Origin of the sequence: Amycolatopsis sp. WAC 01376, from assembly GCF_003947415.1 — a bacterium.
GTDB lineage: Bacteria > Actinomycetota > Actinomycetes > Mycobacteriales > Pseudonocardiaceae > Amycolatopsis.
The window spans coordinates 1,530,108-1,587,109 of the sequence record NZ_QHKL01000001.1; the positions used below are offsets into that span (position 1 = coordinate 1,530,108).

Here is a 57,002-nt window from a genome sequence, read left to right on the forward strand (position 1 = left end):
GCGTCCTTCCAAACCCAGTCCGCCTCGTGCAGCTCGTGGACGAAGCCGTCGATGTTGCAGGAGTAGATCTTCTTCCAATATCCCGACACCACGTCCATCGCGACGCCCGCCGCCGGACGAGTCGGCGAAAGTGTCAGCGGGGCGATACCGTAAGTCGCCTTGATCTTGGCGTAGCTGGTGTTGAGCTGGTAGAGCGAGACGTCGGTGTCGGTCATCGTCGCGTAGAGCAGCTTCTTCGCCTTGAGGGTGCCCAGCGACGAACGGCCGTCCTTGGACAGCAGGCTGAAGGTCCTCGACGACGGCTGATTGACGATTACTTCTCCGGGGTCCGGGAAACCTTCTTGCAGGCAATGCCCGTTGGAAAGGACGAGGGCGGGGTCGTCGAGGCTCGCCTCGGGCGGTTTGACCACCGACCCGGAGCAGTTCGACAACGCCACGGTTCCGGCGAAAGTGGTCGTGGCCGCTTCGGCCTGTGCGGTCCCGACCAGCGCGGACGCGGTCAGCATGGCGAACAGTGTGCCGAGGAGTCGTCGGGTCACGTGAAGTCCTTTCGGGTCGGCGTGGACATCAAGTGAAGCGTTGGCGGGAGTGAGCCACCACCGTCGAACGGAGGGTGTTCACCCCATCACGCGGGCCCCCGGGCCGACGTGTCGGACATCACGTGCTAGGTGTTGAAAGGAAACATCGACGAGGTCAGCGGCGATGCGCTGGACACACGATCGGCGGCGTGTTGCACCACCTAGCCGTGGTCCGGGCGGTGCGAGCGTGCACACTGACGGGTCGAGAGGCGGCGCGAAGGCGCCGAAGATGAGCGGAGAGCAGGACAGCGTGGCAGGAGCACGGACGAAGAAGACCTCGGCGTCGGACGACGGCGCGGGCCGTCGTCGGCTGGTGATCGTCGAGTCGCCGACCAAGGCCCGCAAGATCGCCCCGTACCTCGGCGCGAACTATGTCGTGGAGTCCTCCGTCGGACACATCCGTGACCTTCCCCGCGGCGCGGCCGACGTGCCCGCCCAGTACAAGGGCGAGTCGTGGGCACGGCTGGGTGTCGACGTCGACAACGACTTCAAGGCGCTGTACGTCGTCACGCCGGACAAGAAGTCCAAGGTCACCGAGCTGAAGAGCCTGCTGAAGGACGTCGACGAGCTCTATCTCGCCACGGACCCCGACCGCGAGGGCGAGGCCATCGCGTGGCATCTGCTGGAGACCCTCAAGCCGAAGGTCCCGGTCCGCCGGATGGTCTTCCACGAGGTCACCGAGCAGGCGATCCGCGCCGCGGCCGACAGCACCCGTGAGCTCGACGCCGACCTCGTCGACGCGCAGGAGACCCGCCGCATCCTGGACCGGCTCTACGGCTACGAGGTCTCGCCCGTGCTGTGGAAGAAGGTCATGCCGAAGCTTTCGGCGGGCCGTGTGCAGTCCGTGGCGACCAGGATCGTGGTCGAGCGGGAACGTGAGCGCATGCGCTTCACGTCGGCGTCGTACTGGGACATCTCGGCGACGATGGACGCCGGAGCCGACGCCTCCCCGCGCAACTTCCCGGCCAGGATGATCGCCGTCGACGGCGCGCGTCTTGCCACCGGCCGCGACTTCGGCTCGGACGGGCAGCTCAAGGCTTCGAACAACGAGATCCGCGTGCTGGCCGAGGCCGACGCGGTCCGGCTGGCCGAGGCGCTGAAGAACCGTGACTTCAAGGTCGCGAGCGTCGAGGAGAAGCCGTACACGCGGAAGCCGTACGCGCCCTTCATGACCTCGACCCTGCAGCAGGAGGCGGGCCGCAAGCTGCGGTTCACCTCCGAGCGCACCATGCGGATCGCGCAGAAGCTGTACGAGAACGGTTACATCACTTATATGCGTACCGACTCCACGACGCTGTCGGAGTCGGCGATCTCGGCGGCGCGCAGCCAGGCGACGCAGCTGTACGGCAAGGAATACGTCTCGCCGTCGCCGCGCCAGTACACCCGCAAGGTGAAGAACGCGCAGGAAGCCCACGAGGCGATCCGTCCCTCTGGCGAGGTCTTCCGCACGCCGGGCCAGGTCGCGAAGGATCTGGACACCGACGAGTACCGCCTGTACGAGATGATTTGGCAGCGCACGATCGCGTCGCAGATGGCGGACGCGAAGGGCACCACGATGTCGGTGCGCATCGTCGGCACCGCCACCAGCGGCGAAGAGGTCACGTTCGCCTCGTCGGGCCGCACGATCACCTTCGCCGGGTTCCTCAAGGCGTACGTCGAGGCCGTCGACACCGAGAGCGGTGGCGAGGCGGACGACAAGCAGAGCCGTCTCCCGCAGCTCGCCAAGGACCAGGCGCTGACCGCGACCGACCTGAGCCCGGACGGGCACACCACGTCGCCGCCGGCGCGCTACTCGGAGCCGAGCCTGGTCAGCAAGCTCGAAGAGCTGGGCATCGGCCGCCCGTCGACGTACGCGTCGATCATCAAGACCATCCAGGACCGCGGCTACGTGTGGAAGAAGGGTTCCGCGCTGGTGCCCTCCTGGGTCGCGTTCGCCGTGATCGGCCTGATGGAGCGGCATTTCGAGCGGCTGGTCGACTACGACTTCACCGCCGGCATGGAGGACGAACTCGACCGCATCGCCGCCGGTGACGAGCACCGCACGCAGTGGCTGTCGAAGTTCTACTTCGGCGGCGACATGGGCGTCGACGGGTCCGTCGGCCGCCTCGGCGGGCTGAAGAAGCTGGTCGGCTCCGGCGTCGAGGACATCGACGCCCGCGAGATCAACTCGATCCCGCTGTTCAGCGACCCCGACGGTCACACCGTCGTCGTGCGCGTCGGCCGCTACGGCCCGTACCTCGAGCGCGAGGTCGACGGCACGTCGCAGCGGGCGAACCTGCCCGAGGACCTGCCGCCGGACGAGCTGACCCTGGAACTCGCCGAGAAGCTGTTCGCGACGCCGCAGGAAGGCCGCGTACTCGGCACGGACCCGGTCAGCGGACACGAGATCGTGGCGAAGGAAGGCCGCTTCGGCCCGTACGTCACCGAGCTCCTGCCCGAGCCGGAGCCGCTGCCCGAAGGCGCGACAGCCGCGCAGAAGAAGGCCGCGAAGGCGAAGCAGCCGAAGCCGCGGACGGGCTCGCTGTTCAAGTCGATGTCGATCGAGACGATGACCCTCGAAGACGCGCTGAAGCTGCTCTCGCTGCCGCGCGTGGTCGGCAAGGACCCGGAATCCGGTGACGAGATCACCGCGCAGAACGGGCGCTACGGGCCGTACCTGAAGAAGGGCACGGACTCGCGTTCGCTCACGACCGAGGACCAGCTGTTCTCGATCACGCTCGAAGAGGCGCTGAAGATCTACTCGGAGCCGAAGCAGCGTGGCCGGTCTGCGACCGCGAAGCCGCCGCTCAAGGAACTGGGCGACGACCCGGTGTCGGGTAAGCCGATGGTGGTCAAGGACGGCCGCTTCGGTCCGTACGTGACCGACGGCGAGTACAACGCGACCCTGCGGAAGTCGGACAGCATCGAGGAGCTGACCGCCGAGCGCGGCGCCGAACTGCTGGCGGAGAAGCGCGCGAAGGGCCCCGCGCCCAAGCGCAAGGCTCCGGCGCGGAAGCCGGCGGCGTCGAAGACGGCGGCCTCCAAGACGACCACGGCCAAGAAGACCACCGCGACCAAGTCGACGGCGGCGAAGTCGACTACGGCGAAGAAGCCTTCGGCGCGCTCGACGGCCACGAAGACGAAGTAGCTCCCTTTAGCGCGCTATGAACGGTCCGTTACTTGCAAAATTTGCAAGTAACGGACCGTTCATTGCACGCGGGGACGGGTGGTCAGGAGCGAAGGCCCGCCCAGAAGCCGCACCGGTGATCGGCGTCGTGCGCGACCGGACGGATCGCGTCCGGCGCGAGCGAAAGCACCAGCCCGGAGGGGTCCCACCGGGGTGATCCGGCCGCGTTCGGATCACCCGTGCGCATGAAGGTGGTCCAGTACGCGATCATCTGCTCCGAAAGGCGTTTCTGCGCCGGATCCAGCGACTGTTCGACCCCGCTGAGCTCGAAGAGATAGACCAGGTCGAGGGCGTGGGCCGCGCCGTGCGGCACGGTGGGCACGTCGTTGCCGTTGACGTTGGGCGCGTTCTTGTCGTCGAACTCGTAGGCGTGCACGGACGTCCGCCGGGACAGCAGCCGGTTCCCCTCCGCCGTCGGGCAGGCCCATGACCGGTCCGTGGTGACCGTCGCCCAGGCCAGGGCGGGCGAAAGGTAGTCCCGCGACGGGTATTCGGCCGCGGCCTCGTCCGCGTGCTCGCCGAACGTCTTGCGCAGGAACTCCTGATAGCGCTCCTCGGTGATCGGCTTGAGCTTCTCGACACCGGCGATGAACGCGCGCATTTCGTCGTGGGTGCCGCCAGAAAGCACCGGTACCCGGTGAAAAGCGCCTTGTCGCACGGCTTTCGCGGGATCGTTCGGCAGCAACGGCGTGTGATAGGTCAGGTGATTGCTGAAGGACTGGTTGTCCTTCAGCAGAGCCGCGGCCGGGAGCCGACGCAGGCAGCCGATGGTGTCCGGACCCGTGCAGCCGTGGGTCGCGGCCATCGCCGCACCGTCGGCTTCGGTCTTGGAGAGCGGCGAATACGGCGTTTGTGCTTCTTGATTCGGGATCAGGCCCCCGCGCGGCCAGTCCAGCAGGCAAGAGCCGGACATGATCGCGGCCTTGTCGAACAGCCCGGCCGCGGCGGGCGAGGTGAGCAGCGCGCAGGTGCTCATCCCTCCCGAGGACTGCCCGGCCAGTGTCACGTTCCGCGGGTCGCCGCCGAACGCGGAGATGTTCCGCTGGGTCCAGCGCAGCGCCGAAAGCTGGTCCATGAGCCCGAAATCACCGGAACCCTGGAGGCCGGGAAGACCGAAGTAACCGAAGACGCCGAGCCGGTAGTTCGTCGTCACCACGACGACGTCGCCCTGGTCCGCCAGGCGTCGCGCGCCGTAGAGGCTTCCCGCGTCCATGGTGTAACCGCCGCCGTGCAGCCAGACCAGCACCGGTAGCCGACGGCTGCCCGCGTCACGCGGCACGGTGACGTTCAGGAAGAGGCAGTCCTCGGCGCTGCCCGGCAGGTACTGGGTGCAGGCGGCCCCTGGTTTCGTCGCATCGGCGACGCCCTTCCAGGGTTCGGGCGGTCGTGGAGGCTTCCATCGATCCTCACCGACGGGTGGTGCGGCGAACCTGATCCCGCTGAACGTCCGGGTCGGTCCGGAGTCCATCCCGCGGACCGGGCCGGCGTCGGTGCGCACGACCAGCGGATCCGCGGGGGAGACGATCGTGAGAAGGCCGGTGACGATGGCTAGCAGGAGATGCATGACAGGTCCTTTCAGTAGTCCGCGAGACGGCGCCACAGCCCCACGCGGCGGAAATAGCGGTGTTGCAGAACCTGCACGGCGACGAACGTGACGCCGTACAGCGCGGTGCCGAGGGCGGGAACGGCGTCCACCGGCAGCGTGTACGCCAGCAGGACCCGCCCGGCGGCGTCGGCGAGCAGGCCGGCGCCCCACAGGACGGTCGCGACCCGCCACGCACGCCGGAACCACGCGTGCCGCGGCCACAGCTCGTCCCATTCGGCCGCGCGCAGGGTGTCCGAGAAGCGGCTCTTCGCGACCATCGAGCGGGCCATGCCGAACACGAGCGGCCTGGCGAACAGCAACGAGACCAGGAAACCGGCGCCGATCGCCCCGGTCACCCAACCCGCCTTCGCCAGCATGAACCGGGGACTGCCGGTGACGAACGAGGCGGCGGCGCTGATCGCGAAGATCGTCAGGACGAAGATCGCGAGCGTGTCGATCTTCCGCCACCGGATCGCCCGGTAGAGGACGAAGAGAACGGTCGGCAGGGCGCAGAGGGCGAGCGCGAACAGCGCGCTGACGCCGAAGCCGCGAAGCACGTAGTAGCCCACGACGGGCACGACGACCTCGAGCAGGACCACACCCCACTGCCTGAGCACGGGATCACTGCTTCCGGGTCGCGAGATCGAAGAGGGTCACCAGTTCGGCCGCGTAGGTGGTGAGGTCCGGTTCCGGCGTTCCGGCGAGCAGGAACACCGGGCCCTCCACCGAACGCCGGATCGTCGTCGCCATCACGTGGACGTCGAACTCGCGGAACTCGCCCGACTCCTGGCCCCAGCGCAGGATGCGTTCGACCGGTTCCAGCGCCGCCCGCTCGTTCGCCGGGTCGTAGTCGAGGGCGCCGCCGAGGAAGATGTTCAGCAACGCGCGCATCCGGGTCGGCTGCGCAGCGGCGAATTCGAGGTTCGCCTCCAAGTACGTCCGCAGCGCCTCGCTCGCGGACGCGGGCTCGCTCATCCGCTCGGCCATGAACGCGCCGATCTCGCGGAAGACGTCTTCGAGGACCGTGCGGACGAGTTCTTCCTTGTTCGCGAAGTGGTACGAGATGAGCCCGGTGCTCGACAGCTTCGCCTGTTTCGCGATGCGGGCGAACGACGCGCGGGTGTAGCCGAGCTCGGCGATCGTCTCGATGGCCGCGGCCACGATCTGTGCCCGTCTCGCACTCTCGGTGAACGTCTTCGCTTTTGCTTGCATGAGCAAAAAATAGCTCAGGCGAGCAAATCCGTCGACCGGAAACCGCTCACCGACCGCTCGCCGACCGGCCTCACCCGTTCGAACAAAAGTTCTAAAAATTGTCGGTACCAGGGTGTTCAATGGTCAGGTGAGCACTTCAACGACCGCTGTCTTCGACGTCATCGACGAGGTCATCGCCCCGCTGGCCGCCGAGGTTCCGGAGCGTCCCTCGGTGATGGAGTTCTACGATCCGCAGCTCGCCGTGCCGCCTGTGCTGGCCGACGAGGAGCCGACTCCAGGGCTCACCCTGGCCGAGGAGGTGGAGCAGTACACCCGGTTCGTGAGCGGGATGGCGACCATCGGGCTGGCCCCCGGCGGTGAGGTCACGCCCGAGGCCGTCGGGCTGTACCGGGCGCTGCGCGGCGGGTTCATCCGCGGCGTGGTGACCGGGGTGTTCCCGTCCCGCGCGGAGCCGTGGGAGGTCCGGTTCTTCGGCGACGAGGACTACACCACGGTGCTGAACAAGCTCGGCAGGCGAGCGCGGCTGCGGTCCGGTTTCCTCAGCGCGCTGCCCGGCTGGGTGTTCGACGGGCTGCCGGACCATCCGCCGGGCACCGGCGAGACCGTGCGCATCGAAACGGACGCGGGCGGGCTGATCCCGCTGCGGGCCCGCGAGGCCGTCGAGGTGATCCGTGAGGGTGCTTCGCGGCCGCGGCACGGCACGGTCCTCGTCGATCTCGCGGTGCGGAACTCCATCCTCGCCGAGTACCCGCACGGCGCGTTCGGCCTGGTGGACAACGACCTCGGCCGGTACCAGTTCAGCTCGGCGATGGACGGCGACGGCCGCTGGACGCTCACCTGGGGCCCGGCCAGCCGGTCGACGGCCGAGCAATGGATCGTGAAGGCGGTGCAGAACCATGCGTGAACCGGCGACCGTGAAGGAACTGATGAAGCGTGCCGCCGAGCCGGTGCTGCGCGCGGTGCCCGAGCGACGGAGCGTGTACCTGGGCTACGACCCGGAGATCACCGACGACGAGATCCGCCGCCTGTGCCCGTCCTACGACGGGCCGGCGGATCTCGTCACCCAGGCCGAGCGGTACGCGGCCAAGGCGGCGATGCTCGAAGAGGCCGGGCTGATGGAGAACGGCGAGATCCATCCGGCCGCGGTCCGGATGCACGGCGTGATGCTGCGGGGTTCGGTGCGAGGCGTCCTCACCGGCGTCTTCGCGTCCGCGCCCCGCGCGGTGCGGGTCGATTGCTACGGCGACGGGCATCAGGCGGTCGTCTGGCGGATGCGGTCGGGACGGCGGACCACGTTCAGCCTGAGCGATTTCGGCGAGCTGGGAGCCCGGGTGTTCGGCGGGCTCCCGCACGTCCCCGCCGGCGACACCGAGCTCATGCGCATCAGGATCGACGAGCACGGCGTGCCGCTGCCCGGCCAAGACGAGGAGGTCGGCCTGGTCGGAGACACGCTGAACCGGCCGCGAACCGGGACGGCGATCCTCGATCTGGTCGCCTTCGGCGGGCTGAACGCCGAGTACCCGGACTACGGCTTCGTGATCATCGACAACGATCTGGGGAGGTTCGTGTTGTACGCCGCCCCTTCCGAAGGGTGGCTGATGTTCGGTGGAATGGACCGCCGGGCACTGGCGGGCTGGCTGCACGAGGCGGTGGACTTGAGCCGGACGTAGCCGTGGACGAGGGGGGCGGGCATGGACCTGGACCGGCGGGCGGCCGACGCGTGGTTCCGGCGGCGAGGGCTGCCGATGGTCATCCACCGGCGGAGGCGTGGAGCGGGCATGTTGCGCCGCTCGACGCCCGGGCTGGTGTTCCTGAGCCTGCTCGACCTGCTGCTGGCCGGGCTGCTGAAGCTGCTCGACGTCCCCGAGGACGTGCTCGCGGCCCGGATGCGCGAGAGCGGTGTCGCGTACGTCCTCGGTGTGCTGGCGTTGACGTTCGCCGTCGTCGTCGTGCCGGTGATCGCCGGTCGTCTGATGGCGAAGCTGCTCCGGGCGCTGCACCGCACGCGGGTCCGGCTGGCCGTCATGGCGGCGACGATCGGCTTTTGGCTGCTCGTCCTGCCGCTCGGCGAACGGCTCACCGGGCTGGTGTCGTGGGAGCACCCGCTCTGGGCGGCCGTCCTCGCCAATCTCGCCGCACTGGCCGTGCTGATGCTGCTGGTCCGCATCGGCGTCGGCTCGATCCTGACCTGGGCGGCGCGGAGCGCGGTCGCGCAGGTCAGGGCGATCGGCACGCTGGCGTCGCGGGCGTTGCCGCTGCTTCTGCTGGTGGTGATGTTCAGTTTCTTCACCGCCGAGCTGTGGCAGGCCGTGGAACGGCTGACCCCCGGCCGGTTGTGGCTGGTGGTCGGCTTCCTCGTGCTGATCGGCGCGGTGTTCCTCGCGTCGATGCTGTCCGACGAGATCAAGGAGCTGAAGTCCTGGACCGTGGAACCCGGGGCGCCCGTCCTGCGCGGCACGCCGTTCGACGACGACACACCCCCGCCCGATCGGCGCGCGCTGACGAAGATCGAGCGCTTGAACATCGCCTTGGTGCTGTTCTTCGCCCAAGCGGTGCAGATCGTGGCCTTCGGGGTGCTGGTGTTCGCGTTCTTCGTCGTGTTCGGGGTGCTGATCCTCCGGCCGGAGGTCGTGACCCAGTTCGCCGGCCGCGAATCGGCGCCGGGCACCCTCCTGGGTGTCCCTCTTCCGGTGAGTTCCGCGCTCGTCAACGTCTCTGTCTTCCTCGCCGTTTTCTCCGGTCTCTACTTCGCCGCATCAACCGCGACAGATGCCCGGTACCGGCGTTCTTTCTTCGAACCCTTGTTGGAGGATGTGAAGGTCAGCCTCGCGGCGCGTGACATTTATCTGGCCCATTGGGCGGATGTGCGACGAGCCGAGGTGGTTACCCTGGAAGCAGAGGACATTCCGTAGTGAGGTGGTCACCATGAGCGGGAAGGGCGGAACTCCCTTCTTCGATGCCCCCGACTTCGTGAAGGGCGATGGCACTCAGGCAGATCCTCCGGGCGACAGGTTCGCCGACCCCCTGTCCGGGCTGGTCACGACCGGCACCGCGGCCCAAGCGAATCCGTCGGCCGAGGCCGACGACATCCACGTACCGATACCGGGACCGGTCCAGCACGACCCCGAAGTCGTCAGCCGGATGGTCAGCGCGGCCATGCTCGCGGACGAGCAGCCCGCCGCAAGCCCCGGCGCCGTCCGTCCGCCCACCGAGATCGTCAGCACGGTCGGTGAGCAGGGCGCTGCGCCGATCGGGATCCTGCCCCAACAGCGGACCTGGCCGACGAGGCCGTCTCAGCTGATCCGTCCGCCGCGCCGGTTGAAGCAGGAAGAGCCGGTCGAGGTCGACGAAGAGGCCGAGGTCGAAGTACGGCGTGCCAAGCGTTCCATGCAGATGCCGAGGCTCGGCAAGCCGTCGTCGAACACCGCCGGTGTGATGATCGCGGTCGCCCTCATGATCGTCTTCGCGATCCTCGCAATCCAGCTGCTGTCCAGCCTGTTCAACAGCATCACGGGGATCTTCGGGTAACCCGTCCGGCGCTTGCGCCGGACGGGGCCGTCCGGACGGACCTCACCCATCGGGATACCCTGGCCATACGGTCGGGGGACCCGGCGTTGACCCGGGTCGCACCTCGGCGCCGCGTGACTAGTGGGGTGGGCGTATCAGCGAGGGCGTGCAGTCGGTGCCCGAAGCGGGCACTGGTTCTTCGGCGGGGCGTGACGCTTCCACGATGCATCGCGTGCGGCGGGTGCTGGCGATCAAGCCGTTCCGCCGGATCTGGGGTGTCTCGTACCTGTGCAGTGTCGCGGACTGGCTGAACCTGCTGACGCTGACCGGCCTGGTCACCAAACTGACCGACAACTACGCCGCGCAGAACTTCGCGTTCGTCGGTGTCGTGCTGACATCGCTGCTGCCGGGGCTGCTGTTCGCCCCGCTCGGCGGGCTGCTCGCCGACCGGTTCGACCGGCGCAAGGTGATGGTGCTCTGCGACCTCGGCCGATGCGGGTTCCTGCTGTCGATCGCGTTCGTCGGCACGCCGTGGTGGGTGTTCGTCGGGAACTTCCTGGTCGGCTGCTGCGCGATGATGTGGATCCCGTCGAAGGACGCGGCGGTGCCGAACCTGCTGCGCCGCCCGGACCAGGTCGAGACGGCCAACCAGCTCGGCATGGTGATGACCTACGGCCTCGCGGTGATCACCGCGGCCGGGGCGAACGCCGTGCTCACCGGTAGTAACACCACGTTCCACTTCTTCCAGGGCGACGCCCAGCTCGGCATCGCGAAGGTCGCCGTCGTCATCACCGGCCTGCTGTACCTGACCAGTGCGATCGTGATCGCCACCCGGATCCCCGAGCTCTCGCTGCGTAACGTCCACTCGGTCGAGAAACCCAAGGTCAAGGCCGCGGACGAGGAGAAATTCGGCTTCCGCCAGATGATCTCCGACGGCGCCCGGTTCGTGCGGACGACGCCGTTGGTCCGCGGGTTGATGATCGGCGCGTTCGGCGCGTTCGCCGCCGGTGGCGCGGTGATCGGTTCGGCCAAGCCGTACTCGTCGAGCCTGCTCGCCGGTGACGCGGCGTTCAACCTCCTCGTGCTCGCCGTCTTCCTCGGGCTCGCCAGCGGGATGGCGGTGGCCCCGAAGCTCGCTCGGCGGCTCGCGCACGACCGGCTGTTCGGGATCTCGATCGTCGCCGCGGGCCTGTGCCTCATCGTCGTCGCGCTGTCGCCGCATCTCGCCGTTTCGCTGGTCGCCGTCGCCGCCGTCGGGGTGTGGGCCGGGACGGCGTTCCTGACCGGTGTCACGATCATCGGTTCGCGGATCGAGGACTCCATCCGCGGCCGGATCAACGCGATCTACCAGTCGCTGATGAAGATCGTGCTGTTCGGCTCGACGATCCTGGTGCCGGTGCTGATCAGCGCGGTCCAGACGACCGAGGTCGAACTGTGGGGCGGCACGATCACGATCGACGGCACCCGGCCGGTGATGATCGGCGGCGGTGTCCTCGCGCTGATCGCCGGCATCGTCGCCTACCGGCAGATGGACGACAGGCGTGCCGAGCCGATCCTCGCCGACCTCCGCAACGCCTTGCGCCGCAGCCCGCGCCGGGTGAACGGGCTGCTGATCGCGCTCGAGGGGACGCGGGCGATCAACACCGAGACGCAGGCCGCGCGGCTGGCCGAATGGCTGCGCGGAGGCACGCGTCCGGTCGTACTGGCGGCCGACCCGGCGCTGGACGACCAACGGCTCGCGAAGTTGCTCGCCGGTGCTTCGCTGACCGGTGCGCGGGCGCAGGCGCTCGCCGCCGCCGCGGTGCGGGCGGACATCGTCGAACGGGACATCCAGCCCGCGCTCGACGCCGGTTCGGTCGTCGTGATGGAACGGTTCGTGGACTCGCCGCTGGCGCATCTGTCGGCGGTCGCCGGGCTGGACAGCCAGGAACTCGAAGGGCTCGCCGACTGGGCGACCAACCGGCTGCGGCCGGACATCACGGTCCTGCTCGACGCCGACCCCGGCACGGTCATGCGGAAGTCGGAATCGCTGGACGCGCAGTGGCGGGTGCAGCATCTGCTCACGGAAATGGCCGCCGCCGACCCGGACCGGTACGTCGTGGTCGACGCGGACGGCACCGAGGACGAAGTGAGCGACCGCGTGCGGACCGCGATCCGCGCGGTGCTCGTCGGCAGGCTCGCCGGGCTCGCGCCGTCGGAGGAAAAGGTCGAGGTGAGATGACGGAAGCCCCTGCGCTGATCGGTGTCTGGAAGCAGCTCGTCGGCCAGGAGCCCGCCGCGCGCACGCTTTCTTCGGCGTCGACGGCGGCCGCGCGGATCGTCGAGAACCAGCCTGTCGCGCCCGGCGCGATGACGCATGCCTGGCTGGTCACCGGTCCGCCCGGTTCGGGGCGCTCGACCGCCGCACGGGTTTTCGCGGCGGCGTTGCAATGCAGCACCGGCACCGGATGCGGGGAATGCCCTGGCTGCCGCACCGTGCTCGCCGGCACGCACGCCGACGTCAAGCTCGTCGCGCCCGAGGGTCTCTCGATCTCCGTCGCTGAAATGCGTTCGCTGGTCCAGTCCGCCGCCCGCCGCCCGACCACCGGGAGGTGGCAGGTGGTGGTCATCGAGGACGCCGACAGGCTGACCGAAGGCGCGTCGAACGCGTTGCTGAAGGCCGTCGAGGAGCCGCCGGATCGCACGGTGTTCCTGCTGTGCGCGCCGTCGGACCACCCGGACGACGTGTCGGTGACGATCCGCTCGCGGTGCCGTCTGGTCACGTTGCGGACGCCACCGCCCGAGGCGATCGCGCAGGTGCTGATCGAGCGGGACGGTATCGACCCCGAACGTGCGCGATGGGCCGCGTCCGTCTCGAGTGGACATGTCGGCCGCGCGCGACGGCTCGCCACCGATGAGGCCGCCCGGCAGCGACGGGCGACCGTGCTGCGGATCCCGCTCGGCCTGCGCCGTCCGTCCGATGTGTTCACCTGCGCCGATCAGCTGATCAGCGCGGCCGAGGCCGACGCGGGCGAAGAGAGCAAGGTCCGCGACGAGGCCGAACGTTCCGAACTCCGCACCGCGATGGGCGGCGACGGCATCGGGAAGGGCGTCGGCGGGGCGAAACGAGCCGCCGAAGCCGCTGTGAAACAACTCGAGAAGCGCCAGAAGTCACGCGCGACCCGTACACAGCGGGACACCCTCGATCTCGCCCTGGTGGACCTCGCCGCGTTCTACCGGGACGTGCTCGTGACCGCGAGCGGCGCGGGCGCGACGCTGAACCATCCCGACCACGCCTCGGAAATCACGCAGGCCGCTTCCGCCTGGGCGCCGGACTCGATCCTGCGCCGCCTCGAAGCCGTCCTGGAATGCCGCGAGGCCATCGACCTGAATGTGAAACCACGAATCGCCGTCGAAGCCATGGTCACCACCCTGCGCCAAGGCTGACCCGGCTCTCCCTGTCGCGCCTACCCCAGCCCCCGCCCGTCCCAGGGGGGCGTCCCCGAGTCCAGTCTACCGGGGGTGGAGGGGGAAAAGGGCTGGTCGCGGGAGTTGTCCACAGGTGGGGATAGTTGTGGACAAGTGCTGTGGGTAAGTGAAGGGGCTTCGGGTTCGGGGCGGTGCTGGCGCTGGTGCCGTGATGTCCCCAATGTGGCATTGGAGACGCTCAGCGACCCCAATGTGGCATTGGGGGCATCGCGGGGCCGATGGGGAAGTGAGCGAAGGCGCGCGAAGCAGCGAACGCAGCGAAGTGGGCAAAGGTGGCCGAAGCGGTGCGGTGAAGCCTGTGAACCGGCGACTGTGTGGATTTCTGGTCATCCAACGCACCAAAATCCACACAGTGACCGAGAAACGAAAGGGGCCTTCACCGCATCGAAGCGGCGAAGGCCCCTGACTTCCGAAAGGCGGCTAAGAGGGAGGTACGAACGGACCTCTCACGCGGGGGCAAGGCGTGAAAGGACCGTTCATCACCCTCCTCGCCCCGTCTAGTCCCCCGATCGCGGCCGCGGCGAAGGCTTGAACCCCGGCGACCCCGGCCCAGGCGAGTCTTCCGAGACGGTGACCACCGCGAGCCGGCGGCGTCCCGGCATGGCGGCCACGAGGACGACACCGATCAGCAGCATCGCGGTACCCGACCAGAACATCGGCACCGTGTCGTAGGCCGCGTTGGTGTAGGCCAGGTTCTTGACCGGCCCCTTCGGCGCCGCGCCTCCGTTGTTGCCCGCGGGCGGCGGGGCCACGGTGCCGCATTCGACACCGCCGGCCGGCGCGTACGCGCGGGCGATCTGCTCGCCGAGCGAGACCTGGGCCAGCGACGAAGGCAGCTTCTTCGCGGCGTCCGGCGGGAGTGCCTTCTGCAGTGCCGTCGTCGGCAGGATCTGCAGGTCCAGCAGCCGCGCCGAGGCACCCATCTGGAAGCCCTTGAACGGCGAGGTCATGTCGCTCGACTTCTGGTTCAGCCCGGCGATCGACAGCTTAAGCACCCCGAGGTCGAGGGTGAGCCCGTTCCCGGCCTCGCCGCCCGGAAGCTGTTTGGTGGCACCGTTCACCATCTCGGCGAGTCCGCCGACGACCGGCACGTTCTTCAGCTGCTCGAAGCCGGGGACCTGCTTGAGCGACGGCAGCGGGATGCCGATCGGGATGTCCTTGGCCGGGTTGTTCGCGTCGAGGGTGAACAGGACCTTGTCGCCGCGGACGATCTGCAGCACCGGCGCGGTGTACTCGACCTTCGACGTCTTCTTGTCGCCGGTCGAGGTGACCCGCAGCGTCGGCTGGCTGGCGACCTTGATCGTCAGGCCGAGCGGCGTGCCCTTCAGCAGTTCGATGTTGGCCGCCTGCAGGGTCGACGTCGATTCGACGGCCTTGTTCTTCGAACCGGGGATGTCGACCAGCCGCACGACCGACCGCGACGACAGCGTGTTCGGCAGGCTCAGCACGGCGCCCTTGCCGTCGGCGTTGGTGCTGGTGCCCGAAAGCAGGCCGCCGAGGTTCGCCAGCGGGCCGAGGGCGGACAGGCCCGACTTGAGCTGCTCCGAAGCCTGGGTGAGCTGGTCGGCGCCCGGGATGTTCGGGATGGTCGGCAGCAGCGCGAGGTTCGCGATCGACGTGCTCGAGTCGGCGATCGTGCCGACGCACGGGCCGAGCGTCGGGCTCCAGCGCGCGTGCGCCTCACCGTTGAGCAGGCCGAGGTTGAACAGCGGGTTCTTCGGCGCGTTGAGGCCGCCGCTGATCTGCTTCGGGTTATCCGGCAACGCCGTCTGCACGAGGCTGCCCGGCGTCTGCGGCGCGTTGCCCGCGGCGGACAGGCCGAACGGCGACGACTGCGCGATCGACTTTTCGTAGCTCAGGTAGGCCTCGGAGTTGGCCTGCGCGCTGGAAAGCCCCATCCCGGCCTCGAGCGCGGACTGCTTCGGCAGCATCTCGCCAGCCCCGGGGAGGATGGCGCTCGTCGGCACCGCGTTCGGCAGCAGCCGCAGCACGCCGAGGGCCGCTCCCGCGTCACCGACGGCCTTGCCCAGCGGCTGCGGACCGATCGGCGCCGACATCGGCGGCTGTCCCGGATTCGCCGGATCGGGGATCGGCGTGGTGGGAATGGTCTGGGCGGTCGCCGGGGCCGCGGTCAGCAAAAGCAGGGCCGCGGCGGCCGGAAGCGCCAGCACACGGGGCAGTCGTTGCCGCATGAACAGGTCCTCCAGTGGGGGTGGGCCGATCTTGGGGGACTGAGACCGGCGTCATAGGACCTTAACGACGGTGGCCCTCGAAGGTGACGTTCAAGCCTCCGCTACACTTGTCTCCGTCATCGGGTGCGAGCCCGATGTCCGCCGCCTTAGCTCAGTCGGCCAGAGCGATTCACTCGTAATGAATAGGTCAGGGGTTCGATTCCCCTAGGCGGCTCCGCAGGTCAGGGCCCCATTCGGATACTCCGGATGGGGCCCTGATCCGTTTCCGGGGCAGGCTCCGCACCCGGCACGGAAATTCACCCGTTGGTGTCACCTTTGAGGAACATCCGCGACAGCGAAGTGCCCACTCCCGTGAGGTGGTCGACGAGCGTGTCCGCGTCCGCGTCGAGCAGGCCGGAGCGCCAGGCGAGCATGATCTCGACGAAGCCGCCGATGCCCAGCAGGACGTTGACGCGGAACTCCAGGCCGTCGACGTCCGGCTTCAAATGCGGCCGCGCGAGTTCGATCAGCAGGCCGGTGGTCTCCTGGACGGTCTGCCGCCGCAGTTGCTCCAGCACGGCGCTGCCCGCGTGGTCGCCGAACAGGATTTGCGCGCGGGACGGCTCTTCCCGCACGTGGTGCACGACGACGTCGACGGCGGCGCGGAGCTGGTCGAGGGCGGGTTGCTCGATCCGGGCGGCGACGGCGTCGAGGACCATCCGCAAGGTCTCGTCGCGGACCTGTTCCCAGGCGGTGGCGAGCAAGGCGTCGCGGTTCGCGAAGCTCTCGTAGAAGTACCGGTCCGTCAGGTTCGCCCGCGCGCAGACGCCGCGCATGGTGACCGCCGCCCAGCCTTGTTCCTGCCAGATGTCCAATGCGGCGCCGAGCAGGGCGAGCCGTCGTTCGGCGCGGCGTTCGTCGGCGGTCTTGCCGCTGTAGCGGCGGGACGCGGTCACCTGTCCATCTTGACAGCAGATGCCCTCGGATTCATTCTGAGGGCATGCGACCGCAGAATGGCCTGCGACCCGGTTTGGCCGCCGCGCTGACGTCCGCCTTCGTGCGGCCGATCGCCAACGCGATCCCGGCCAACCGGGCGGGCGTCGCGTTCTCCCGCGCTTTCATCGCGAGCAGTCTGTGGCTGGCTTCGCCGCCGTTGAAGGGAAGCCGCGTCGAGCCCGGCGTTGGCGGCGAGTGGGTCCGCGGTCCCGAAGTGACCGAAGGCGACGCGGTTGTCCTCTACGTCCATGGCAGCGGCTACGCGCTCTGCTCGGCGCGCACGCATCGCGGACTGACCACGCGGGTTTCCGACGGCACCGGGCTGCCGGTCTTCGCTTGCGAGTACCGGCTCGCGCCCCGGCATCGCTTCCCGAGCGCCGCCGACGATGTCCGCGCGGCCTACGAACGGCTCCTCGGCCAGGGATATCGGCGGATCCTCGTCGCGGGCGACTCGGCGGGCGGGCATCTCGCGGTCGATCTCGCCGCGCAGCTGATCCGGGAACGCGAAGACCCGCCCGCCGCGCTGGCCCTCTTCTCACCGTTGTTCGACGTGACGTTCTCGTTGGCCGCCCAGAGGGAACGCATGAGCCCGGACCCGATGATCTCCGCCGCCGCGGCCGCGCGGCTGGTCGGTCTGTACACAGTGGACGCCGACCTCGCGTCGGCGCGGCTGCGGTTCGCCTTCGATGACATCAAGGGCTTCCCGCCGACGATCATCCAGGCAGGCGGACTCGAAATGCTCGCCGCGGACGCCATCGAGCTGGCCAGGGCGCTGCGCCGCGCGGGCGCGGACTGCGAACTCGACGTGGTCCCCGGTCAGATGCACGTGTTCCAGGCACTGACCCGCTTCGTCCCGGAGGCGCGGCCCGCGATGGAGCGTGCCTGCCGGTTCCTGACCGAAAATCTGACAGCGATCGAAAAGGCGGCCTAGTGAAACGGACCCACGGAGCGCACGCCGTCGTCACCGGGGCGGGCAGCGGGATCGGGAGGGCGATCGCGGCCGAGCTCGTCCGGCGCGGCAGCCGGGTCGTCTGCGCGGACATCGACCTCGAAGCCGCCGAGGAAACCGCGAAATCGCTCGAGAACGCGGTCGCCATCGCCTGCGACGTGTCCAGTGTGGACGAAGTCGCCGAGCTCGCTAGCCAGTCGCGTTCCTGGCTCGGCCGCGAGCCGGACCTCGTCGTCAACAACGCCGGGATCGGCGCCGGCGGCAAACCCGTCGGGGAGAGCCCGCTGTCCGATTGGCAGCGCACCCTCGGCGTGAATCTCTGGGGTGTGATCCACGGCTGCCACACCTTCGTCCCCGCCATGCGGGCGGCGAAAGCGGGCGGCGTCATCAACGTCGCCTCGGCCGCCGGCTTCACCGCCGCCCCGAGGATGGCCGCCTACAACGTGAGCAAGGCCGGCGTCGTCAGTCTTTCGGAGACACTGGCCGCCGAGCTGTCCGGCACGGGTGTCGCGGTCACCGTGCTGTGCCCGACTTTCGTGCGTACCAACATCTTCGACGGCGAACTCATCGACGCCGAGGCGCGCGGCCTCGCGCGGCGGGTCTCCGACGTGGTCGGGTTCTCCGCCGAAAAAGTCGCGCGGATGACCCTCGACGCCCATGATCGCGGCCGTCTATACGTGGTTCCGCAACCCGACGCTCAGCTTCTCTGGCACGCCAAGCGTTTCGTGCCCGTCCCGTACACGCGGATCGCCGGTCTGCTCGGCCGGTTCCTGCCCGCCGAAAAGGAGAAGTGATGGCCTACGACTTCGACGCGATGCTCCAGACCATCAAGGACAAGCAGTGGTCGCTGGCCGACATCGACTGGGACGCGCCCGGCGCGGAGACGATGACCGACGAACTCCGCGCCAAGATGCGGCCGTTCATGGCCGATCTCGTGTGGATCGAGCACGTCGGCGCCCGCGGGTTCGCCTCACTGGCCAAGAAGGCGCCGACACCGGTCATCCAGGAGATCTACCGCTACTTCCACGCAGAGGAACAGAAGCACGCCAACGCCGAACTGGCGTTGATGAAGCGCTGGGGCATGCTCGACGAGCACGGTTCGATGCCCGAGCCGAACATCAACGTCAAGCTCGCCATCAAGGTCCTCGACGACTACGGCGACACGCTGCCGCTGACGGCGCTGGCCACGCTCATCCCGCTGCTGGAATGCGCGCTGGACGGCGCACTGGTGAAGTTCCTGCTGGAAGAGGTCTCCGATCCGGTGTGCCACCAGGTGTTCCGGCATATCAACTCCGACGAGTCCCGGCACATCACGGCCGATTTCGAGGTGCTGGAACTGATCGGTGCCGGCTCCACGACCAAGCTGCTCACCGAATCCGTCGGCTCGCTCAAACCCCAGATCGTCCTCGGCCTGATCGTGGTGTTCGTCCCGCTGATCAACAAGATGCGGGACAACATCGTCGCGATGGGCCTGCCGGAGAAGAAGCTGTACAACGCCGTGAAGCGGTTCTCCGCGATCGGCGGCCGCGGCGAGTTCACGAAACGCATCCCGGCGTACCACGTGCTCAAGGCGCAGGCGGCGATGATCGTCGACCGCTCGCACGTCTACCACCGGCTGCTCGCCGACCCGATGGTGAAGATGACCCGCCTGATCCCCGCGCGGCTGCTGGGAAAGCCGCAGTCGTGGACCGAGGAGATCACTCACGAACCGGTCGCGTCATGACCTTGGGCGAATTCCGGGGCGAGGTGCTGCGCGGCACCGAATGGTTCGGGCACGACTTCGCCGGGCAGCGGGTCGCCGTGGTCGCGCCCGGCCGTGAGGCGGCGCAGATCGTGCCCGAGGTGGCGGCCACCGCGCGGGCGGTGAAGGTATTCCAGGAAGAACCCGACTGGGTGGTGCCGATGCCGGTCCCCGGGCCGGACGTCCTCGGCATCGCCGTCGCCAAGGTCTTCCTGCGCTGGCAGGTGAAAGACCCGTGGCTCCGCAGGCTGCTGACCCCCGACCGCCACTTCGGGTCGCGTCGGACGGCGCCCGGTCTCGGTTATTACGGCGCGCTCGAAAAGCCCGGTTGCAAACTCATCACCTGGCCGGTCTACGCCTTCGTGCCCCACGGAATCCGTACCGCCGAAGGTATCGAGCATCAGGCCGACGTCGTCGTGCTCGGCGCCAGTTCGCTTTTCGCCAAGGAAGGACTTCCCGCATGACGCCGGACCACGAGATCGCGATCATCGGCGGCGGTTTCTCCGGGATCGGCGCCGCGATCCTGCTTCGAAAAGCCGGCTTCGAGGACTTCCTTATGCTGGAGGAGGGCGACGGCGTCGGCGGCGCCTGGCATTGGAACACCTATCCCGGCGTCGCCGTCGACATCCCGTCGTTCAGCTACCAGTTCTCGTTCGAGCAGATCTCCGGCTGGTCGCGGGTCTACGCGCCAGGCCGCGAACTGAAGGCGTACGCCGACTACTGCGTCGACAAGTACGACATCCGCCGCCGCACCCGCCTCGGCAGCAAGGTCGTCTCCGCGGCCTTCGACGACGAAACGCACTTGTGGCGCCTGGAAACCGCCGACGGCTGGTCGATGACGGCGCGGTTCGTCGTCGGCGCCACCGGCGTGCTCACCCAGCCGAAGCCGCCGGACATCGACGGGCTCGACGCCTTCCGGGGCACGGTCATGCACACCGCCCGCTGGGACCACGGCGTCGATCTGCGCGGCAAACGCGTCGCCGTCGTCGGCACCGGGGCCTCGGCCGTGCAGGTCATCCCGTCCATCGCGCCGGAGGCCGGCCATCTGACGGTGTTCCAGCGCACGCCGATCTGGTGCCTGCCCAAACCCGACGCCGTCCTGCCTCGGGCGGCGCGGCTGGCGCTGCGGCGGCTGCCGGGCGCGAAACTGGTGTCCCGGCTGGCCAGCCAGGCGCTGGTCGAAGTGACCTTCCCGTTGGCCGCGCATTTCCACAATCTCCTGCCGACCGCGGGGGCGGGGGAGCGGATCGGGCGCGCGCATCTGCGCCGCGCGGTGAAGGACCCCGTGACCCGCGAGAAGCTCACGCCGCGTTATGCCTTGGGCTGCAAGCGGCCGAGCTTCTCCAACGACTACCTCCAGACGTTCGACCGGGACGACGTCACGCTGGAGACCACGAGCATCGACGCGATCACCGGATCCGGGGTGCGCACCGTCGACGGCACCGAGCATCCGGTCGACGTCCTGGTGCTGGCGACCGGGTTCAAGGTGTTCGAGAAGGGCAACATGCCCGCGTTCACCGTGCGCGGATCGGGCGGCGCCGACCTGGAGAAGTTCTGGGAGGAGAACCGGTTCCAGGCCTATCAGGGCGTCAGCGTCCCCGGTTTTCCGAACTTCTTCACCATCCTCGGGCCCTACGGCTACAACGGTTCCTCGTACTTCAACCTCATCGAGACGCAGACCGCGCACATCATCCGGTGCCTGCGCAACGCGCGGAAGACCGGCGCGACCCGCGTGGAGGTCACGAACGAGGCCAACGACCGGTACTTCCGGAGCATGCTGGACCGCCGCAAGCACCAGGTGTTCTTCCAGGACAGCTGTTCGCTGGCCAACAGCTACTACTTCGACGCGAACGGGGACGTGCCCTTCCGTGCCTCGCCCACGTTGGAAACGATGGTGACGAGCCGGTTCTTCGACCTCGACGACTACGCCTTCGCGGACGGCCGGTGAACACTGGCTGAAGTCCGCCGTCCCCCGCCGGGATGAGCCATAGGTTCGATACCCCGAACCTGGAGGCTGGTCTTGGAAGGCTTTCCCTGGGACGTCCTGCTCGCGGTGGTCGGGATCGCCGTCCCTGCCGTCGCGTTCCTGTGGGAGTTCGTGCTGGTCGGCCGCAAACGGCTCGGCTACCGCGTGCAGATGGACACCCCGACGGCGTCCGGACGCGGGTTCGCGCCGACCGCGGACGCGCTCGCGCAGTTGCAGCACGAGAACGGCGAGCGGCTCGTCGACCCGTCGTTCGTGCTGCTGCGCATCGAGAACAGCGGCACCACCGACATCGACACCGACGATTACGCGGTCAACGAGAACGACCGGGTCGGCGTCCGCGTGAAGTTCCCCGGCCGCACCGTGGCCGGGATGGTGGTGACCGAACTCAGCTCGCCGCATCTGCACGAATGTTTCGGCGACGACTCCGGTTTCGGCGCGCGCGACGAGAATCCCGAACGGCCTGCCGGGGTGATCGACCTGCCGAGGGTGCCGCTGAACCGCGGCGCGCACTACAAGATCCTCGCCGTACTCGACCGCATCCCCAACGGCTCGCCCGACGCCTTCGACGAACCGCAGGTCGTCGGCGAGATCAAAGGCGGCAGCTTCCGCGAGACCAAGAGCCGCACCGGGCCGACGACCTCGGTGATGGCGCTGATCCTCTTCCTCGTGGTGCTCAGCATCTTCCAGCTGACCCGCTCGCTGGTCTTCGACGAGAAGCCGCCTCCGCTGGACTGCGCGTCCGGGAAGCTCACGATCACCGGATCGACGGCTTTCGCGCCGGTGCTGAAGGAGGCGACGGCTTCGTACACGAAGACGTGCCCGGGCGCGTCGTTCGTCTTCGACAGCCGGGGGAGCGCCGAAGGGCTGGGCAGCCTGAACCAGGCCGGGAACGACGGCACGCTGGCGTTCTCCGACGGCGCCAAGGGCGAGGGCTACCCGCGACTGCTGCCGCGTCCGGTCGCGTTCTCGCTGTTCACGCTCGTGATCAACGCCGAAGCGGGCGTCCAGGACCTGTCGCTCGCGCAGATCCGCGACGTCTACGACGGCAAGATCGCGAACTGGAAGGAGATCGGCGGCAAGGACCGGCCGGTCCGGCTCGTCGACCGGCATTCCGACTCCGGTACGCGGCGGACGTTCGAGGAACAGATCCTGGCGGGCAAGCGGGAACCCGGCGACAACTCCGACGACTGCCTCAAGCCGGCGCCGGGCGCCCAGCGGGGAGTGGTGCGCTGCGCGAAGCCGTCCACGAACGACGTCCTCGACGCGGTGTCGCGCGTGCCGGGCGCGCTCGGCTACAGCGAACTCGGCGCGGCCACGAAACGCCAGGACGTGCTGCCGGTCCGCATCGACGGCCACCAGGCGACCCTGGAGGGCGCGATCCACGCGGCGTACCCGTTCTGGGAGACGGAGTACGCGTACACGTTCGGCGAGCCGAAGGCGGACTCGCTCGTCGCCAGCTTCCTGCGGTACTTGACCAACCAGGTCGGCAAGGACATCGTGCGGTCCCACGGGCACCGGCCGTGCGCCGAACTGGCGAACCCGGTGCTGTGCCGTCCGGGCGTGTGAAGGCGTGTCGTGAGTGGTAAGTGTCGTTCTAACGACACTTACCACTCACGACCGCCGGGACCCTGACCCTGAGAGTAGGGAAGGGGCCCTTCACGTCATGGCAGGCTGAGTTCAGCCCGTGGACCACCTTCACGTCTTCCCCAGTACATGAAGGACCCCTTCATGTACTTCACGCAAGAAGCGCCGCAAGTCACGCAGTAGGTACTTAAGAGAAGCCTCGCCAGAACCCGAATCGCCACTCACGACCACCTGGACCGAGGTCAGGCAGGCGGCTTCAGGGTGACGACGGTGGCGCTGGTCTCGCCGCGCGGCGTCCGGTACTTGATCTCGTCGCCCTCCTTGGCGCCCACGAGCGCCAGGCCGAGCGGGCTGTCCGAAGTGACCGTGGAGGCGTCGGCGTCCTCGCCCGGGATCGTGACGATGTGGAGTTCGTCTTCGTCGCCGTCGGCGAACTTGAGGGTGACGGTGGTGCCGTCGGGGAGCAGGCCCTTGCTGTTCCGGCCGCCGTGCTCGAGCTTCGCCGCGACGTCGGCGATGCGCCGGTCGAGGTAGGCGGCGGCCTCCGCGCGGTCCAGTACCTCCGCCTGATCGGCGGCGTCGCCGGTTCGTTCCTGCTCGCCGACGAGCGGCGCCATCGCGTCGCGCTGCGCACGCAGATCGGCGAGTTCCTTCTCCAGCTGCCGTCGTGCGGCCGGGCTGAACCCGTTGTCCCCTGAGGTCACCATGCCGCGCATTGTCCGCTACAGATCGGCGGCTAGCCACCTAGATTTTTCACCCGCTGTGACCGGCCAGGACGGTTGCCCTAAGCTTCAGGGCCCGTGTCCTGACTACTTGGTGTAAGGAACTTCGTGACCGCCGTTCCCGGCCGCAGCGCGCGGCTCTCCCCCAATCAGCTGCAGAAACAGGAACAGATCGTCGAAGCGGCGCGTGTCGTGCTCGCGAGGGACGGGCTCGCGGGGTGCACCGTCCGCGCGATCGCGGAGGCCGGGCCGCTCACGAAGAGTGCGATTCATTACTACTTCGCGGACATCGACGTCCTGATCGACAGCGCGATGGCGGCGCACATCACAACGTTCACGGCCGATTTGCGCAAAATTTCGGCGAAGCACGATCACCCGGATGAGCGGCTCTTCGCGGCGCTCGAAGCCTTCCTCGCCGAGTTCTCCGGTCGCCCGAACGCGGCCTTCCTCTGGTTCGAATACTGGATCGCGGCGGGGCGCGCGCAGCATCCGCAGGCCATCGACGTCATGCTGACGTCGATCACCGAACTGCTCGCGGAACTGCTCGCCCCGCTCGACGTCGAAGACCCGCGGGCGCGGGCACGGGCCCTGCTGTCCTACCTGCTCGGCGCGATCGTCCAGCAGCGTGTGCGGCGGCGGCCGTTCGCCGCACTGCGCGGCGACATCGAAGCGCTCTGTTTCGCGAACTACGGGTAGAAATACGCATTAGATCCGTACCGTTACGGATTGTTCGGTCTTGCCGCTCCGGCCATGGTGAGGTTCCCCTTCCCTTGCCCAGAGCTAGGAGACGACGATGCGCATAAGACGGTGCATGGCCGTGGCGATCGCGGCCGTCGCGGCGTTCACCATCCCGGTCGCCGCGAGTCCGGCGACCGCCGACCAGCAGGCCGAAGACGCGCAGGTGCAGATCTACGAGGTCTTCGGGACCGGCACCGCGCAGCAGCGCACGCAGATCTCCCGGCTGGGTGTCGACGTCCTCGGCTCCGCGGGTGGCACCACGACGTTCATCGGCGAAGCGTCCGACGCGGCGAAGGTCCGTTCGCTCGGCTTCCGCGTCGAGCAACGCGGCGTCGTCGACCGCTCGCCCGAGGTGAGCACGAACGCGATCAACGACTTCCCGCCGTCTGACTCCGGCTTCCACAACTACGCCGAGGTCACGACGGTCCTGCGCAACGCCGCTTCGACCTACTCGTCGATCGGGCGCCTGAGCAGTGTCGGGAATTCGTACCAGGGCCGTGCGCTCAACATGTTCAAGATCAGCGACAACGTGGCGACCGACGAGAACGAGCCCGAAGTCCTCTTCACCTGCGGTCAGCACGCCCGCGAGCACCTCACCACCGAGATGTGCCTGCGGATCGTGAACCGGTTCACCCAGGGCTACGCCGCCGACCCGGCGATCAAACGCTTCGTCGACAGCACCGAGATCTACGTGATCCCGAACGTCAACCCGGACGGCTCGGAGTACGACATCTCCGGCGGCAGCTACAAGTACTGGCGCAAGAACCGCCAGGGCAACGGCACCGACCCCAACCGCAACTGGGCCTACAACTGGGGCTGCTGTGGCGGTTCGTCGGGCTCGACGACCAGCGAGACCTATCGCGGCCCGTCGGCGTTCTCCGCACCGGAGACCAGGGCCGTGTCCAACTTCGTGAACTCGCGCAAGATCGGCGGCGTCCAGCAGATCAAGGCGAGCATCGACTTCCACACCTATTCGGAGCTCGTGCTGTGGCCGTTCGGCTTCACCTACAACGACACCGCGCCGGGGATGACCGCGGCCGAGGCGCAGCGTTTCCAGACGGTGGGCAGGCAGCTGGCGGCGACCAACGGCTACACGCCGCAGCAGTCGAGCGACCTGTACATCACGGACGGGACGATCGACGACTGGATGTGGGGCACCCACAAGATCCTGAGCTTCACCTTCGAGATGTACCCGCGGGGCTCCAACCCCGGTTTCTACCCGCCCGACGAGGTGATCGTCCGGGAGACCACGCGTAACGACCGCGCCGTGGACCTCCTGCTGAACACCGCAATCGGCTGAGCGACGTCAGCGTTCCGTGAGGGCCTCCTTCCCTACTCTCAGGGTAGGGAAGGAGGCCCTCACGGATTTTCGGCATAGGGTGCGGGGCATGCCGATGTTCGAATTCGAGGGGCACCGTCCCCAGGTGGATCCCGAAGCGTGGATCGCCCCCACCGCCACCCTGATCGGTGACGTCGTCGTCGAGAAGGGCGCTTCCGTCTGGTACGGCGCGGTGCTGCGCGCCGACTTCGGGCGGATCCTCATCCGCGAGGGCGCCAACATCCAGGACAACTCCGTCATCCACGTCAACGGCGGCGTGACCGAGGTCGGCAAGAACGTCACCGTCGGGCACCAGTGCCTCGTGCACGACTGCACGATCGGCGAGCAGGCGCTGATCGGGAACGGCTCCACCGTGCTCGACAAGGCGCAGATCGGGGCGAAGGCCCTGGTCGCGGCCGGTGCCACGGTGACACCCGGGATGATCATCCCACCGGAGACGGTCGCCATGGGCAGCCCGGCGAAGAAGCACGTCCCGCTCGACGGCACCGCCCGCGGCTGGGTCGAGCACAACGCGGCGATCTACCAGGAGCTGGCGCGCAGGCACGCGGAGAGCATCAAGCCGATCGATTGACTCTCCAGTAACTGGAGACCATAGCTTCGGTCGCATGGCACCGAAGTCGAAGAAGAAAACCCACCAGGCGACGCTCGAGTTGGCCGCCGGCAACGCGCCGGTGGTCGACCTCGGGAAGACGCTGGGGCAGACCGGCGTGAACCTCGTCGAGGTCAAGAAGGCCTACGACGCGGCGACCGCGGCGCACCGCGGCGAGATCATCCCGGTGGTCGTGTCGGTGTTCGAAGACCGGTCCTTCGAACTCCGGCTGAAGACGCCGCCGACGTCGTTCCTCATCAAGAAAGCGTTGGGCGGCAAGGGATCCGGCCGACCGGGGCATGAGGTCGCCGGGAAGCTGAGCCAGGAACAGCTGCGCGGGATCGCGGAGCGGAAACTGCCCGACCTCAACACCGGCGACCTCGGCGCGGCCATGCGCACGATCGCGGGCACGGCCCGCTCGATGGGCGTCGCGATCGAAGAACCGTGACGCGCAAGCACGTGATCGCCCCGCCCTTCCGCGACCTCGACCCGGCCCTCGAGGTCGCGGAAAGGCTTTTGGCGCAAGGGAATCCGTGGCTCGCCGGTGTCGTCTCGGCGTTGCCGGACGAACACGCGGCCGCCGACCGGCTCAACCGGATCCTCGCCGGGACCGGTGCCGCACCCCGGCTGGTCGAGGCCGGAAACGGCTGGCGCGTCGTGCAGGTGACGTCGTGGCCGGGCTGCGGTGACCTGGTCGCGGGCGCCTCCGGGCTGGCGGAACTCGTCGCGTTCGGCGGCTGGCGGCGGATCAAACGCTGTGCCGTCTGCGCACAGGCGTTCTGTGATCGCACGGCCGGATGCAGCCGCCGGTGGTGCGCCGGACATCGTCCGCACGCCGAGCCCCGGCCCGTGCTCTAGGCTGGTCCGCACCAGCGACTGGCGCCATTTGAGGTGGAGCACCACCGGGAAGCGACGACAAGGCCGGTACCGCGCGCCTGGGTCCGGCCGTCTCTGGCAGGAGTACGTCCGATGACACACCAGCCCGAACTTTCCGCGCTCGCCGCCGCCGACCCGCAGATCGCGGGGCTCGTCGAGGACGAGGCGAAACGCCAGCACGACAAGATCCGCCTGATCGCGTCCGAGAACTACGTCTCCCAGGCCGTACTGGAGGCGACGGGCACCGTCCTCACCAACAAGTACTCCGAGGGCTACGCCGGCAAGCGGTACTACGAAGGCCAGCAACTCATCGACCAGGTCGAGAAACTCGCCATCGAGCGCGCGAAGGCCGTCTTCGGCACCGACCACGCGAACGTCCAGCCGTACTCCGGCTCGCCGGCGAACTTGGCGGTGTACCTCGCTTTCGCGCAGCCGGGTGACACCATCCTCGGCATGGCGCTGCCGGACGGCGGGCACCTCACGCACGGCTGGAGCGTGTCCGCGACCGGCAAGTGGTTCACCCCGGTCCGCTACGGCGTCCGCAAGGAGACCGGCCGCGTCGACCTCGACCAGGTCCGCGAACTCGCGCTGAAGCACCGGCCGAAGCTGATCTTCGCGGGCGGCACCGCGATCCCGCGCACCATCGACTTCCCGGCGTTCGCGGAGATCGCCCGCGAGGTCGACGCCGTCCTGGTCGCCGACATCGCGCATATCGCCGGGCTCGTCGCCGGCGGCGCGCACCCGTCGCCGGTCGGGCACGCGCAGGTCATCACCACGACTACGCACAAAACCCTGCGCGGTCCGCGCGGCGCGATGATCCTTTCCGACGCCGACCACGCGAAGGCCGTCGACAAGGCGGTGTTCCCCGGTCTGCAGGGCGGCCCGCACAACCACACGACCGCCGCGATCGCCGTCGCGCTCGGCGAGGCGCAGAAGCCGGAGTTCGCCGAGTACGCGCACACGATCGTCGCCAACGCCCGCGCGCTGGCGGAGGCGCTGGTGGAACGCGGCTACGACCTCGTGTCCGGCGGCACCGACAACCACCTGCTGCTCATCGACCTGACGAACAAGAACGTGCCGGGCAAACCGGCCGCGCAGGCGCTGGACCGCGCCGGCATCGAACTGAACTACAACACCGTGCCGTTCGACCCGCGCAAACCGTTCGACCCGTCCGGCATCCGGCTCGGCACCTCCGCGATCACCACGCGCGGGCTCAAGCCGGAGCACCAGACGCAGGTCGCGGACTGGATCGACCGCACGATCACCGCGGCGGCGGGCGAGGAACAGTCCGCTTTGGACACCATCGCCGCCGAGATCCGCGAGTTCCTGGCGCCGTTCCCGATCCCGGGCTACTCGGCGTAGAACGGACTGCCCTGTCCGTGAAGGCCTCCTTGAGGGACCCAGAGTCCCTCAAGGAGGCCTTCACGGACTTCGAGCAAGACGCGAAGGGACCCTTCACTCGGCTCTTGACTGTCCACAAGGGACACATTACGAGGTAAGGTGCCCGATTTAGGTGACTTGCACGGTTTCACGAGGGGGTCGTGAGTGCTTTTTGTCGTTCTAACCCTCATTGCCACTCACGAGTTCAGTATCGGCGTTGTCCCGTGATTGACCGGACGACACGCGTGATCCGGCGGACGGCACGCGTGTGACGTCCATCCGAACACGCGTGCCGTCCCGCCAATCACGTGTGTCGTCCGTCCAGTCACGCGAAACCGCCGGTAGAACGTACCTAAGGGGCCGATCGGCGGCCAATGTCTCCGGGAACCAGTAGGTACCTAAAACACCCTTGGCCCTAACCCTCATTGCCACTCACGACCCCCGCGGACACTGAAGCCCCGCCGGCGCCCAGAACCAGGCCTGCCCCACCTCGGCGCGCTCCACCACCGGCACATGCGGCCCCGCGAGAGTGCAGGAACAGTCGCCTGACCCGCACGATCTCGACTTTGCCGGGACCCTGACCTAGGCGCAGGGAAGGGGGTCCTTCATGTACTGGGCAAGACGCGAAAGGGCCCTTCACCGCATGCGATGCGGTGAAGGGCCCCTTCGGCACTTAAGCGACTAGTGAGCCGGACCGTCGACGGCCTCCTTGGCCAGCCGGTCGGTCTCGCGCTCGAACGAACGCTGGATCTCGGCCTCGGCCTCGGACCGCCCGACCCAGCTCGAACCCTCGACGCTCTTGCCCGGCTCCAGGTCCTTGTACACCTCGAAGAAGTGCTGGATCTCGAGCTTGTGGAACTCGTTGAGGTGGTGGATGTCGCGCAGGTGCTCCAGGCGCGGGTCGTTCGTCGGGACGGCGAGGACCTTGTCGTCCGGGCCCTTCTCGTCGGTCATCCGGAACATGCCGATCGCGCGGCAGCGGATCAGGCAGCCGGGGAAGGTCGGCTCCTGGACGAGCACCAGCACGTCGAGCGGGTCGCCGTCCTGGCCGAGGGTGTCGTCGATGAACCCGTAGTCGGCGGGGTACTGCGTGGCGGTGAACAGCGTCCGGTCGAGTTTGATCCGACCGGTCTTGTGGTCCACCTCGTACTTGTTGCGCTCCCCCTTGGGGATTTCGATAGTGACGTCGAATTCCACGCCGGCCTCGCTGCTCTCGTCTTTGGTACGCCCCGCCGTCGCGGACGGCTCACCGAGTTCATGGTCTTGTCTTCACTAGTGTGGACCACGGGGGCTCGGGCGGTCGCATCGATGTGGTCGTATGTGAGCTTGGCCCCTTCCCCGGACGGTGGATGAAGGAGCGTTGAGTGCCGGAAAACGATGTCCCGATGTGGCCGTCGGACGACAAGGACACCTCATCCGCCGAGCCCAAGGGCGCCAAGAGGGAGGGTGAGGCCACCGTCTGGCTGCCCATGTCGGGCCTGGCGAACGGCAAGACCGAAGAGCTGTCAGTGCCGAAGGTCACACCCGAAAGTGGCTCGTGGTTCCAGCCTCTCGTCGAGGTCAGTGACATCGACGAGGAACCGGACGTTCCGGAGACCCCGACACCGCAGTGGTCCGCCTTCGAGCCGGTGACGCCGGTGACGCCGGCCGAGCCGGAGCAGCACGAAGAGCCGAAGACGCTCTTCGTCAAGCCGGTCCAGCCGCAGCACAAGGACGAACCGGACTGGGACCAGTTCGACCGGGGCACCGCCACCCCGCAACGTGACGCCGAGCCTTCGAGACCCGAGCCGAGCCAGGAACCCCCGAGGCAGGAGCCGCCGCGCCGTCCCGAGCAGAGCCGGGTCGAGCCGCCGCTTCCCGCGCCGGTCCCGTCCGCGACCATGCACGCGCGCCCGGTTCGCATCGAGCCGTCCGAAGAGCGCTTCGACTCCGAAGCCACCGTCGGGATCCAGCGGCCCGAGCCGCCGTCTCAGGAACCCCCGGCAGCCGAAACCGAGGCCGCGCCCGCGCCGAAGCCGAAGCGCAAGCGCAAGGCCCTGCTGATCACGACCCTGGTAGTGATCCTGTTGCTCGCCGGGATGGGCGGCGCCGCCGCGATGCCGAAGGTGTCGAACCGGCTCGGCCTGCCCTGGGCACCGAACGCGCCGAAGGGTGAGATCCCGAAGCCCGCCGGTGTCACCCGGGTCCTGCACGGGCCGGACGTCAACGGCGTCGCGCCGACGAAGGCAGGTCTCGCGGCCGCGCTGGCCGGTCCCGCCGGTGCCGCCGACCTCGGCACGCTCACCGGCACCGTCGTGGACGCGGCGACCGGTGACGTCCTCTGGGACAAGAACTCCGGCACCCCGCTGACCCCGGCGTCGACCACGAAGATCCTCGTCGTGGCGGCCGCGCTGCTGTCGATGGACCACGGGACGCAGTTCTCGACGAAGATCGTCCAGGGCGCCGAGCCGGGCACGGTGATCCTCGTCGCGGGCGGCGACCCCTCGCTGACGTCGCTGCCGCTGGGCACCGACTCGCCGCTGTACCCGGGCGCCGCGCACGTCGACGACCTCGTCGCCCAGGTCAAGAAGGCGGGCGGCGGCAAGATCTCCAAGGTCCAGCTGGACATCAGCCTGTTCGAGGGGCCGACGTCGGCGAAGGGCTGGGACCCGGAGGACACCGCCGCCGGGAACACCTACATGGCGCCGGTCCTCCCCGTGATGGCCGACGGCGGCCGCGCCGACCCGAAGAACGACCATTCGCCCCGTATCGCGAACCCGGCGGCCGCGCTGACCCAGAAGATCGCGGGGAAGCTCGAAGCCCAAGCCGGCGGTACGACGACGGCGCCGAAGGACGCGAAGGTGCTCGGCGAGGTCAAGTCGCAGCCGCTCGCGGAGTTCGCGAACTCGCTGCTGCAGCTTTCGGACAACTTGATGGCCGACGTCCTCGCCCGCCAGCTCGCGCTCACGAAGGGCGCCGAGCCGTCGTTCACCGGCGGCGCGGCCGCGACGATGGACGTGCTCAAGCAGGCCGGATTCGACCTCACCGGCGTCCAGATCAACGACGGCAGCGGACTGTCCGACCAGAACAAGATCCCGGCCAAGGCGCTCAGCGAGATCCTCGCGGTCGCGGCGGCGCCGGACGGCAAGGATCCGCGGACGGCCAAACTGCGGCCCCTGCTGGCCGGCCTTCCCGTCGCGGGCGGCAGCGGGACACTGGAGAAGCGCTACGGCGATCCCGCGTCGGCCGCCGGCCGCGGCTGGGTGCGCGGCAAGACCGGCACGCTGTCCGGGGTGAACACCCTGGCCGGTGTGGTGCTGGACACCGACGGCCGGATGCTCGTCTTCGCGCTGATGTCGTCCGGTTCGGACCAGAACAAGGGCAGGGCCGCGCTCGACGTCGTCGCGGCGACCTTGCACAAGTGCGGCTGCCGGTGAGCGACCGGAACCGGAGCGTGAGGAAGTCGGGACGGAAACCGGTCTTTCAGCGGGTAGCGTCATAAGAGTGACTGAGGAAACGCCGACCAAGACACGTTCGATGGTCGACTGGTCCCTGGCCGCCTCGACGGGCGCCCTCCTGGTGCGTGGCGGTCCGGTGGTCGACCGCGAAGTGGCCGAAGAAGCCGTCGCCGATCTGCGTGAGCTGACCAGTGAGGCGGAGGGGCACGTCCGCGAGCTGACCGGGCTCGGCCTCGACCTGCCGCTGCTGCCCGCCGAAGTCGTCGACAGGCCCGGCTGGGTCCGCTCGGCCGCCGCCGGGCTCGACGCGCTCACCGTGCGCGCGCTGCCGGAGGCCCAAGGTGGCCCGCTGGCGCCCGTGCTGGCCGGTGGCGCCGGTGTCCAGACCGGTCTGGTGCTCGCCTTCCTGGCTTCCCGCGTGCTCGGCCAGTACGACCCGTTCGGTGGGCCGGAACGCCGTGGGCAGCTGGTGCTCGTCGCGCCGAACGTGGTCGCCGCCCAGCAGGCGATGGACGTGCCGGGGCACGATTTCCGGCTGTGGGTGTGCCTGCACGAATGCACCCACCGGTTGCAGTTCACCGCGGTCACCTGGCTGCGCGACTACTTCGCCGACGAGGTCGAGCGCCTGATCGGCGGGCTCGCCGGCCGGGACGCGGACGGGCTGAGCGATCTGGTCGGCCGTCTGCCGGACACCATCAAGCAGATCGGCAAGGGCAAGGCCGGCGGCGCCGGACTCGCCGAACTCCTGCAGTCGCCGAGCGAACGCGCGGTATTCGACCGGCTCCTCGCCCTCTCCACGCTGTTGGAGGGGCACGCCGATTTCGTGATGGACGCCGTCGGGCCGCAGGTCGTGCCGAGTGTCGAGCTGATCCGTTCGCGGTTCACCGCGCGGCGCAAGGGCGGCGGGCTGATCGACCGCGTGCTGCGCAGCCTGCTCGGCGTGGACGCGAAGCTGCGCCAGTACGAACAGGGCGCGAAGTTCACCAAGCACGTCGTCGACGCCGTCGGCATGGACGGCTTCAACGCGGTGTGGACTTCGCCGAACACGTTGCCGACCAGGGCCGAGATCACCGATCCGGCGGCCTGGGTGCGGCGCCTGCACGGGTGAGCGGACCGGATCCGGCGATCGCGGCCGTGCGGTCGGCCGTACGGGATTTCCTGGCGTCGGCGACCGTCGCCGACGAGGTGTGTGTCGCCGTCTCCGGCGGCGCGGACTCACTGGCCTTGGCCGAAGCGGCGGCGTTCGTCGGCTCCCGCGCCGGGCTGAAGGTGCGGGCACTCGTCGTCGACCACGGCCTCCAGACCGGTTCCGCCGAGACCGCCGCTCAAGCCGCGAGTACGGCGCGGGAACTGGGCGCCGACACCGTCGAGGTCCTGAATGTGCGGGTCGAGGGCGCCGGCGGACCGGAAGCCGCGGCCCGCCGGGCCCGCTACGGCGCCTTGCGTTCGGCGCTCCCCGGCGGACACGGCCTCGTCCTGCTCGGCCACACCCTCGACGACCAGGCCGAAACCGTCCTGCTCGGCCTCGGCCGGGGATCCGGACCGCGATCGGTGGCCGGGATGCGGCCGCACGACCCGCCATGGGGGCGGCCGCTGCTCGGCGTCAGCCGCGCCACCACCCGGCAGGCGTGCCGGGCGCTCGGCGTCGACCCGTGGCAGGACCCGCACAACGACGACCCGCGGTTCACCCGTGTCCGGTTACGGACGGAAGTACTGCCCCTTCTGGAGGATGTGCTTTCCGGTGGTGTCGCGGCTTCGCTGGCCCGTACGGCGGCGCAACTGCGCGAGGACACCGAGGCGTTGGACACACTCGCGGACGAGCTCCACCTGCGTGCTTTCACCGGTGAAGGGCTCGACGCTGCGGTGCTCGCCACCGAACCGCCCGCGCTGCGGCGGCGCGTCCTCCGCAGGTGGCTGCTGGACTCCGGGGTCCGCGAACTCACCGACGCCCACCTGCGTTCGGTCGACGCGCTAGTGGGGAACTGGCGGGGTCAGGGCGGGGTCTGGCTACCCGGCGAGTTGGTGGCCAAGCGGGCGCATGGCAGGCTCTTGCTCGAAGCACCCCATTCCACCACCTAGAGGGGATCGTCCCGTGTACGAAGGCGAGATCGCCTCCGTGCTCGTCACCGAGCAGCAGATCAACGACAAGATCGCCGAACTGGCCGCGCAGGTCGCCGCGGACTATCCGGCCGACGGCCCCGGCGCGGGGCGGGGAGACCTCCTGCTCGTCGGCGTGCTCAAGGGCGCGGTGATGTTCATGACCGACTTCGCCAGGGCACTCCCTCTTCCTTCGCAGCTCGAGTTCATGGCGGTCTCCTCCTACGGCTCGGCGACGTCGTCGTCCGGCGTGGTGCGGATCCTCAAGGACCTCGACCGCGACATCGCCGGCCGCGACGTGCTCATCGTCGAGGACATCGTCGACTCCGGGCTCACGCTGTCCTGGCTGTTGAAGAACCTCGCCAGCCGCAACCCGGCCTCGCTCGAGGTCGTCTCGCTCCTGCGCAAGCCCGAGGCGGTCAAGGTCGACGTACCGGTCAAGTACATCGGGTTCGACATTCCGAACGAATTCGTAGTCGGATACGGCCTTGACTACGCGGAGCGTTACCGGGACCTGCCCTACATCGGCACCCTGGATCCGCACGTTTACACGTCTTGAGAACCGCTTGCCCGCGTCTGGGGAAATGCGGAACCCTGAGCACCGAGAACGCGTCATAGGCTGCGATCAAGTGCGTTAACCTATGCGAAGACCAATGCCGACGAAGCCGTCGTGGCCTGGCCGGGGGAAACGGAGAGAGCTCAGATGGGGAACAGCAGCTTGGCGGACGCGAACGCGTTCAAGAACGCCGCGGCCCAGGGCCAGGTCGGGATCGACCCGGACGCGGCCCAGACCGCCCTGAACAAGATCCGCACCGGCAAGGACGCCGTCGAGGCCCTGCTGCAGCGCGCGGGCGACCTCGGGCAGGCGCCGAAGCTGGGCAACAACCCGGTCGGCAACGCGATCGCCGCGAAGGTGGCGAACCGCGCCGACGGCGGCGGCGACTCGTACGCCGCGGCGCTCCAGAACCTGTACCAGCAGTACGAGGCCGCGGAGTCCGGCATCGTGATCGCGATGGCCCGGTACCACGAGATCGACCAGGCCGCAGCCGAGCCGTTCCGTAACGTCTGAGGGGGAGTCAGAAAGCCATGCCACCGAAGCACAGCGCCGACTCTTACGGCGAGAGCAGCACCAGCACGCCGGTCCAGCTCGGCGACAACTCGCACGCCGAGGGCATCGTGTCGTCCGCCCGCGGCCGCTCCGACGGGTTCGACATCGGCGCCGACCGCGCCATCACCAACCCGCCGAACTGGGAAAGCGCCCCGAGCAGCCAGGACCTGTGGAACCAGGCCAACCTCGGCAACGACCCGAGCACCGCGACCAGCATCAGCCAGTCCTGGGGTTCGCACGGCAGCAAGCTGAGCCAGGCCTCGAACGACCTCTACAACGCGATCTCCGAACTCGGCGCCGCCTGGATCGGACAGGGCGCGGCCGCCGCGCAGGGTTCGCTGGTCGCGATCGCGAACTCGGGTTCGCAGGCCTCCGAGGCCGCGCGCACGATGTCGGACAGGCTCCAGAAGCAGGCCGACGCGGCCACCAAGGTCAAGCTCATGCCGAAGCCGACCGACTACAGCCCGGAGAAGGCGATGGCGCAGGCCCTCGCGGCCGGCCCGGTCGGCATGATCACCGACCAGAAGCCCCTCGCCGACCAGGACAAGGAAGTGCGGGCGGAGCAGGCCAGGTTCCTCGAGGCCTACACCAAGGAGATGAGCGAGGTCGACAGCTCGACCCCGAGCTTCGGCCCCGAATCCCTCGGCATGAAGCCGACCGCCTCGCACAACAGCGCTTCGTTCAGCGGTGTCGGCAGTGTCGGTGGCCCGGGCCTCAACTCGGGTGCGGTCTCCGGTACGCCGGCCCTCGCCGGCACGCACGGCTACGGCGGCGCACACGGCAGCGTCGGGGCCCCGCTCCAGGCCGGTCCGGACGCGGGTTCGTTCTCGCAGGCCGGCTACACCCCCGCCGCGGGGAACCTGCCGGCTTCCGGTGTCGCGCCGGGTGCCGGCGTCGCCTCCGGCGCGGGTGCCCCGATGGCGACCCCGCACGCCCCGGCGAGCGGCGGCAACGGACTCGGCCAGGCCCTCACCGCGGCCGCGCTCGGCGGCGGCCTCGGCTACGCCGGCGCCAAGGCGCTCGGACAGGGCAACAAGTCCGGCGCCAAGGACACCGACAGCACCGACGCGTCGGCCACCGAGAAGGCCCCCGCGCAGAGCGCCGCGTCCCAGGCCGTGCCGCAGCAGGGCATCGTGTCCTCCAGCGGCACCATCGGCGCCACCCCGCCGCCGATGCAGGGCATGGGCGGCGGCATGGGCATGGGCGCCCCCGGCGCGCAGGCCGAGCAGGAAGAGGAGCACACGCACGCGTCGTTCCTCATCGAGCCGGACCCGGACGACGCCTTCGGCGCCAACGAGGCGACCCCGCCGCCGGTCATCGGCGCCTGGACCGAAGACGACGAACGCTAGAGCGGTTTTTCACCGGGCGCGCGGCCGATCCGGCCGCGCGCCCGCTGACTTGTGCGAGAGCCTGTTGGCGGAGCTGAAGATCGACGCCGAAAGGCGACCACGTGCGAACCCGCCCCGGCCGAAGGCCCCGCTATCGCGGTGGCAGGACACCCTGTCCGCGGTCGCGAGGTAGCTGACCAAGCAGTGTCCTGCCGACGCCGATCGCGGACGCGGGTTCACCAAGACACTAGGGGCGGAAGATGGCGAACGGTGACCTGCTCACCCCGGTCGAGCTGGACTTCCTGTGGGAGAGCGCGAACGCCGGTGAGCTGCCGTACCCGCTGCGGCTCCGCTCGCACGGGGCGACCATGGACGAGCGCGGCGCGCTGCGGACGCAGACGCTCCAGTCGCTGAACCAGCGTCGTCTCGCCGACGAACGCGGCCGCCCCGAACCGCATATCGAGGACTACTTCGGTGTCCTCGCGCGGCCGGACCTGAGCCTGGACTGCGTCCAGCTCAACAATCCCAACACCGAACCGCTGCTCGCGGTCGCATCGCTGGTCGGCGGGCAAGGCCTGCTGACGGTGCAGGACCCGCGCGGATTCCACTTCCACCCCATCGCCCCGGACGGCCTCGCGAGCGCGATCGTCTCCCTCCTGCCGCCGGGTTCGCGCGGCACGGAGAAGTCGATCACCCTCCCGCTGGACGGCCTGGTCGGCGCTTCGGGCGCGGACTTCCTCCAGCGTCGTCAGCCGCAGGTCGACGGCTCGGCGACGTCCGACGAGGACCGCAAGGCCCTGTCGCGGCTCCAGGCACAGCCGCGGCTTCGCGGCGGCCAGTTCGGCGCCAACGCGCGCAGCAAACACGGCACGCGCACCCGTTCTTCGGTGCTGAGCTGGTTCGACACCCAGTCCGGCCGGTACTTCACCCAGGCAACGCGCGGTTCCGACGGACGGGACTGGATCACCATCGCGCCCGCGGACCCGGCGACGCTGCGGCACCGGCTCACGGAAATGCTGGGGAAGATCGCGGCGGACGCTTCGCCCGCACGCTGATCTCTCGGTCCCTTCTCGTGCAATGAACGGTCCTTTCCTTGCAAAATTTGCAAGGAAAGGACCGTTCATTGCACGCCCGAGCGCCCGGAACACGGACGTTTCCCGGATCCGGCCGCCGACTGTCGTACCCCTTCGCTATCGTGAACCCCCTGGGTGTCCCGAGGCCCAGGAGCCAAGGTGCCGGGAGGGCACGGAGCATGCACCAAGAACACTTCACACCGATGGCGTTCGACTTCCTCTGGGAGTCCGCCGAGCTCGGCGACCTGCCTTATCCGCTGCGCGTCCGTTCGCACGGCGCGACGGAGGCCGAGCGCCGGGCGCTGCGCCAGCGCACCGACGTCGAACTCCAGGCCCGCGGGATCCGCGACGGCCGGGGAAGGCTGGAGCGGAGGATCGAGGACTGGCTGTACCTCCTCGCCCGCGGTTCGCTGACCATCGACGCGCTGCACATCCCCGAGTTCCAGGCCCCGACGGTCGCCCTGCTCGGCGCCACCGACGGCCGCGACGGGGTGATCGCGATCCAGGACCAGTCCGGGATCTGGCTGCGGGAGGCGCCCGCCGACGGTCTCCCGACAGCGGTCGTCGAGCTGCTGCCGCCGGGGCAGCGCGGCTCCGAGGCGTCCGTGACGCTGCCGATCGACGACGCCCGCCGCACCGAGCCGATCCGCGCCGCCGTCAACCCGACGAAGAAGGCCGAGGAGCCCGAAGCGGCGAAGGTCCGTCGCAAGGAGAAGGCCCGCGTCTCGCTCAGTGAACGCATCACCGCGGATCCGCGTGAGGCGTTCGGCAAGCTCACCGGCCAGCCGAGGCTGCGCGGCGGTCAGCTGGCAGCGAACAGCCGGTCCCACGTGGGCGCCAAGCAGCGGTCACGGGTCCTCGGCTGGTTCGACACCGCCAGCGGGCGCTACCTCAGCACGTCACAGGCGGGTCCGGACGGCCGCGAATGGGTCACCGTGTCACCCGCCGACATCAAGACACTCCGCACGCGATTGGGCGAAATGGCCGCTGGTGTGGCGGTTGACACACGTTAGGGTGGCCGCCCCGGTCACGCTCCGGGAACCCTCGCGCGACGTCCGCCGTTTACGTCCGAGAGGCTCACCACCCTCGTCCGTCCAGGCGGGCGGTATCCTGAGGGGCGGGTGTCGGAGCACCATGGGTCGTCAAGATCGTGATGGCGGGTATCACAGGAGCCGCCCAACCAGGAAGGGTCGAGGCCACCAGGGCCGAGTCGTATGAACCGGAAGAGCGTGCTCAAGAACCCAGTGCTCTGGATTCTCGCGGCGGTACTGGCGTTTCTCGCATACAACACGATCTTCGACAGTGATCGTGGCTATACCCAGGTGCCGATCTCGATCGCGAACCAGCAGATCACCACGAACAACGTCAAGGAAGCCTCGCAAGAGGACAAGGAGCAGCAGATCAAGCTGCTGCTGAACAAGAAGATCGAGGTCGAAGGCCAGCAGGTCGACCAGATCATCGCGCAGTACCCGGCGAACGTCGCGGGCACCATCTACGGCCAGCTCATCGGCCTGAAGAGCGGTGACAACCCGGTCAAGTTCACCACCAAGGTCACCCAGCAGAACGTCCTCACCCAGATCCTGATCTTCGCCATCCCGCTGGCGCTGGTGCTGGGCCTGCTGATGTGGATGATGAACAACGCCCAAGGCGGCGGGAACCGCGTTCTCAACTTCGGCAAGTCGAAGGCCAAGCAGCTCAACAAGGACATGCCCAAGACGACCTTCGGGGACGTCGCGGGCGCAGACGAGGCCGTCGAAGAGCTGTACGAGATCAAGGACTTCCTGCAGAACCCGGCGCGCTACCAGGCGCTCGGCGCGAAGATCCCCAAGGGCGTGCTGCTCTACGGGCCGCCCGGTACCGGTAAGACGCTGCTCGCGCGAGCCGTCGCCGGTGAGGCGGGCGTGCCGTTCTACACGATCTCCGGTTCGGACTTCGTCGAGATGTTCGTCGGTGTCGGCGCGTCCCGCGTCCGCGACCTGTTCGAGCAGGCCAAGCAGAACGCGCCCTGCATCATCTTCGTCGACGAGATCGACGCGGTCGGCCGCCAGCGCGGCGCCGGCCTCGGCGGCGGCCACGACGAACGTGAGCAGACGCTGAACCAGCTCCTCGTCGAGATGGACGGCTTCGACGCACGCGGCGGCATCATCCTGATCGCCGCGACCAACCGTCCCGACATCCTCGACCCGGCGCTCCTGCGTCCCGGCCGCTTCGACCGCCAGATCCCGGTGTCCGCGCCGGACATGCGCGGCCGCAAGGCGATCCTCGAGGTGCACGCCAAGGGCAAGCCGATCGCGCAGGGCACCGACCTGAGCGGTCTCGCGAAGCGGACCGTTGGCATGTCCGGCGCCGACCTCGCGAACGTGCTCAACGAGGCCGCGCTGCTCACCGCCCGCGAGAACGGGCACGTGATCACCGACGCCGCGCTGGAGGAGTCGGTCGACCGCGTCGTCGGCGGCCCCGCCCGCAAGAGCCGGATCATCTCCGAGAAGGAGAAGAAGATCACGGCCTACCACGAGGGCGGGCACGCGCTCGCCGCGTGGGCGATGCCGGACATCGAACCGGTCTACAAGCTGACGATCCTGCCGCGCGGGCGCACCGGCGGTCACGCCCTGCTCGTCCCGGAGGACGACAAGGAGCTGATGACCCGTTCGGAGATGATCGGGCGCCTGGTCTTCGCGATGGGCGGCCGGACGGCGGAGGAGCTCGTCTTCCACGAGCCCACCACCGGTGCCTCCTCCGACATCGAGCAGGCGACCAAGATCGCCCGCGCGATGGTCACCGAATACGGCATGAGCGCCCGGCTCGGCGCGGTCAAATACGGCCAGGAGCAGGGCGACCCGTTCCTCGGCCGCTCGGCAGGCCGCCAGGCGGACTACTCCCTGGAAGTCGCGCACGAGATCGACGAGGAGGTGCGCAAGCTCATCGAGACCGCGCACACCGAGGCGTGGCACGTGCTGAGCACCTACCGCGACGTGCTGGACGAGCTGGTCATCGAGCTCCTCGAAAAGGAGACGCTGACCCGCAAGGACCTCGAGCGGATCTTCGCGACCGTCGAGAAGCGCCCGCACATCACCATCTTCAACGAGTTCGGCGACCGCAAGCCGTCCGACAAGCCGCCGATCAAGACCCCCGGCGAGCTGGCGATGGAGCGCGGCGAGCCGTGGCCGCCGCCGGAGGAGAAGAAGGAGCAGCCGGTGCTGCAGCCGGCGCCGACCCCGGTCGGCACCGCGCAGGGCGGCGGCGACCTTCCCGGTGGCCCGCCGTACACGCAGCCCGCCCCGCCGCCCGACCCGAACGCGAACCCGTACGCCCCACCGCCGCCGGGCGCCTACCCCAACGGTGGTCGCCCCAACGGTGGGCCGAACGGCACCGGCCACTGGCCCCAGGCATATGGTGGGCAGCAGCCGGGTGGTCCGGCAGGCGGTTACCAGGGTGGGCCCGTTGGCGGCCCGCCGAACTACGGGGCTCCTCCCGGATGGACCCCGGCCACGCAGCCGGGCGGCCAGCCGAACCAGCCCTGGCGTCCCGCCGAAGACCGCCCGCGCGACGGCTGGTTCGCTGACCAGCCCGGCGGTCAGCAGGACGAAGGACAGCAACGGCGTGACGACGGACAGGACGACACCAAGCGGTAACGGCGCAAGCCCGGTCTTCGACCAGGACCGGGCCGAGAAAGCCGTACGCGAACTCCTGCTCGCCTGTGGTGAGGACCCGGACCGGGACGGTCTCCTTGAGACCCCGGCCCGGGTCGCTCGCGCTTACCGGGAAATGTTCGCCGGGCTCTACACCGAGCCGGACCACGTCCTGGACCGCACGTTCGACGAGGCACACGAAGAACTCGTGCTCGTGACGGACATCCCGATGTACAGCACCTGTGTGCCCAGTAGGCAGACTGTGAATGCTGTCGATGGCACTAAGCAAGCCGCCAAGGTCGAAGTCGGCGACAAGCTGTGGACCCTCTCCGGCGGCAAGGTCGAAGAGACCACAGTGACCGAGATCAGCTCGCACCAGACTCGCGAGCTTGTCGAGGTCACGACTGCGAGTGGAAGCTTCAAGGTCACTCCTGACCATCCCCTGGCGACGCCCAAGGGATGGATGGAGGCCAAGGATGTCGAGGGTTCCTTCATCGAGTGGACCCACGCGCGCAAGCTTTGCCGGGACCGCTGGAAGCCGAAGTTCGGATACGACTTCGGCTATGTCATCGGCGCGACCTGCTCGGACGGGACGGTCGCCGAGCGCTACGTGTCACTTGTGGTGAACGACCGCGACTTCGCGAAGAAGTACGCCGAGTCGCTTTACCGGGCCTTCGGGATTGAGGCGAAACTCGAGCCGGTTTCGCGGCCGTCGGGGTACCTCGGACGTGAAGCGCCGGGCTTTCGAGTACGAGTCGTCTCATCGTTCCTCGCGGATCTCATGCGGCAGTACGTCGGCGGCGACGCCCATCACCAGCGGCAGCGCTTCCCGATGGTCGTGCTCAACGACTTGAGCACGTTCAACGGGTTTCTCGACGGGTACGTGGACGGGGACGGCTTCCGGCACAAGAAGATCGCGGGTCGAACCGTCGTCAGTGCGAATGTTCCCTTTTTGGAAGACCTGGCCACGGTCATCGGTGCCCGTTTCACTCCCCGGAGCGGCGGGATCGCCTCCCATCTCTACATCGCCGACAGCTGGTTCCGGCGACACGGCTTCCCGCAGGATGACTACTCAACCGATCTGATTGAGTCGGAGTACGTCGAGGTCGAGTCCGTCCGACCGGTGAAGGCCACGGGAGCCAGGCCCTACACGGTGTACAGCTTCAAATGCGAGCCACACCCGACCTTCCTGATCGCCGGACACCTGACGCATAACTGTGAACACCACTTGCTGTCATTCCATGGCGTCGCCCATGTCGGCTATATCCCCAATGAGCACGGCAAGGTCACCGGCCTGTCCAAACTGGCCCGCCTCGTCGATCTCTACGCCAAACGCCCCCAGGTCCAGGAGCGCATCACCTCCCAGGTCGCCGACGCGCTGATGCGCAAGCTCAAGCCCCGTGGCGTGATCGTCGTGGTCGAGGCCGAACATCTCTGCATGGCCATGCGCGGCATCCGCAAACCCGGCGCCAGGACGACGACGTCCGCCGTGCGCGGGCTGCTGCAGACTTCGGCGTCCTCGCGGTCGGAGGCGCTGGATCTGATCAAGGGCCGTCGATGACCGCCCTGCCCCGGCCCGGCCGGTGCGCGGTGATGGGGATTCTGAACGTCACCCCGGATTCCTTTTCGGACGGTGGCCGTTACCTCGGCGTCGAGCAGGCGCTGGAGCACGCGCACGAGATGTGGGCGCGCGGGGCGGATCTGATCGACGTCGGCGGGGAGTCGACGAGGCCGGGAGCGTCCCGAGTGGACGCCGAGACCGAGATTTCCCGGATCATGCCGGTGATCCGCTCACTCGCCGCCGATGGTGTCGCGATGTCCGTGGACACCACGCGGGCCGAGGTCGCCTTCGCCGCGGTCGAGGCCGGCGCGTCCGTCATCAACGACGTCTCCGGTGGGCTGGCCGATCCGAACATGGCGAAGGTCGCCGCCGAGACCGGTGTCCCGTACGTACTGATGCACTGGCGTGGGCACAGCAAGGACATGAACGCGCTGGCGTCCTATGAGGACGTCGTCGCGGACGTGCGCGCCGAACTGCTGTCCCGAGTGGACGAAGCGGTCGCCGCGGGCGTCGACCAGAGTGCGATCGTGCTCGACCCCGGGCTCGGGTTCGCGAAGAACGCCGAACACGACTGGGCGCTGCTGAACAGGCTGGATTCCTTTCTGTCACTGGGTTTCCCGGTTCTCGTCGGCGCATCGCGCAAACGGTTCCTCGGGCGCCTTTTGTCCGGAAAGGACGGAAAGCCCGCCCCGCCGGACGGCCGCGAGAACGCGACCGCGGCCGTGTCCGCGCTCGCCGCGGCGGCCGGTGCCTGGGGAGTGCGGGTGCACGAGGTCGGCGCGAGCATCGACGCCGTGACCGTCGCGGCGGCTTGGCGGAAGGGGAGTCCTGTTGTCTGACCGGATCACGTTGACCGGATTGAGGGTCTTCGGCAGGCACGGGGTCTTCGACCACGAGAAGCGGGACGGGCAGGAGTTCGTCGTCGACATCGTGGTGTGGCTGGACCTCGGCCCGGCCGCCGCCTCCGACGACCTGACCAAGACGCTGCACTACGGCGAACTCGCGGAGCTCGCCGCCGGGATCGTCGCGGGCGAGCCGTACGACCTCATCGAGAGTGTCGCCGGGAAGATCGCCGACGAGGTGCTGTGCGACGAGCGGCTGACCGCCGTCGAGGTGACGGTGCACAAACCGTCCGCGCCGATCCCGCTGAACTTCGACGACGTCGCCGTCACGGTGTTTTCTGCGCGCGCCGCCGAAAACGCGCAGACGGGGCGCGGACCGGAGCCTTCCCGGCGGTTGTCGTGATCGGCGCCCCGGCGACGCGTTTTCGGGCGGCCTGGCGGCCGCGAAAGAGAGCGCGCGCGGTGAAGTCTCCGATCGTGCGCTGCGCGCACTCACAGAGACGACGCGAACGATGAGCCGCGCGCTGCTTTCGCTCGGTTCCAACCTGGGGGACCGGCTCGCGTTCCTTCAGTCCGCCGTCGACGCCGTGCGGCCGGCGGTCGTCGCGGTGTCGTCGGTCTACGAGACCAAGGCGTGGGGCGTCGAGGACCAGCCGGATTTCCTCAACGCCGTCGTGCTGGTCGACGACCCGGCGCGTGACCATTGGGACTGGCTGCGCACGGGGCAGGCCGCCGAGCAGGCGGCGGAACGCGTGCGCGAACTCCGCTGGGGTCCGCGCACGCTGGATGTCGACATAGTGACCGTGGACGGGGTGCGCTCCGACGACCCCCAGTTGCTGCTTCCGCATCCCGGCACGCCGGAGCGCGCGAGCGTGCTGATCCCCTGGCTGGAGATCGAGCCCGGCGCGGTGCTCCCCGGCCACGGTCCCGTCGCCGACCTCCTCGCCGCCCGCCCCGCTTCGGACCGCGACTCCGTCCGGCTGACCTCACTCACCCTCGCCTGACCAGCCCCCTCCGCGTTTCGTCCTCTACTTGCGATAGTTCGCGATGCCAACCACCGCAAGTAGAGGACGAAACGCGCCTCGGGCGGAGGGGTGTGTGGATATAGGGACGTTGAGTGTCCCTATATCCACATACCCCTCACGTTCGGTCACCTCCCGGTCGTGACCGGGCCGGTGGTGCGGGGACCGTGTGGATTTTGTGGCGTTGGATGACCAGAAATCCACACGGCCCCGCCCGCCTCCGCATTCGTCACCTACTCGCGGAAGTTCGCGACACGAACCATCGCGACCAGATGACGAATTGCGGGAGGCGATAGCAAAGGTCCCTTGCTATCCCAGCGCGGAGCGCAGGGCGGCGATGATCCACCCGGCCTCCCGCATCTGCGAGGGGAACGACGGCCAGCCGTTCATCTTCCCCAGCAGGTGCCAGTACCGCTCGGCGCGCGGGTCGGAGCTGATCGCCATCCCGTCGGCCAGCCGTTTCCGCCAGGCCGGGTCGGCGGGGTCCCGCCCGTTCCGCGAAGACTGCGTGAAGATCGTCTCCGCCAGTTCGCGGCCCTCGGCCGAGTCAGGCGCGAGGCCGGCTTCGAGTGCTTCGGTCGCCTTCGCGCTCCACGCGATCCACAGCTGTTGCTGCTTCTCGCCGAAGTCCGCTCCGTCCTCCTTCCGGAGCTTCGAGTGCCATTCGCTCATCCGGCGGATCGACGCGCGGAACTCCTCGTCCTGGACGAGTTCGGCGAACTCGATCCAGGCCTCCAGCTGCTCGGGCGTCGGGTCGTCGGGCAGTTCCGGTTTCGCCGAGCGCATCCGCTCGTAGAACTGCGGGTCCAGTTCGAGTCCTTCGACCATGTCCGCCCAGAACTCGTCGAGCAAACGTTTGCGGTCTTCGTCCGACATCGACGCGAGTTTGTTCATCAGTTCGACCTCCTCCAGTGGTGAGTCCCGTTTGGCCACCGCTCGCAGGACCGCGCGGCGCAGTTCCAGCCGCCGGATCTGCTCGTCCAGGGCGGCGACGTGCTGGACCGCGAGGTCCCCGATGGTCGCTTCCCTGGTCAGCGCCCGCTCCACGTCCGCGAGGCCCAGCCCGAGTTCCCGCAGCGTCCGGACCAGCTCCAGGCGCGCCATCGCGGTGGCGTCGTAGAGGCGGTAGCCGGCGTCGGTGCGGTCGGTCGGTGGCAGGAGTCCTTCGTCGGAGTAGAAGCGGATGGTCTTCACCGGCAGGCCGGTCCGTTTGGCCAGCTCCCCGATGGTGAAAACCGCTGCGGTGCCCATATGCTTCATCGTCGACTCTCCAGTTGGTGGAGAGTCAAGCCTGCCAGGTAGCGTTGGACCATGCACTTCACCCGGCCACGCGAGCTGGCGGTGGCCGGCCTACTGGGTCTGGTCCTGGCCTATCTGGTCTTCCAGGTCGCCTACGGATCGATCCCCGCGCTTCCGCTCTTCGCCGGAATCACGTTGCTCGTCCTCGCGCTCTGCGAGGCCGTGCTCGCCTTCATCATCCGTTCGCGGATCAAGGAGGGCCGCGTGCTCGCCGCGATCTCCGTCGCCCGATCGGTGGCCCTCGCGAAGGCCTCGTCGCTCGCCGGATCCGCCATGACGGGGGTCTGGCTGGCGGCTTTCGCGTATCTTTTTCCGCGACGTGACGAACTCCTCGCGGCGGGCGGTGACCTCCGTTCGGCGACGGTCGGGATCGTCAGCTCGGTGGCCCTGGTAGCTGCGGCTTTGTGGCTCGAACACTGCTGCCGGACCCCCGAGGGCGGTGATCGGGACCCCGATCCCGAGCCGACCGGTTAACGCTCGAGAGCCACCGCTCGAAGTACCGACTAGGTCTCGTTCGGATTACTAGAAGGTACGGTGTTGGGCATGACCGGGGTGGGTGACGACTCGCGCGGCCGCCTTGCGGGTAGGCCGTGGCTTGTCGTCGGCTTGGTTCTCGCCGTCGGCGCGACTCTCGCATTGGTGCTTTCCGACGACCTCCGCTATTTGCGACTGGGCATCGTCGCGGCGCTGTGGGCCGCCTTGATCGGTGCGTTCCTGGCGGTCCGCTACCGCAAGCACGTGTCACAGAGCGAGGACGCCGTCGCCGAGGCGCAGGCCGTCTACGAGCTTGAGCTGGAACGCGAGATCGCCGCCCGCCGCGAGTTCGAGCTGGAGATCGAAGCGGAGAGCAGGCAGGTCGCCGAGAACCGCTCCCATGACGAGCTCGAAGCGCTCAGAGCCGAGGTGACCGCCCTGCGTGAAAGCCTCCAGTCGCTCTTCGGCGGCGGCGAGGTTCTCCTCGAACGCGTCGCGCTCACCGCGCAGGCCACCCGGATGCGGTCCCTCGACAACAAGCAGCTGATGAGCGCCGGATCCGAGAACGGCAACGGCAACGGCAAACCTCAGCTGATGCCGGCCAAGAGCACCACCATCGACGTCGACGAGCGTGAGCGCGACCGCCCGACCGAGATGATCGACCGCGTCCTCGAACCCGCGTCCGCGCGGGCGGGCACGCCGCCCGCCGCCCGTCGCAAGCCGTCGAACGGCCAGGTCAACGGCACCAACGGCTACGGCCAGAGCAACCAGGTCCAGCGGCCGAAGCCGGTCGACGAATCCACTCGCCGCAGCATGCGCAAGGCGGACGCCCGCGCTTCGAAGGCGGCCGAGGCGCTCGACGCCGACGCCGCCCGCCGCGAGCGGCTCGAGATGTCCAACCCCAATATGTCGCCCGCGGAGGTCTCCCGGCCGATGCCGAGGGTCGACGCTCAGCGCAAGACCCCGCCGCCGGTGACGCCCGCCGAGGTGTCGCGCCCGTCCATGCCGGGTGTCTCCCGCGCCGAGGTCTCGCAGCCGTCGATGCCCACCATCGCCCGGCAGCCGCAGCGTCCGGAACCGCAGCGCCCGGAGCCCCAGCGCAACGAACCGCCTCGCCGTCCGCAGCAGCCTTCGCTGCAGCAGCGGCTCGACGCCGGCACCGTGCAGCGGCCGCCCGCGCAGCGCCCGGAGGAGCAGACCCGTAAGGAGACGCCGCCGGTGAAGCCCGCCGCGCAGGCGAAGCCGGTCAAGCGGGTCGAGCCGGACCGTCCGCGGCCGAACCGCGAGCTCGGCCTGACCCGTCCCGGGATGAAGCCGGTCGAACGGTCGCACCCGGCCGGTGGCACGCCGCCGCCCGCGAACAAACCCGCCGCGCAGGAGCCGATGGAGGCCACCGGCGAGTGGAAGCCGTCGTGGACGCAGGAGCGCCCGGTGTCCGACCTGAGCGCGGCGTTCCCCAGGAAGGACGACTTCCAGGACCGGCTGCGCCCCACGCCGCCGCCGAAACCGCAGCAGTCCCAGCCCCAGCCGTCGGCGTCCCAGCCGCGCCCCGAGCCGCGTCGTGATCCGGAGCCGCCGACCCCGCTTTCGATCCCCATGTCGATCCCGGTCGTGTCCGAGCCGCCTCGCCGGGCGGAGCCCGTGCGGCAGCCGGAGCCCGAACCGGTGCGCCGTCCGGCCGCCGAGGCGCCGTCGAGGCACGGCGGTGGCGCCGAGGAGCCGCCCGCGGTCAACCCGACGCTGCCCGAAGAGGTCCGCATGACGCAGAACGGTGGCGGACGCCGTCGCCGGGCGGCGGAGGACTCCTCGGTCTCCCTCACCCCGGCCCCGAACGTGCCGGAGCCCACCGGTGGTGGCCGTCGCCGTCGCCCGGAGGGCGAGCCCCCGGCATGGCAGAGCTCCGAGTCCTCCGGCGGCCGTCACGGCGGCAGGCGGGCGAAGCCGGACGAGGAGGCGCCGTCCCGCAACGGGTCGTCGCACAGCCGTCCGGAGACGCCCGCCGCGGGTTCCCACGCCTCCGGCCGGTCGGTGATGGACCTGCTCGCGGCGAACGGCGCGAACGAGTCCACCCCGCGGCGCAGGCGGCGTGCCGAGGACTGACCGTCTCCGAAAGGTGAACCCGCCAGTGAATCGACACAGCGTTCACACGTGTGGCCGGTACCGCCTCGCACTTCAGCTCCACGTCCCGCTCGTATCCCGTACCGACGGTAGGGTGACCCGCTGTGAGCGAGCCTTCCTCCCCGGCGCCCGGTCTCGACCGGCCACGCCGGTCTCGGTCGATCACCGTGCTGCTGCCGGTGCTCGGGCTGATCGCCGTCGCGCTGTGCGGGCTGTTCGTATTCGGCACGGTGACCGAGAAGGTCGGCTTGCCCGCGGTGACGATCGGTGTGCTCGCGGCGCTGGTCCCGGTCGGCGTGGTGGTCACGGCCTTCCTGTGGGTCGACCGCTGGGAACCGGAACCGCCGAAGCTCCTGCTGCTGTCCTTCGTCTGGGGCGCTTGCGTCGCGACGATCATCGCGCTGCTGCTCAACAGTGGCGCCGAGGCCGTCGGTGACCTGCTGCTCGGCACCGGCGCCGGAAGCAAGATCAGCGGACTGGTTTCCGCGCCGCTCGTCGAGGAAGCCGCGAAGGCCGCCTTCATCCTGTTGCTGTGGTGGCGCCGCCCGATCGAGTTCGACGGCGTCGTGGACGGCATCGTCTACGCCGGCTTCACCGCGGCCGGGTTCGCCTTCACCGAGAACATCTATTACTTCGGCCGCGCCTTCGCCGAGCATGGCTTCGGTGACGGCACGAGCGCCGGCGTGCTCGCGGCGTTCTTCCTCCGCGGCGTGCTTTCGCCGTTCACCCATCCGCTGTTCGCCGTCATGACCGGGATCGGGCTCGGCATCGCCGCGAGCAGCAAGGTGCGCTCGTTGCGGATCCTGGCGCCGATCGGCGGCTACGTGGTCGCGGTGCTGCTGCACGCCCTGTGGAACGGCGCCGCGCTGCTCGGCGGCGCCAAGACCTTCCTGAACGTCTACTTCCTGATCATGGTGCCGCTGTTCATCGGGGTCTTCTCGGTGGTGGTCATGCAGCGGCGCCGCGAGCAGCGGATCGTCGCGGCCGCGTTGCCGCTGATGGTCGACGCGCGCTGGATCGCGCCGTCCGAGGTGCCGCTGCTGGCCAGTCTGTCCGGACGGCGGTCGTGGCGGAAACAGGCGCGGAAGCAGTCGGGGCGGGAGGCGGCGAAGGCCGTCGGCCGCTACCAGGCCAGCGTGACCGAGCTCGCGTTCCTGCGGCGTGGCCGGAAGCTCACCGACGAGGCCAAACAGCGGCAGCGTGAGCTGCTCCGGATGCTCAAGACCTCGCGCGCCGAGGCCGTGCGGCTGGCCGACGGCGCGCCACGCGGGTGACCACTGTCAGGTGAAGCTGGTCACGAGGGTCGTTTCAGACACGGGCCGGAGGGTTACCCTCGCGCCGTCGTCTGGTACCCGCGCCCACCGAGCGGGACTGGAACGAGTTGAGGAGTTTTCGCCCATGAGCGTCCACTGGCGCACGCCATGATGAGGCCCGCTCGCCTGGCCGTCGGCGTCGTTTCCGCGGGCCGGGTCGGCAGTGTCGTCGGTGCCGCGCTCTCCAGGGCCGGACACACCGTCGTCGGCGCCTCGGGCCTTTCCAACGCTTCGGTTCGCCGGGCGGAGCAACTGCTCCCCGACGTACCCCTCCTGCCTCCCGACGAGGTCGCCCGCCGCGCCGACCTCGTCCTGCTGGCCCTGCCGGACGACGCGCTCGCGGGGATGGTGCGCGGCCTCGTCGCCACCGGCTCCCTGCGGCCCGGCCAGATCGTCGTGCACACCTCCGGGGCGCACGGCATCGACGTCCTCGCGCCCGCCGCCGAGACCGGGGCGCTGCCGCTGGCCCTGCACCCCGTGATGACCTTCACCGGCCGCGCCGAAGACCTCGACAGGCTGGCCGCGTGCAGCATCGGCGTCACAGCCACAGAGGGTGACGAAGCGGCATGGAACGTCGGTGAGGCGCTGACCGTGGAGATGGGCGCGGAGCCCGTCCGGGTCCCTGACGAAGCGCGAGCGCTCTATCACGCGGCGTTGGCGCACGGCGCGAACCACCTGATGACACTGGTCGCCGATTGCGCGGAATTGTTGCGGGAGGCGGGAATCGCCCAGCCCGAACGCCTGGTGGCTCCGTTGTTGTCGGCGGCGTTGGATAATGTTCTCCGACACGGGGACCGGGCGCTGACCGGGCCGGTGGCCCGTGGTGACCTCGGCACCGTGCGTAAGCATCTCGCGGTGCTGGCCGAACGTGGCCCCGACGTCGCCCCGAGCTATCGCGCGCTGGCCAGGCGCACGCTGGCGCGCGGCGACGCCGCCGGGCTACTGGATGCCTCGGCCGCCGCCGAGCTCACCGAACTCCTGAGTGATCCCGCAGATCCCGCCGAAGGGCAGCAAAACCAGTGACCACACCCAAATTCGCCCGAGGCACGCTGCACACCTTCCAGCCGCCCGAGCAGGTCAGCAAGGTGACGCGTGCCCTGCACGGCGTCGGCCGCAAGGTCGCGCTGGTGCCCACGATGGGCGCCCTGCACGCGGGGCACCGCGAGCTGATCCGCCGGGCGAAGCGACTGCCGAACACGGTCGTCGCGACGTCGATCTTCGTGAATCCCCTGCAGTTCGGGGAGGGCGAGGACTTCGAGGCGTACCCGCGTCCGCTGGACAAGGACCTCGAAGTGCTGAAGGAGGACGGCGTCGAGCTGGGCTTCCTGCCCAAGGCGTCGGATCTGTATCCCGACGGGGCCACCGTCACGGTGCATCCCGGCGCGCTCGGCGACGAGCTGGAAGGCGCGGTGCGGCCGGGGCATTTCGCCGGCGTGCTGACCGTGGTGGCGAAACTGTTCAACATCGTGCGGCCGGACTACGCCTTCTTCGGGGAGAAGGACTACCAGCAGCTGGTGCTGATCAAGAAGATGGTGCGTGACCTGAACTTCGACACCCGTGTCATCGGGGTGCCGACGGTCCGGGAACGCGACGGGCTGGCGTTGTCCTCGCGCAACGTCTACCTGACTCCGGAACAGCGCGAGGACGCGATCGTGTTGTCGGCGGCACTCACCGCGGGTGCCTTCGTCGGACGCGACGGCGCGGAAGCCGTGCTGGCGACCGCCAGGCAGACCCTCTCCGCGCGCCCCGCGGTCGAGGTCGACTATCTGGAATTGAGGGGAACCGACCTCGGGCCCGCGCCCGCGGACGGTGAAGCGCGGTTGCTGATCGCGGCCAGGGTGGGGAGTACCCGGCTGATCGACAACGTCCCGGTGCTGCTCGGCGCGGCCGTCGACCATCCGGGACACGCGCTGGACGCAGGGGAATAAGGAGAGTCCACGATGTACCGCACGATGCTGAAATCGAAGATCCACCGGGCGACGGTCACCCAGGCCGATCTCCACTACGTCGGTTCGGTGACCGTCGACGAGGACCTGATGGACGCGGCGGATCTGCTGCCGGGCGAACAGGTGTCCATTGTGGACGTCACCAATGGCGCGCGGCTCGAGACCTACGTGATCGCGGGCGAACGCGGCAGCGGGGTGCTCGGCATCAACGGTGCCGCGGCGCATCTGGTGCACCCCGGCGATCTGGTGATCCTGATTTCGTACGCGCAGATGGAGAACGCCGAGGCGGCCTCGTTCCGGCCGCGGGTCGTCTTCGTCGACGCGGACAACCGGATCGTCGAGAAGGGCGCCAACCCCGGTCACGCGCCGGAGGGTTCCGGGCTGTTGAGCGGCACCGTGACGCTGGCCGACGACGACACGATGACCTTCCCGGTCGCCGAAACCGCCGACGCCCGCCGTCTCGACGCGCTGCTGCACGCCGAAAGCTGAGCCCTTGCTGCTCACGGTCGACGTCGGCAACACCAACATCGTTCTCGGGCTGTACGCCGGCCAGGAGCTGATCGGCGACTGGCGGATGCGCACCGACGCGCGGATGACCGCCGACGAACTGGCGTTGACCATGCGCGGCCTCCTCGGCTCGCACGCGGACGCGATCACCGGGATCAGCGCGCTGTCCACGGTTCCCGCCGTGCTGCGGGAACTGCGCGTCATGCTTTCGCGCTACTACGGGCGGTTGCCGAAGATCGTCATCGAGCCGGGAGTGCGCACCGGCGTGCCGCTCCTGGTCGACAACCCCAAGGAGGTGGGCGCGGACAGGCTGGTGAACACCCTGGCCGCGCACCATCTGCACCCGTCCACCGCTTGTGTGGTGGTGGATTTCGGGACTTCGACCAATGTGGACGCCATCTCCGCCAAGGGCGAGTTCCTCGGCGGCGCGTTCGCTCCCGGCATCGAGATCTCGGTCGACGCGCTGGCCGCGCGGGCCGCGGCGCTGCGCAAGGTGGAACTGGTGCCACCGCGGTCGGTGATCGGGAAGAACACCGTGGAATGCCTGCAATCCGGCATCCTCTACGGTTTCGCCGGCCAGGTCGACGGCCTGGTGAAACGGATCAAGCGCGAGCTCTCGCCCGGCGGGGCCGATCCGGTCGCGGTGATCGCGACCGGCGGTCTCGCGCCTTTGGTGCTCGAGGAGTCCGAAACGATCACCGAGCACGCGCCGGATCTCACCCTGCTGGGCCTCCGGCTGGTCTACGAGCGCAACCACGCCTCCGCCCGCCCGTGACGAAACCCGTAACTCACGTGATCAGACCCGTAACTCGCGTGATTGGACACGTAACTCACGAGTTACGGCTCCAATCACGCGAGTTACGCCTTCAATCACGCGAGTCACGCTTTCGGTCAGCGGCGTGAGGCGACGATCAGCACCCGCCGCGTCATCAGGTCCTGGTTCCGCAGCGCGAGCTCGATGCTCGCCCGCAGTTTCGCCGGATCCGCGCCGGATTCCGCCGCCAGTTCCGCCACGCGCTCCAGCGAGAGTTCCCCGGTCCGCCGCTGCCGCGCCCGCCAGTCCGCCGTCTCCTCGTAGGACTGGACGTCGAACCCGGCCGCTTCCAGTAGCGGCCGGTGGTCGGGCACCTGCGGCGGCCGGTTCTCCGGCTGCCCTTCGAAGTCCCAGGTCGTGACGAGCAGGCGCCCACCGGGCACGAGGATCCGCGCGAACTCCTCGCAGGCGCGCTGCTTGTCGGGCGCGAACAGCAGCGCGTCGACGCTCATCACCGCGTCGAACGACGCGTCCTCCAGGCCCGTGTCCGAGAAACTGCCGACCTGGAAGTCGGTCGCCTCGACGTCCATCGCCTCCGCGCGACGCCGCGCCGAAGCCAGCGCCGTCTCCGCGATGTCGACGCCGGTGAGTGTCGCGTAGGTGCGCGCGGCTACCCACAGGCCCGGCCCGCCGCGCCCGCAGCCGATGTCGGCCAGCCGGCCGCCCGGTTCCAGTCGTGCCCCGGCCACGATGTCGCGCAGGTCGGTCCGGGTCACGAAGCTGTAGGTGTCCAGTTCGGCGGGGTACTCGTCGCCGTAGACCTCGGCCCAGATCCCAGCCGAGACCGCGGACGCGGGCGCGCCGAACGTCGCCGTGAACGTCGCCTTCCAGTCGGTCATCGTTTACCCGCCCGGAAGACCGTGGTGGTGAGCGGAAGGTCGAATTCCCCCGAGGCGGTTTCCGGGTTCCGGTCGAGGAATTCCCGCGCCGCGCGCAGTTTGGCGGCGCGTTCCGCTTCCGGGGCCACCAGCAGATGCGAATGGGTGGCGATCGTCTCCACCAGGCTTTCCGCCGTCCTGGGCTGTTTGTGGCTGAAAGTCTCCTTCTCGAACGGTTCGAAGGCCTCGTGATCCGGCAGAGATTCGTAGTCGCTCAGCCAGCGCCTGCTCATCGAGCTCTTGATCAGCTTGTTGAACTCCGCCAGCCAGCTCGTCGACTCGTCGTCGTGGTTCCACAGCGCCACAACGACTCCGCCCGGCCTGAGCACCCTGGCCAGCTCCGGATAGGCCCGGTCGAGGTCGAACCAGTGGAACGCCTGCCCGGCGACCACGGCGTCCACGGACTCGTCCGGCAGCGGGATCCGCTCCGCGGCCCCGATGAGCGGGGTCACGGCCGGGAGCGCCTTGGCGAGCTCTTCGAGCATCTGCGCGTCCGGTTCGACCGCGGTGACCGCGACGTCCAGTGCGAGCAGGCCCAGGCTGACCTTGCCGGTGCCCGCACCGAGGTCGAGGACCCGTTCCGGCGTTCCCCTGGCGCCGGCCAGCCCCCAGGCCAGTGCCTTTTCCGGATAGTCCGGCCGATGGGCGGCATAGGCGGCGGCCTTCGCGCCGAACGAAGCGGCGCGGCGGGCGTGCAGTTCGGGTTCGATGCCGGGAGTGGATGAGTTCACGCGAACCAGGTTAATGGACAGAAAACCGGCCGGTCCGGACTCGGAAAAGGTAATCCGGTTGGCGTAGGGAAGCGGCGGGTTCGTACGCTGTGCGCCATGACTGAAATCCCCGCATCCGAGGGCGTGAGCCCCGACGAAGACCTGCCGGAACAGATGCGGGTGCGCCGGGACAAGCGCGACCGGATAATCGCGGAGGGTATCGATCCGTATCCGGTCGAGGTGCCCCGGACGCACTCGCTGGCCGAAGTGCGCGAGAAGCATTCCGGTCTTCCTGCCGACACCGCCACCGGCGAGATCGTCGGCGTCACCGGCCGGGTCATGTTCATGCGCAATACCGGCAAACTGTGTTTCGCGAGTCTCCGTGAAGGCGACGGCACCGAGTTGCAGGCGATGATCAGCCTCGCGAAGGTGGGCGCGGACGCGCTCGCGGCGTGGAAGTCCGATGTCGATCTCGGCGATCACGTATTCGTCGAGGGCGAGGTCATCACCTCCAAGCGCGGTGAGCTTTCCGTGATGGCCGACTCATGGCGGATCACGTCGAAAGCATTGCGCCCGTTGCCGGTGATGTACAAAGAGCTGGCCGAGGAAACGCGGATCCGGCAGCGTTATGTCGATCTGATCGTGCGTCCCAAGGCGCGGGACGTGGTCCGTACCCGGGCCGGTGTGCTGCGTTCCCTGCGTGACTCGTTTCACGGCCGGGGATTCCTCGAGGTCGAGACCCCGATGCTGCAAACGCTGCACGGCGGCGCGGCGGCGCGGCCATTCGTCACACATTCGAATGCCTTCGACCTCGACCTCTACTTGAGGATCGCACCGGAGCTGTACCTCAAGCGTTGCGTGGTCGGCGGTATCGAGAAGGTCTTCGAGATCAACCGGAACTTCCGGAACGAGGGCAGCGACTCGTCCCACTCGCCGGAGTTCGCGATGCTCGAGTACTACGAAGCGTATGCGACCTATGACTCCAATGCGGTGATGACGCGCCAGCTCATCCAGGAGGCGGCGCAGAACGTTCTCGGTACTCAGGTGGTCACTCTCGCCGACGGTTCGGAGTACGACCTCTCCGGCGAGTGGACCACGCTCGGAATGTACGAGTCGCTGTCCGGGGCGTTGTCGGAAGAGGTCACTCCCGAGACATCGGCGGACAAGCTGCGTTCCTATGCCGAAGCGCGAGAGCTGGAGCTCGACCCAAAGTTAGGCCATGGCAAACTCGTCGAAGAACTTTGGGAACATCTCGTCGGAGATCATCTCCACGAACCCACTTTTGTCCGTGATTTTCCGGTCGAGACATCCCCGCTGACCAGGCAACATCGCAGCAAGCCGGGGGTGGCCGAGAAGTGGGATCTGTACGTGCGCGGATTCGAACTGGCCACCGGATACTCCGAGCTCGTCGATCCCGTGGTGGAGCGTCAGCGTCTGGTGGAACAGGCTCGGCTGGGTGCGCAGGGTGATAGTGAGGCCATGAACCTGGATGAGGATTTCCTCCGTGCGCTGGAGTACGGAATGCCGCCGAGCGGTGGTGTCGGAATGGGGATCGACCGGTTGCTGATGGCGCTGACCGGCCTTGGTATCCGGGAGACCATCCTCTTCCCGCTCGTCCGACCCGAATAACCCGTCCGCGTGACAGATACCTCGATCGTTCTCGTAAACAAGATTTGCGTTATGTCTCGGTAGCGGGTATTAATGTCGCTAGACAAAGTCTTCTGTCCGGGGCATGCCCCGTACCAGATCATTCGTGTAAGCCCCCAGCAGGAGGAAACAGATGGCACAGAAGGTGCTCGTCTCTCTCGTCGACGACCTCGACGGCACTGAGGCGGAAGAGACCGTCGAGTTCGGTTTGGACGGTGTGAGCTACCAGATCGACCTTTCCGCGGAAAACGCGGAAGAGCTTCGTGACGCGCTGGCCCAGTATGTGGAGCACGCCCGCCGCGCGGGTGGCCGTAAGCGCACCGCCATTCGTCCGGTCGCCGGCGTGAAGGCCGCCGCCCGCCCCGCGACCGTGGACCGCGAGCAGAACCAGGCCATTCGCGCCTGGGCCCGCAAGAACGGCTTCCAGGTTTCCGACCGTGGACGTATCCCGTCCGAGGTCGTGGAGGCCTACCACAAGAAGAACTGAGGTCTTTCAGACTCGAACGCCGCCGGGAAACTGTTCCCGGCGGCTTTCTTGTTCTTGTACACGGTTCAAGCGGGCGTACTCGGTGGGCGCCCATCCGGTCACGGAGCGGAAATCCCGGATGAAG

General features: G+C 68.7%; 52 protein-coding genes, 1 tRNA gene and 2 pseudogenes (2 of these 55 cut by a window edge). 43 read left to right on the forward strand and 12 right to left on the reverse strand.

Translation table 11 applies throughout. The features are described 5' to 3' along the window. On the reverse strand, nt 1-539 hold the 5' portion of the coding sequence (locus tag DMH03_RS07370) for a serine protease (protein ID WP_125791171.1). It extends 274 nt beyond the left edge of the window; 539 of the gene's 813 nt are visible here — the first part of the coding sequence; its start codon is at nt 537-539; the stop codon falls past the left edge of the window. A gap of 268 nt (nt 540-807) precedes the next feature. On the opposite strand from DMH03_RS07370, the gene topA reads away from it, so the two are divergent. Then, nucleotides 808-3,705, forward strand: coding sequence for a type I DNA topoisomerase (topA, locus tag DMH03_RS07375; protein WP_199748698.1), 2,898 nt, complete (start codon nt 808-810; stop codon nt 3,703-3,705). An 82-nt stretch (nt 3,706-3,787) separates the two neighbouring features. On the opposite strand, the gene DMH03_RS07380 is transcribed toward topA, so the two are convergent. From DMH03_RS07380 to DMH03_RS07390, 3 genes are read right to left on the reverse strand one after another with little or no spacing between them, the layout of a single operon-like run. Next, nucleotides 3,788-5,308, reverse strand: a complete 1,521-nt coding sequence (locus DMH03_RS07380; RefSeq protein WP_125791172.1) for a carboxylesterase/lipase family protein — start codon at nt 5,306-5,308, stop codon at nt 3,788-3,790. A gap of 11 nt (nt 5,309-5,319) precedes the next feature. Then, nucleotides 5,320-5,946 carry a VC0807 family protein gene (locus DMH03_RS07385; protein ID WP_125791173.1) on the reverse strand — a complete coding sequence of 209 codons (627 nt, stop codon included), beginning with the start codon at nt 5,944-5,946 and terminating at the stop codon, nt 5,320-5,322. A 4-nt stretch (nt 5,947-5,950) separates the two neighbouring features. After that, nucleotides 5,951-6,541 carry a TetR/AcrR family transcriptional regulator gene (locus DMH03_RS07390; protein ID WP_233611309.1) on the reverse strand — a complete coding sequence of 197 codons (591 nt, stop codon included), beginning with the start codon at nt 6,539-6,541 and terminating at the stop codon, nt 5,951-5,953. 112 nt (nt 6,542-6,653) lie between these two features. Between DMH03_RS07390 and DMH03_RS07395 the strand changes: the two genes are divergently transcribed. The 6 genes from DMH03_RS07395 (at nt 6,654) to DMH03_RS07420 (ending at nt 13,474) form a co-directional block, all read left to right on the forward strand. Continuing rightward, complete coding sequence (locus DMH03_RS07395) at nt 6,654-7,445, forward strand: ESX secretion-associated protein EspG (RefSeq protein WP_125791174.1); 792 nt, start codon at nt 6,654-6,656, stop codon at nt 7,443-7,445. After that, complete coding sequence (locus tag DMH03_RS07400; protein WP_125791175.1) at nt 7,438-8,211, forward strand: ESX secretion-associated protein EspG; 774 nt, start codon at nt 7,438-7,440, stop codon at nt 8,209-8,211. The genes DMH03_RS07395 and DMH03_RS07400 overlap by 8 nt, the downstream gene beginning before the upstream one ends. Before the next feature lie 21 nt (nt 8,212-8,232). Then, nucleotides 8,233-9,453, forward strand: coding sequence for a hypothetical protein (locus DMH03_RS07405; protein ID WP_125791176.1), 1,221 nt, complete (start codon nt 8,233-8,235; stop codon nt 9,451-9,453). A 13-nt stretch (nt 9,454-9,466) separates the two neighbouring features. Then, nucleotides 9,467-10,069 (forward strand): hypothetical protein, encoded by a 603-nt coding sequence (locus tag DMH03_RS07410; protein ID WP_233611311.1) that lies wholly within the window; start codon nt 9,467-9,469, stop codon nt 10,067-10,069. A 145-nt stretch (nt 10,070-10,214) separates the two neighbouring features. Beyond that, entirely contained in the window at nt 10,215-12,269 is a 2,055-nt protein-coding gene (locus DMH03_RS07415; RefSeq protein ID WP_125791178.1) for a dTMP kinase, read from the forward strand. After that, on the forward strand, nt 12,266-13,474 hold the full coding sequence (locus DMH03_RS07420; RefSeq protein WP_125786193.1) for a DNA polymerase III subunit delta': 1,209 nt from the start codon (nt 12,266-12,268) through the stop codon (nt 13,472-13,474). Before DMH03_RS07415 ends, DMH03_RS07420 begins: the two co-directional genes overlap by 4 nt. 539 nt (nt 13,475-14,013) lie before the next feature. Here the strand turns inward: DMH03_RS07420 and DMH03_RS07425 are convergent. After that, nucleotides 14,014-15,708 (reverse strand): hypothetical protein, encoded by a 1,695-nt coding sequence (locus DMH03_RS07425; RefSeq protein ID WP_125791179.1) that lies wholly within the window; start codon nt 15,706-15,708, stop codon nt 14,014-14,016. A gap of 140 nt (nt 15,709-15,848) precedes the next feature. Between DMH03_RS07425 and DMH03_RS07430 the strand changes: the two genes are divergently transcribed. Continuing rightward, nucleotides 15,849-15,922, forward strand: a tRNA-Thr gene (locus DMH03_RS07430). 82 nt (nt 15,923-16,004) lie between these two features. On the opposite strand, the gene DMH03_RS07435 is transcribed toward DMH03_RS07430, so the two are convergent. Further along, nucleotides 16,005-16,643, reverse strand: a complete 639-nt coding sequence (locus tag DMH03_RS07435) for a TetR/AcrR family transcriptional regulator (protein ID WP_125791180.1) — start codon at nt 16,641-16,643, stop codon at nt 16,005-16,007. A 44-nt stretch (nt 16,644-16,687) separates the two neighbouring features. On the opposite strand from DMH03_RS07435, the gene DMH03_RS07440 reads away from it, so the two are divergent. The 6 genes from DMH03_RS07440 (at nt 16,688) to DMH03_RS07465 (ending at nt 22,926) form a co-directional block, all read left to right on the forward strand. After that, nucleotides 16,688-17,614 carry an alpha/beta hydrolase gene (locus tag DMH03_RS07440; protein WP_199748699.1) on the forward strand — a complete coding sequence of 309 codons (927 nt, stop codon included), beginning with the start codon at nt 16,688-16,690 and terminating at the stop codon, nt 17,612-17,614. Next, nucleotides 17,614-18,426 carry an SDR family oxidoreductase gene (locus tag DMH03_RS07445; RefSeq protein ID WP_199748701.1) on the forward strand — a complete coding sequence of 271 codons (813 nt, stop codon included), beginning with the start codon at nt 17,614-17,616 and terminating at the stop codon, nt 18,424-18,426. Before DMH03_RS07440 ends, DMH03_RS07445 begins: the two co-directional genes overlap by 1 nt. Next, entirely contained in the window at nt 18,426-19,355 is a 930-nt protein-coding gene (locus DMH03_RS07450) for a ferritin-like domain-containing protein (protein ID WP_125791182.1), read from the forward strand. Before DMH03_RS07445 ends, DMH03_RS07450 begins: the two co-directional genes overlap by 1 nt. Next, nucleotides 19,352-19,837, forward strand: coding sequence for an FAD-dependent oxidoreductase (locus DMH03_RS07455; protein WP_125791183.1), 486 nt, complete (start codon nt 19,352-19,354; stop codon nt 19,835-19,837). Before DMH03_RS07450 ends, DMH03_RS07455 begins: the two co-directional genes overlap by 4 nt. Next, complete coding sequence (locus DMH03_RS07460) at nt 19,834-21,321, forward strand: NAD(P)/FAD-dependent oxidoreductase (RefSeq protein WP_125791184.1); 1,488 nt, start codon at nt 19,834-19,836, stop codon at nt 21,319-21,321. Before DMH03_RS07455 ends, DMH03_RS07460 begins: the two co-directional genes overlap by 4 nt. 72 nt (nt 21,322-21,393) lie before the next feature. Next, the gene (locus tag DMH03_RS07465) at nt 21,394-22,926 is read left to right on the forward strand and encodes a PstS family phosphate ABC transporter substrate-binding protein (RefSeq protein ID WP_125791185.1); all 1,533 of its coding nucleotides are present in this window, start codon (nt 21,394-21,396) and stop codon (nt 22,924-22,926) included. 260 nt (nt 22,927-23,186) lie between these two features. Here DMH03_RS07465 and DMH03_RS07470 read toward each other — a convergent pair whose 3' ends face one another. Further along, nucleotides 23,187-23,651 carry a GreA/GreB family elongation factor gene (locus DMH03_RS07470; RefSeq protein ID WP_125791186.1) on the reverse strand — a complete coding sequence of 155 codons (465 nt, stop codon included), beginning with the start codon at nt 23,649-23,651 and terminating at the stop codon, nt 23,187-23,189. 123 nt (nt 23,652-23,774) lie between these two features. Between DMH03_RS07470 and DMH03_RS07475 the strand changes: the two genes are divergently transcribed. The 6 genes from DMH03_RS07475 to glyA all read left to right on the forward strand — a co-directional run bounded on the left by DMH03_RS07475 (nt 23,775) and on the right by glyA (nt 28,570). After that, on the forward strand, nt 23,775-24,362 hold the full coding sequence (locus tag DMH03_RS07475) for a TetR/AcrR family transcriptional regulator (protein ID WP_125791187.1): 588 nt from the start codon (nt 23,775-23,777) through the stop codon (nt 24,360-24,362). 115 nt (nt 24,363-24,477) lie between these two features. Next, the gene (locus tag DMH03_RS07480) at nt 24,478-25,704 is read left to right on the forward strand and encodes a M14 family metallopeptidase (protein WP_125791592.1); all 1,227 of its coding nucleotides are present in this window, start codon (nt 24,478-24,480) and stop codon (nt 25,702-25,704) included. An 88-nt stretch (nt 25,705-25,792) separates the two neighbouring features. Next, entirely contained in the window at nt 25,793-26,314 is a 522-nt protein-coding gene (locus tag DMH03_RS07485; RefSeq protein ID WP_125791188.1) for a gamma carbonic anhydrase family protein, read from the forward strand. Nucleotides 26,315-26,348: 34 nt separating this feature from the next. Beyond that, nucleotides 26,349-26,780, forward strand: a complete 432-nt coding sequence (locus DMH03_RS07490) for an uL11 family ribosomal protein (protein ID WP_125791189.1) — start codon at nt 26,349-26,351, stop codon at nt 26,778-26,780. Further along, complete coding sequence (locus tag DMH03_RS07495; RefSeq protein ID WP_125791190.1) at nt 26,777-27,190, forward strand: hypothetical protein; 414 nt, start codon at nt 26,777-26,779, stop codon at nt 27,188-27,190. The genes DMH03_RS07490 and DMH03_RS07495 overlap by 4 nt, the downstream gene beginning before the upstream one ends. A 111-nt stretch (nt 27,191-27,301) precedes the next feature. Next, the gene (glyA, locus tag DMH03_RS07500) at nt 27,302-28,570 is read left to right on the forward strand and encodes a serine hydroxymethyltransferase (RefSeq protein WP_125791191.1); all 1,269 of its coding nucleotides are present in this window, start codon (nt 27,302-27,304) and stop codon (nt 28,568-28,570) included. Between the two features lie 699 nt (nt 28,571-29,269). Here the strand turns inward: glyA and DMH03_RS07505 are convergent. Next, nucleotides 29,270-29,785 carry an inorganic diphosphatase gene (locus DMH03_RS07505; RefSeq protein ID WP_125791192.1) on the reverse strand — a complete coding sequence of 172 codons (516 nt, stop codon included), beginning with the start codon at nt 29,783-29,785 and terminating at the stop codon, nt 29,270-29,272. A 167-nt stretch (nt 29,786-29,952) separates the two neighbouring features. Here DMH03_RS07505 and dacB point away from each other — a divergent pair, with 167 nt between their 5' ends. The 14 genes and pseudogenes from dacB to folK all read left to right on the forward strand — a co-directional run bounded on the left by dacB (nt 29,953) and on the right by folK (nt 44,667). After that, nucleotides 29,953-32,004 (forward strand): D-alanyl-D-alanine carboxypeptidase/D-alanyl-D-alanine-endopeptidase, encoded by a 2,052-nt coding sequence (dacB, locus tag DMH03_RS07510; RefSeq protein ID WP_125791193.1) that lies wholly within the window; start codon nt 29,953-29,955, stop codon nt 32,002-32,004. A gap of 100 nt (nt 32,005-32,104) precedes the next feature. After that, nucleotides 32,105-33,133 (forward strand): zinc-dependent metalloprotease, encoded by a 1,029-nt coding sequence (locus DMH03_RS07515; protein WP_125791593.1) that lies wholly within the window; start codon nt 32,105-32,107, stop codon nt 33,131-33,133. Next, nucleotides 33,130-34,104 carry a tRNA lysidine(34) synthetase TilS gene (gene tilS / locus DMH03_RS07520; protein ID WP_125791194.1) on the forward strand — a complete coding sequence of 325 codons (975 nt, stop codon included), beginning with the start codon at nt 33,130-33,132 and terminating at the stop codon, nt 34,102-34,104. Before DMH03_RS07515 ends, tilS begins: the two co-directional genes overlap by 4 nt. 13 nt (nt 34,105-34,117) lie before the next feature. Beyond that, complete coding sequence (hpt, locus tag DMH03_RS07525) at nt 34,118-34,681, forward strand: hypoxanthine phosphoribosyltransferase (protein ID WP_125786176.1); 564 nt, start codon at nt 34,118-34,120, stop codon at nt 34,679-34,681. Nucleotides 34,682-34,825: 144 nt separating this feature from the next. Next, nucleotides 34,826-35,191, forward strand: a complete 366-nt coding sequence (locus tag DMH03_RS07530; RefSeq protein ID WP_125791195.1) for a hypothetical protein — start codon at nt 34,826-34,828, stop codon at nt 35,189-35,191. Between the two features lie 17 nt (nt 35,192-35,208). Further along, nucleotides 35,209-36,579 carry a WXG100 family type VII secretion target gene (locus DMH03_RS07535; RefSeq protein ID WP_125791196.1) on the forward strand — a complete coding sequence of 457 codons (1,371 nt, stop codon included), beginning with the start codon at nt 35,209-35,211 and terminating at the stop codon, nt 36,577-36,579. A 239-nt stretch (nt 36,580-36,818) separates the two neighbouring features. After that, nucleotides 36,819-37,613: an ESX secretion-associated protein EspG gene (locus DMH03_RS07540; protein WP_125786173.1), complete on the forward strand. Its 795-nt coding sequence runs from the start codon at nt 36,819-36,821 to the stop codon at nt 37,611-37,613. A gap of 197 nt (nt 37,614-37,810) precedes the next feature. Beyond that, entirely contained in the window at nt 37,811-38,644 is an 834-nt protein-coding gene (locus tag DMH03_RS07545; RefSeq protein WP_125791197.1) for an ESX secretion-associated protein EspG, read from the forward strand. Between the two features lie 201 nt (nt 38,645-38,845). After that, a complete protein-coding gene (gene ftsH / locus DMH03_RS07550; protein ID WP_125791198.1) occupies nt 38,846-41,263 on the forward strand; it encodes an ATP-dependent zinc metalloprotease FtsH in 2,418 nt (805 codons plus the stop codon). Beyond that, nucleotides 41,232-41,492, forward strand: a pseudogene (locus DMH03_RS07555) (GTP cyclohydrolase I); the annotation flags it as partial. The gene ftsH and the pseudogene DMH03_RS07555, both read left to right, overlap by 32 nt. 984 nt (nt 41,493-42,476) lie before the next feature. After that, nucleotides 42,477-42,821, forward strand: a pseudogene (gene folE, locus DMH03_RS07565) (GTP cyclohydrolase I); the annotation flags it as partial. Then, a complete protein-coding gene (folP, locus tag DMH03_RS07570; protein ID WP_199748704.1) occupies nt 42,818-43,660 on the forward strand; it encodes a dihydropteroate synthase in 843 nt (280 codons plus the stop codon). The pseudogene folE and the gene folP, both read left to right, overlap by 4 nt. Continuing rightward, a complete protein-coding gene (folB, locus tag DMH03_RS07575) occupies nt 43,653-44,066 on the forward strand; it encodes a dihydroneopterin aldolase (RefSeq protein ID WP_125791199.1) in 414 nt (137 codons plus the stop codon). The genes folP and folB overlap by 8 nt, the downstream gene beginning before the upstream one ends. A gap of 109 nt (nt 44,067-44,175) precedes the next feature. Then, nucleotides 44,176-44,667: a 2-amino-4-hydroxy-6-hydroxymethyldihydropteridine diphosphokinase gene (gene folK, locus DMH03_RS07580; RefSeq protein WP_125791200.1), complete on the forward strand. Its 492-nt coding sequence runs from the start codon at nt 44,176-44,178 to the stop codon at nt 44,665-44,667. 327 nt (nt 44,668-44,994) lie between these two features. Here the strand turns inward: folK and DMH03_RS07585 are convergent, their stop codons facing one another. Further along, nucleotides 44,995-45,936, reverse strand: coding sequence for a MerR family transcriptional regulator (locus DMH03_RS07585; protein ID WP_125791201.1), 942 nt, complete (start codon nt 45,934-45,936; stop codon nt 44,995-44,997). A gap of 60 nt (nt 45,937-45,996) precedes the next feature. Between DMH03_RS07585 and DMH03_RS07590 the strand changes: the two genes are divergently transcribed. From DMH03_RS07590 to DMH03_RS07620, 7 genes are all read left to right on the forward strand, one after another. Continuing rightward, nucleotides 45,997-46,458 (forward strand): DUF3180 domain-containing protein, encoded by a 462-nt coding sequence (locus DMH03_RS07590; protein ID WP_125791202.1) that lies wholly within the window; start codon nt 45,997-45,999, stop codon nt 46,456-46,458. 69 nt (nt 46,459-46,527) lie between these two features. Continuing rightward, nucleotides 46,528-48,558, forward strand: a complete 2,031-nt coding sequence (locus DMH03_RS07595; RefSeq protein WP_125791203.1) for a DUF6779 domain-containing protein — start codon at nt 46,528-46,530, stop codon at nt 48,556-48,558. A gap of 122 nt (nt 48,559-48,680) precedes the next feature. Continuing rightward, entirely contained in the window at nt 48,681-49,850 is a 1,170-nt protein-coding gene (locus DMH03_RS07600; protein WP_125791204.1) for a PrsW family intramembrane metalloprotease, read from the forward strand. A gap of 147 nt (nt 49,851-49,997) precedes the next feature. Continuing rightward, entirely contained in the window at nt 49,998-50,912 is a 915-nt protein-coding gene (locus DMH03_RS07605) for a Rossmann-like and DUF2520 domain-containing protein (RefSeq protein WP_125791205.1), read from the forward strand. Then, nucleotides 50,909-51,817: a pantoate--beta-alanine ligase gene (gene panC / locus DMH03_RS07610; RefSeq protein ID WP_125791206.1), complete on the forward strand. Its 909-nt coding sequence runs from the start codon at nt 50,909-50,911 to the stop codon at nt 51,815-51,817. Before DMH03_RS07605 ends, panC begins: the two co-directional genes overlap by 4 nt. A gap of 12 nt (nt 51,818-51,829) precedes the next feature. After that, a complete protein-coding gene (panD, locus tag DMH03_RS07615) occupies nt 51,830-52,324 on the forward strand; it encodes an aspartate 1-decarboxylase (protein WP_125683507.1) in 495 nt (164 codons plus the stop codon). 4 nt (nt 52,325-52,328) lie between these two features. Next, on the forward strand, nt 52,329-53,117 hold the full coding sequence (locus tag DMH03_RS07620; RefSeq protein WP_125791207.1) for a type III pantothenate kinase: 789 nt from the start codon (nt 52,329-52,331) through the stop codon (nt 53,115-53,117). A 116-nt stretch (nt 53,118-53,233) separates the two neighbouring features. Here the strand turns inward: DMH03_RS07620 and DMH03_RS07625 are convergent, their stop codons facing one another. Together DMH03_RS07625 and DMH03_RS07630 are read right to left on the reverse strand one after the other, a co-directional pair. After that, nucleotides 53,234-53,995 carry a class I SAM-dependent methyltransferase gene (locus DMH03_RS07625; RefSeq protein WP_125791208.1) on the reverse strand — a complete coding sequence of 254 codons (762 nt, stop codon included), beginning with the start codon at nt 53,993-53,995 and terminating at the stop codon, nt 53,234-53,236. Continuing rightward, on the reverse strand, nt 53,992-54,765 hold the full coding sequence (locus DMH03_RS07630) for a class I SAM-dependent methyltransferase (RefSeq protein ID WP_125791209.1): 774 nt from the start codon (nt 54,763-54,765) through the stop codon (nt 53,992-53,994). Before DMH03_RS07630 ends, DMH03_RS07625 begins: the two co-directional genes overlap by 4 nt. A 96-nt stretch (nt 54,766-54,861) precedes the next feature. Here DMH03_RS07630 and lysS point away from each other — a divergent pair, with 96 nt between their 5' ends. Both lysS and DMH03_RS07640 read left to right on the forward strand, forming a co-directional pair. Further along, complete coding sequence (lysS, locus tag DMH03_RS07635; protein ID WP_125791210.1) at nt 54,862-56,373, forward strand: lysine--tRNA ligase; 1,512 nt, start codon at nt 54,862-54,864, stop codon at nt 56,371-56,373. A 151-nt stretch (nt 56,374-56,524) separates the two neighbouring features. Next, nucleotides 56,525-56,878 (forward strand): Lsr2 family protein, encoded by a 354-nt coding sequence (locus DMH03_RS07640; protein ID WP_005165380.1) that lies wholly within the window; start codon nt 56,525-56,527, stop codon nt 56,876-56,878. 6 nt (nt 56,879-56,884) lie between these two features. On the opposite strand, the gene DMH03_RS07645 is transcribed toward DMH03_RS07640, so the two are convergent. After that, nucleotides 56,885-57,002: the end of a helix-turn-helix domain-containing protein gene (locus DMH03_RS07645; protein WP_125791211.1), read on the reverse strand. 722 nt of this gene lie beyond the right edge of the window; 118 of the gene's 840 nt are visible here — the last part of the coding sequence; its start codon lies off the right edge, out of view; it ends in the stop codon at nt 56,885-56,887.

What these genes read in the sequence shown, in the direction of transcription:
- panD (WP_125683507.1), top strand. Translation starts at nt 51,830, where the DNA reads ATGTACCGCACGATGCTGAAATCGAAGATCCACCGGGCGACGGTCACC.
- DMH03_RS07440 (WP_199748699.1), top strand. Translation starts at nt 16,688, where the DNA reads ATGCGACCGCAGAATGGCCTGCGACCCGGTTTGGCCGCCGCGCTGACG.
- lysS (WP_125791210.1), top strand. Translation starts at nt 54,862, where the DNA reads ATGACTGAAATCCCCGCATCCGAGGGCGTGAGCCCCGACGAAGACCTG.
- DMH03_RS07605 (WP_125791205.1), top strand. Translation starts at nt 49,998, where the DNA reads ATGATGAGGCCCGCTCGCCTGGCCGTCGGCGTCGTTTCCGCGGGCCGG.
- DMH03_RS07540 (WP_125786173.1), top strand. Translation starts at nt 36,819, where the DNA reads ATGGCGAACGGTGACCTGCTCACCCCGGTCGAGCTGGACTTCCTGTGG.
- DMH03_RS07410 (WP_233611311.1), top strand. Translation starts at nt 9,467, where the DNA reads ATGAGCGGGAAGGGCGGAACTCCCTTCTTCGATGCCCCCGACTTCGTG.
- DMH03_RS07585 (WP_125791201.1), bottom strand. Translation starts at nt 45,936, where the DNA reads ATGGGCACCGCAGCGGTTTTCACCATCGGGGAGCTGGCCAAACGGACC.
- DMH03_RS07380 (WP_125791172.1), bottom strand. Translation starts at nt 5,308, where the DNA reads ATGCATCTCCTGCTAGCCATCGTCACCGGCCTTCTCACGATCGTCTCC.
- DMH03_RS07425 (WP_125791179.1), bottom strand. Translation starts at nt 15,708, where the DNA reads ATGCGGCAACGACTGCCCCGTGTGCTGGCGCTTCCGGCCGCCGCGGCC.
- DMH03_RS07420 (WP_125786193.1), top strand. Translation starts at nt 12,266, where the DNA reads ATGACGGAAGCCCCTGCGCTGATCGGTGTCTGGAAGCAGCTCGTCGGC.
- DMH03_RS07545 (WP_125791197.1), top strand. Translation starts at nt 37,811, where the DNA reads ATGCACCAAGAACACTTCACACCGATGGCGTTCGACTTCCTCTGGGAG.
- DMH03_RS07470 (WP_125791186.1), bottom strand. Translation starts at nt 23,651, where the DNA reads ATGGTGACCTCAGGGGACAACGGGTTCAGCCCGGCCGCACGACGGCAG.
- DMH03_RS07455 (WP_125791183.1), top strand. Translation starts at nt 19,352, where the DNA reads ATGACCTTGGGCGAATTCCGGGGCGAGGTGCTGCGCGGCACCGAATGG.
- folP (WP_199748704.1), top strand. Translation starts at nt 42,818, where the DNA reads ATGACCGCCCTGCCCCGGCCCGGCCGGTGCGCGGTGATGGGGATTCTG.
- topA (WP_199748698.1), top strand. Translation starts at nt 808, where the DNA reads ATGAGCGGAGAGCAGGACAGCGTGGCAGGAGCACGGACGAAGAAGACC.
- DMH03_RS07515 (WP_125791593.1), top strand. Translation starts at nt 32,105, where the DNA reads ATGGTCGACTGGTCCCTGGCCGCCTCGACGGGCGCCCTCCTGGTGCGT.
- DMH03_RS07460 (WP_125791184.1), top strand. Translation starts at nt 19,834, where the DNA reads ATGACGCCGGACCACGAGATCGCGATCATCGGCGGCGGTTTCTCCGGG.
- DMH03_RS07390 (WP_233611309.1), bottom strand. Translation starts at nt 6,541, where the DNA reads ATGCAAGCAAAAGCGAAGACGTTCACCGAGAGTGCGAGACGGGCACAG.
- DMH03_RS07400 (WP_125791175.1), top strand. Translation starts at nt 7,438, where the DNA reads ATGCGTGAACCGGCGACCGTGAAGGAACTGATGAAGCGTGCCGCCGAG.
- folK (WP_125791200.1), top strand. Translation starts at nt 44,176, where the DNA reads ATGAGCCGCGCGCTGCTTTCGCTCGGTTCCAACCTGGGGGACCGGCTC.
- DMH03_RS07490 (WP_125791189.1), top strand. Translation starts at nt 26,349, where the DNA reads ATGGCACCGAAGTCGAAGAAGAAAACCCACCAGGCGACGCTCGAGTTG.
- DMH03_RS07485 (WP_125791188.1), top strand. Translation starts at nt 25,793, where the DNA reads ATGCCGATGTTCGAATTCGAGGGGCACCGTCCCCAGGTGGATCCCGAA.
- DMH03_RS07405 (WP_125791176.1), top strand. Translation starts at nt 8,233, where the DNA reads ATGGACCTGGACCGGCGGGCGGCCGACGCGTGGTTCCGGCGGCGAGGG.
- DMH03_RS07595 (WP_125791203.1), top strand. Translation starts at nt 46,528, where the DNA reads ATGACCGGGGTGGGTGACGACTCGCGCGGCCGCCTTGCGGGTAGGCCG.
- glyA (WP_125791191.1), top strand. Translation starts at nt 27,302, where the DNA reads ATGACACACCAGCCCGAACTTTCCGCGCTCGCCGCCGCCGACCCGCAG.
- DMH03_RS07450 (WP_125791182.1), top strand. Translation starts at nt 18,426, where the DNA reads ATGGCCTACGACTTCGACGCGATGCTCCAGACCATCAAGGACAAGCAG.
- DMH03_RS07530 (WP_125791195.1), top strand. Translation starts at nt 34,826, where the DNA reads ATGGGGAACAGCAGCTTGGCGGACGCGAACGCGTTCAAGAACGCCGCG.
- DMH03_RS07640 (WP_005165380.1), top strand. Translation starts at nt 56,525, where the DNA reads ATGGCACAGAAGGTGCTCGTCTCTCTCGTCGACGACCTCGACGGCACT.
- DMH03_RS07625 (WP_125791208.1), bottom strand. Translation starts at nt 53,995, where the DNA reads ATGACCGACTGGAAGGCGACGTTCACGGCGACGTTCGGCGCGCCCGCG.
- DMH03_RS07535 (WP_125791196.1), top strand. Translation starts at nt 35,209, where the DNA reads ATGCCACCGAAGCACAGCGCCGACTCTTACGGCGAGAGCAGCACCAGC.
- DMH03_RS07480 (WP_125791592.1), top strand. Translation starts at nt 24,478, where the DNA reads ATGGCCGTGGCGATCGCGGCCGTCGCGGCGTTCACCATCCCGGTCGCC.
- DMH03_RS07590 (WP_125791202.1), top strand. Translation starts at nt 45,997, where the DNA reads ATGCACTTCACCCGGCCACGCGAGCTGGCGGTGGCCGGCCTACTGGGT.
- ftsH (WP_125791198.1), top strand. Translation starts at nt 38,846, where the DNA reads ATGAACCGGAAGAGCGTGCTCAAGAACCCAGTGCTCTGGATTCTCGCG.